The organism is Kitasatospora sp. NPDC003701 (assembly GCF_053587085.1).
In genome coordinates, this window is sequence record NZ_JBSFNM010000036.1 from 1 (window position 1) to 54,272 (window position 54,272).

General features: G+C 74.6%; 56 protein-coding genes and 2 pseudogenes (1 of these 58 running past the window's edge). 34 read left to right on the plus strand and 24 right to left on the minus strand.

Translation table 11 applies throughout. The features are described 5' to 3' along the window. A pseudogene (locus ACWDRR_RS28145) lies at positions 1–293 on the plus strand (acetyl-CoA C-acyltransferase); the annotation flags it as partial. A 79-nt stretch (positions 294–372) separates the two neighbouring features. Further along, complete coding sequence (locus ACWDRR_RS28150) at positions 373–1,404, plus strand: LacI family DNA-binding transcriptional regulator (RefSeq protein ID WP_449775044.1); 1,032 nt, start codon at positions 373–375, stop codon at positions 1,402–1,404. 35 nt (positions 1,405–1,439) lie between these two features. Here ACWDRR_RS28150 and ACWDRR_RS28155 read toward each other — a convergent pair whose 3' ends face one another. After that, positions 1,440–2,207: an alpha/beta fold hydrolase gene (locus tag ACWDRR_RS28155; RefSeq protein ID WP_449775045.1), complete on the minus strand. Its 768-nt coding sequence runs from the start codon at positions 2,205–2,207 to the stop codon at positions 1,440–1,442. Positions 2,208–2,476: 269 nt separating this feature from the next. On the opposite strand from ACWDRR_RS28155, the gene ACWDRR_RS28160 reads away from it, so the two are divergent. The 3 genes from ACWDRR_RS28160 (at position 2,477) to ACWDRR_RS28170 (ending at position 3,934) form a co-directional block, all read left to right on the plus strand. Then, complete coding sequence (locus ACWDRR_RS28160; protein ID WP_449775046.1) at positions 2,477–2,923, plus strand: SRPBCC domain-containing protein; 447 nt, start codon at positions 2,477–2,479, stop codon at positions 2,921–2,923. After that, entirely contained in the window at positions 2,920–3,273 is a 354-nt protein-coding gene (locus tag ACWDRR_RS28165) for an ArsR/SmtB family transcription factor (RefSeq protein WP_449775047.1), read from the plus strand. Before ACWDRR_RS28160 ends, ACWDRR_RS28165 begins: the two co-directional genes overlap by 4 nt. An 88-nt stretch (positions 3,274–3,361) precedes the next feature. Then, the gene (locus ACWDRR_RS28170; protein ID WP_449775048.1) at positions 3,362–3,934 is read left to right on the plus strand and encodes a hypothetical protein; all 573 of its coding nucleotides are present in this window, start codon (positions 3,362–3,364) and stop codon (positions 3,932–3,934) included. 39 nt (positions 3,935–3,973) lie between these two features. Here ACWDRR_RS28170 and ACWDRR_RS28175 read toward each other — a convergent pair whose 3' ends face one another. Continuing rightward, positions 3,974–5,293, minus strand: coding sequence for a CynX/NimT family MFS transporter (locus ACWDRR_RS28175; RefSeq protein WP_449775049.1), 1,320 nt, complete (start codon positions 5,291–5,293; stop codon positions 3,974–3,976). A 55-nt stretch (positions 5,294–5,348) separates the two neighbouring features. Here ACWDRR_RS28175 and ACWDRR_RS28180 point away from each other — a divergent pair, with 55 nt between their 5' ends. Further along, positions 5,349–6,125 carry an AraC family transcriptional regulator gene (locus ACWDRR_RS28180; RefSeq protein ID WP_449775050.1) on the plus strand — a complete coding sequence of 259 codons (777 nt, stop codon included), beginning with the start codon at positions 5,349–5,351 and terminating at the stop codon, positions 6,123–6,125. Positions 6,126–6,182: 57 nt separating this feature from the next. On the opposite strand, the gene ACWDRR_RS28185 is transcribed toward ACWDRR_RS28180, so the two are convergent. Beyond that, positions 6,183–6,695, minus strand: coding sequence for a GNAT family N-acetyltransferase (locus ACWDRR_RS28185; RefSeq protein ID WP_449775051.1), 513 nt, complete (start codon positions 6,693–6,695; stop codon positions 6,183–6,185). A gap of 87 nt (positions 6,696–6,782) precedes the next feature. Between ACWDRR_RS28185 and ACWDRR_RS28190 the strand changes: the two genes are divergently transcribed. Next, the gene (locus tag ACWDRR_RS28190) at positions 6,783–7,910 is read left to right on the plus strand and encodes a hypothetical protein (protein ID WP_449775052.1); all 1,128 of its coding nucleotides are present in this window, start codon (positions 6,783–6,785) and stop codon (positions 7,908–7,910) included. A gap of 151 nt (positions 7,911–8,061) precedes the next feature. Then, positions 8,062–9,030 (plus strand): hypothetical protein, encoded by a 969-nt coding sequence (locus ACWDRR_RS28195; RefSeq protein ID WP_449775053.1) that lies wholly within the window; start codon positions 8,062–8,064, stop codon positions 9,028–9,030. 26 nt (positions 9,031–9,056) lie between these two features. Here ACWDRR_RS28195 and ACWDRR_RS28200 read toward each other — a convergent pair whose 3' ends face one another. The 3 genes from ACWDRR_RS28200 to ACWDRR_RS28210 form a co-directional block, all read right to left on the minus strand. Beyond that, entirely contained in the window at positions 9,057–10,277 is a 1,221-nt protein-coding gene (locus ACWDRR_RS28200; protein ID WP_449775054.1) for a glycosyltransferase, read from the minus strand. A 292-nt stretch (positions 10,278–10,569) separates the two neighbouring features. Next, entirely contained in the window at positions 10,570–11,493 is a 924-nt protein-coding gene (locus ACWDRR_RS28205) for a cation diffusion facilitator family transporter (RefSeq protein WP_449775055.1), read from the minus strand. Between the two features lies 1 nt (position 11,494). Continuing rightward, complete coding sequence (locus ACWDRR_RS28210) at positions 11,495–11,776, minus strand: ArsR/SmtB family transcription factor (RefSeq protein WP_449775129.1); 282 nt, start codon at positions 11,774–11,776, stop codon at positions 11,495–11,497. 264 nt (positions 11,777–12,040) lie between these two features. On the opposite strand from ACWDRR_RS28210, the gene ACWDRR_RS28215 reads away from it, so the two are divergent. Further along, positions 12,041–12,460, plus strand: a complete 420-nt coding sequence (locus ACWDRR_RS28215; RefSeq protein WP_449775056.1) for a TOBE domain-containing protein — start codon at positions 12,041–12,043, stop codon at positions 12,458–12,460. 72 nt (positions 12,461–12,532) lie between these two features. Here the strand turns inward: ACWDRR_RS28215 and ACWDRR_RS28220 are convergent, their stop codons facing one another. Next, on the minus strand, positions 12,533–12,982 hold the full coding sequence (locus tag ACWDRR_RS28220) for a molybdopterin-dependent oxidoreductase (protein WP_449775057.1): 450 nt from the start codon (positions 12,980–12,982) through the stop codon (positions 12,533–12,535). A gap of 499 nt (positions 12,983–13,481) precedes the next feature. Between ACWDRR_RS28220 and ACWDRR_RS28225 the strand changes: the two genes are divergently transcribed. The 3 genes from ACWDRR_RS28225 to ACWDRR_RS28235 all read left to right on the plus strand — a co-directional run bounded on the left by ACWDRR_RS28225 (position 13,482) and on the right by ACWDRR_RS28235 (position 17,082). After that, positions 13,482–15,125: a PucR family transcriptional regulator gene (locus tag ACWDRR_RS28225; protein WP_449775058.1), complete on the plus strand. Its 1,644-nt coding sequence runs from the start codon at positions 13,482–13,484 to the stop codon at positions 15,123–15,125. A 165-nt stretch (positions 15,126–15,290) separates the two neighbouring features. Further along, positions 15,291–15,668, plus strand: coding sequence for a YciI family protein (locus tag ACWDRR_RS28230; RefSeq protein ID WP_449775059.1), 378 nt, complete (start codon positions 15,291–15,293; stop codon positions 15,666–15,668). 139 nt (positions 15,669–15,807) lie between these two features. Then, a complete protein-coding gene (locus tag ACWDRR_RS28235) occupies positions 15,808–17,082 on the plus strand; it encodes an RNA polymerase sigma factor (protein WP_449775060.1) in 1,275 nt (424 codons plus the stop codon). Here ACWDRR_RS28235 and ACWDRR_RS28240 read toward each other — a convergent pair. After that, complete coding sequence (locus ACWDRR_RS28240) at positions 17,048–17,515, minus strand: MarR family winged helix-turn-helix transcriptional regulator (protein WP_449775130.1); 468 nt, start codon at positions 17,513–17,515, stop codon at positions 17,048–17,050. The genes ACWDRR_RS28235 and ACWDRR_RS28240 overlap by 35 nt on opposite strands. A gap of 145 nt (positions 17,516–17,660) precedes the next feature. Between ACWDRR_RS28240 and ACWDRR_RS28245 the strand changes: the two genes are divergently transcribed. From ACWDRR_RS28245 to ACWDRR_RS28255, 3 genes and pseudogenes are all read left to right on the plus strand, one after another. Continuing rightward, positions 17,661–18,443, plus strand: a complete 783-nt coding sequence (locus ACWDRR_RS28245) for a dioxygenase family protein (protein WP_449775061.1) — start codon at positions 17,661–17,663, stop codon at positions 18,441–18,443. Between the two features lie 231 nt (positions 18,444–18,674). Beyond that, positions 18,675–18,902: pseudogene (locus ACWDRR_RS28250) on the plus strand (response regulator transcription factor); the annotation flags it as partial. Between the two features lie 12 nt (positions 18,903–18,914). Beyond that, the gene (locus ACWDRR_RS28255) at positions 18,915–19,493 is read left to right on the plus strand and encodes a maleylpyruvate isomerase N-terminal domain-containing protein (protein ID WP_449775062.1); all 579 of its coding nucleotides are present in this window, start codon (positions 18,915–18,917) and stop codon (positions 19,491–19,493) included. 123 nt (positions 19,494–19,616) lie between these two features. Here ACWDRR_RS28255 and ACWDRR_RS28260 read toward each other — a convergent pair whose 3' ends face one another. From ACWDRR_RS28260 to ACWDRR_RS28270, 3 genes are read right to left on the minus strand one after another with little or no spacing between them, the layout of a single operon-like run. Next, entirely contained in the window at positions 19,617–19,997 is a 381-nt protein-coding gene (locus ACWDRR_RS28260) for a VOC family protein (RefSeq protein WP_449775063.1), read from the minus strand. 58 nt (positions 19,998–20,055) lie between these two features. Further along, positions 20,056–20,673: a GNAT family N-acetyltransferase gene (locus ACWDRR_RS28265; RefSeq protein WP_449775064.1), complete on the minus strand. Its 618-nt coding sequence runs from the start codon at positions 20,671–20,673 to the stop codon at positions 20,056–20,058. Beyond that, a complete protein-coding gene (locus tag ACWDRR_RS28270; protein ID WP_449775065.1) occupies positions 20,670–21,128 on the minus strand; it encodes a group II truncated hemoglobin in 459 nt (152 codons plus the stop codon). The genes ACWDRR_RS28265 and ACWDRR_RS28270 overlap by 4 nt, the downstream gene beginning before the upstream one ends. Before the next feature lie 174 nt (positions 21,129–21,302). Between ACWDRR_RS28270 and ACWDRR_RS28275 the strand changes: the two genes are divergently transcribed. From ACWDRR_RS28275 to ACWDRR_RS28285, 3 genes are all read left to right on the plus strand, one after another. Continuing rightward, complete coding sequence (locus ACWDRR_RS28275; RefSeq protein WP_449775066.1) at positions 21,303–22,076, plus strand: SDR family NAD(P)-dependent oxidoreductase; 774 nt, start codon at positions 21,303–21,305, stop codon at positions 22,074–22,076. Positions 22,077–22,132: 56 nt separating this feature from the next. After that, complete coding sequence (locus ACWDRR_RS28280) at positions 22,133–22,486, plus strand: MerR family transcriptional regulator (protein ID WP_449775067.1); 354 nt, start codon at positions 22,133–22,135, stop codon at positions 22,484–22,486. 140 nt (positions 22,487–22,626) lie between these two features. After that, positions 22,627–24,159, plus strand: coding sequence for an AMP-binding protein (locus tag ACWDRR_RS28285; RefSeq protein WP_449775068.1), 1,533 nt, complete (start codon positions 22,627–22,629; stop codon positions 24,157–24,159). On the opposite strand, the gene ACWDRR_RS28290 is transcribed toward ACWDRR_RS28285, so the two are convergent. Next, positions 24,152–24,943, minus strand: coding sequence for a LuxR C-terminal-related transcriptional regulator (locus ACWDRR_RS28290; protein ID WP_449775069.1), 792 nt, complete (start codon positions 24,941–24,943; stop codon positions 24,152–24,154). The genes ACWDRR_RS28285 and ACWDRR_RS28290 overlap by 8 nt on opposite strands. 144 nt (positions 24,944–25,087) lie before the next feature. On the opposite strand from ACWDRR_RS28290, the gene ACWDRR_RS28295 reads away from it, so the two are divergent. After that, positions 25,088–25,921, plus strand: coding sequence for a TIGR03084 family metal-binding protein (locus ACWDRR_RS28295; protein WP_449775070.1), 834 nt, complete (start codon positions 25,088–25,090; stop codon positions 25,919–25,921). Positions 25,922–26,010: 89 nt separating this feature from the next. Further along, on the plus strand, positions 26,011–26,499 hold the full coding sequence (locus tag ACWDRR_RS28300; RefSeq protein WP_449775071.1) for a hypothetical protein: 489 nt from the start codon (positions 26,011–26,013) through the stop codon (positions 26,497–26,499). A gap of 255 nt (positions 26,500–26,754) precedes the next feature. On the opposite strand, the gene ACWDRR_RS28305 is transcribed toward ACWDRR_RS28300, so the two are convergent. The 4 genes from ACWDRR_RS28305 to ACWDRR_RS28320 form a co-directional block, all read right to left on the minus strand. Further along, positions 26,755–27,180 carry an NUDIX domain-containing protein gene (locus ACWDRR_RS28305; RefSeq protein WP_449775072.1) on the minus strand — a complete coding sequence of 142 codons (426 nt, stop codon included), beginning with the start codon at positions 27,178–27,180 and terminating at the stop codon, positions 26,755–26,757. A gap of 97 nt (positions 27,181–27,277) precedes the next feature. Further along, on the minus strand, positions 27,278–30,613 hold the full coding sequence (locus ACWDRR_RS28310; RefSeq protein WP_449775073.1) for an error-prone DNA polymerase: 3,336 nt from the start codon (positions 30,611–30,613) through the stop codon (positions 27,278–27,280). 124 nt (positions 30,614–30,737) lie between these two features. Then, entirely contained in the window at positions 30,738–32,744 is a 2,007-nt protein-coding gene (locus ACWDRR_RS28315) for a DNA polymerase Y family protein (RefSeq protein ID WP_449775074.1), read from the minus strand. A gap of 70 nt (positions 32,745–32,814) precedes the next feature. Beyond that, positions 32,815–33,570: a hypothetical protein gene (locus tag ACWDRR_RS28320; protein WP_449775075.1), complete on the minus strand. Its 756-nt coding sequence runs from the start codon at positions 33,568–33,570 to the stop codon at positions 32,815–32,817. A gap of 129 nt (positions 33,571–33,699) precedes the next feature. Here ACWDRR_RS28320 and ACWDRR_RS28325 point away from each other — a divergent pair, with 129 nt between their 5' ends. The 5 genes from ACWDRR_RS28325 (at position 33,700) to ACWDRR_RS28345 (ending at position 36,631) form a co-directional block, all read left to right on the plus strand. Further along, a complete protein-coding gene (locus ACWDRR_RS28325; protein ID WP_449775076.1) occupies positions 33,700–34,119 on the plus strand; it encodes a hypothetical protein in 420 nt (139 codons plus the stop codon). Between the two features lie 138 nt (positions 34,120–34,257). Then, a complete protein-coding gene (locus tag ACWDRR_RS28330) occupies positions 34,258–34,731 on the plus strand; it encodes a carboxymuconolactone decarboxylase family protein (RefSeq protein ID WP_449775077.1) in 474 nt (157 codons plus the stop codon). Between the two features lie 174 nt (positions 34,732–34,905). Beyond that, positions 34,906–35,367 carry a DUF2199 domain-containing protein gene (locus ACWDRR_RS28335; protein ID WP_449775131.1) on the plus strand — a complete coding sequence of 154 codons (462 nt, stop codon included), beginning with the start codon at positions 34,906–34,908 and terminating at the stop codon, positions 35,365–35,367. A 122-nt stretch (positions 35,368–35,489) separates the two neighbouring features. Beyond that, the gene (locus ACWDRR_RS28340) at positions 35,490–35,960 is read left to right on the plus strand and encodes an SRPBCC family protein (protein ID WP_449775132.1); all 471 of its coding nucleotides are present in this window, start codon (positions 35,490–35,492) and stop codon (positions 35,958–35,960) included. Between the two features lie 83 nt (positions 35,961–36,043). Next, positions 36,044–36,631 (plus strand): DinB family protein, encoded by a 588-nt coding sequence (locus ACWDRR_RS28345; RefSeq protein ID WP_449775078.1) that lies wholly within the window; start codon positions 36,044–36,046, stop codon positions 36,629–36,631. Positions 36,632–36,710: 79 nt separating this feature from the next. Here the strand turns inward: ACWDRR_RS28345 and ACWDRR_RS28350 are convergent, their stop codons facing one another. Further along, positions 36,711–36,866 carry a hypothetical protein gene (locus tag ACWDRR_RS28350; protein ID WP_449775079.1) on the minus strand — a complete coding sequence of 52 codons (156 nt, stop codon included), beginning with the start codon at positions 36,864–36,866 and terminating at the stop codon, positions 36,711–36,713. 131 nt (positions 36,867–36,997) lie between these two features. Here ACWDRR_RS28350 and ACWDRR_RS28355 point away from each other — a divergent pair, with 131 nt between their 5' ends. After that, positions 36,998–37,915 carry an oxygenase MpaB family protein gene (locus tag ACWDRR_RS28355; RefSeq protein ID WP_449775080.1) on the plus strand — a complete coding sequence of 306 codons (918 nt, stop codon included), beginning with the start codon at positions 36,998–37,000 and terminating at the stop codon, positions 37,913–37,915. A 76-nt stretch (positions 37,916–37,991) separates the two neighbouring features. Here the strand turns inward: ACWDRR_RS28355 and ACWDRR_RS28360 are convergent, their stop codons facing one another. Genes ACWDRR_RS28360 through ACWDRR_RS28370 form a run of 3 tightly spaced genes read right to left on the minus strand, consistent with a single transcriptional unit; the run spans position 37,992 to position 39,713 of the window. Then, a complete protein-coding gene (locus ACWDRR_RS28360) occupies positions 37,992–38,417 on the minus strand; it encodes an SgcJ/EcaC family oxidoreductase (protein WP_449775081.1) in 426 nt (141 codons plus the stop codon). A 25-nt stretch (positions 38,418–38,442) separates the two neighbouring features. Continuing rightward, positions 38,443–38,769 carry a hypothetical protein gene (locus ACWDRR_RS28365; protein ID WP_449775082.1) on the minus strand — a complete coding sequence of 109 codons (327 nt, stop codon included), beginning with the start codon at positions 38,767–38,769 and terminating at the stop codon, positions 38,443–38,445. Then, the gene (locus ACWDRR_RS28370) at positions 38,766–39,713 is read right to left on the minus strand and encodes a DMT family transporter (protein WP_449775083.1); all 948 of its coding nucleotides are present in this window, start codon (positions 39,711–39,713) and stop codon (positions 38,766–38,768) included. The genes ACWDRR_RS28365 and ACWDRR_RS28370 overlap by 4 nt, the downstream gene beginning before the upstream one ends. Positions 39,714–39,856: 143 nt before the next feature. Between ACWDRR_RS28370 and ACWDRR_RS28375 the strand changes: the two genes are divergently transcribed. The 4 genes from ACWDRR_RS28375 to ACWDRR_RS28390 all read left to right on the plus strand — a co-directional run bounded on the left by ACWDRR_RS28375 (position 39,857) and on the right by ACWDRR_RS28390 (position 44,078). Next, complete coding sequence (locus ACWDRR_RS28375; RefSeq protein ID WP_449775084.1) at positions 39,857–40,777, plus strand: LysR family transcriptional regulator; 921 nt, start codon at positions 39,857–39,859, stop codon at positions 40,775–40,777. A 150-nt stretch (positions 40,778–40,927) separates the two neighbouring features. Beyond that, positions 40,928–41,689, plus strand: coding sequence for a MerR family transcriptional regulator (locus ACWDRR_RS28380; protein ID WP_449775085.1), 762 nt, complete (start codon positions 40,928–40,930; stop codon positions 41,687–41,689). Positions 41,690–42,095: 406 nt separating this feature from the next. After that, the gene (locus ACWDRR_RS28385; RefSeq protein WP_449775086.1) at positions 42,096–43,154 is read left to right on the plus strand and encodes an isopenicillin N synthase family dioxygenase; all 1,059 of its coding nucleotides are present in this window, start codon (positions 42,096–42,098) and stop codon (positions 43,152–43,154) included. A gap of 171 nt (positions 43,155–43,325) precedes the next feature. Beyond that, positions 43,326–44,078, plus strand: a complete 753-nt coding sequence (locus ACWDRR_RS28390; RefSeq protein WP_449775087.1) for a MerR family transcriptional regulator — start codon at positions 43,326–43,328, stop codon at positions 44,076–44,078. A 7-nt stretch (positions 44,079–44,085) separates the two neighbouring features. On the opposite strand, the gene ACWDRR_RS28395 is transcribed toward ACWDRR_RS28390, so the two are convergent. From ACWDRR_RS28395 to ACWDRR_RS28410, 4 genes are all read right to left on the minus strand, one after another. Next, positions 44,086–46,257: a 3-hydroxyacyl-CoA dehydrogenase NAD-binding domain-containing protein gene (locus ACWDRR_RS28395; protein ID WP_449775088.1), complete on the minus strand. Its 2,172-nt coding sequence runs from the start codon at positions 46,255–46,257 to the stop codon at positions 44,086–44,088. Positions 46,258–46,346: 89 nt separating this feature from the next. Continuing rightward, positions 46,347–47,561 (minus strand): acetyl-CoA C-acetyltransferase, encoded by a 1,215-nt coding sequence (locus ACWDRR_RS28400; protein WP_449775089.1) that lies wholly within the window; start codon positions 47,559–47,561, stop codon positions 46,347–46,349. Positions 47,562–47,659: 98 nt separating this feature from the next. Further along, positions 47,660–48,802 carry an acyl-CoA dehydrogenase family protein gene (locus ACWDRR_RS28405; RefSeq protein ID WP_449775090.1) on the minus strand — a complete coding sequence of 381 codons (1,143 nt, stop codon included), beginning with the start codon at positions 48,800–48,802 and terminating at the stop codon, positions 47,660–47,662. A 10-nt stretch (positions 48,803–48,812) separates the two neighbouring features. Further along, entirely contained in the window at positions 48,813–50,054 is a 1,242-nt protein-coding gene (locus tag ACWDRR_RS28410) for a CoA transferase (protein WP_449775091.1), read from the minus strand. Between the two features lie 236 nt (positions 50,055–50,290). Between ACWDRR_RS28410 and ACWDRR_RS28415 the strand changes: the two genes are divergently transcribed. The 4 genes from ACWDRR_RS28415 to ACWDRR_RS28430 form a co-directional block, all read left to right on the plus strand. Then, complete coding sequence (locus ACWDRR_RS28415; RefSeq protein WP_449775092.1) at positions 50,291–50,761, plus strand: WXG100 family type VII secretion target; 471 nt, start codon at positions 50,291–50,293, stop codon at positions 50,759–50,761. A gap of 45 nt (positions 50,762–50,806) precedes the next feature. Further along, a complete protein-coding gene (locus ACWDRR_RS28420; RefSeq protein WP_449775093.1) occupies positions 50,807–52,945 on the plus strand; it encodes a hypothetical protein in 2,139 nt (712 codons plus the stop codon). Positions 52,946–52,952: 7 nt separating this feature from the next. After that, positions 52,953–54,074 (plus strand): hypothetical protein, encoded by a 1,122-nt coding sequence (locus tag ACWDRR_RS28425; protein WP_449775094.1) that lies wholly within the window; start codon positions 52,953–52,955, stop codon positions 54,072–54,074. Positions 54,075–54,250: 176 nt separating this feature from the next. Further along, positions 54,251–54,272: the 5' end (the start) of a hypothetical protein gene (locus ACWDRR_RS28430; RefSeq protein ID WP_449775095.1), read on the plus strand. The gene runs 983 nt beyond the window's last position; only the first 22 of its 1,005 coding nucleotides appear in the window; the start codon lies at positions 54,251–54,253; its stop codon lies off the right edge, out of view.

Sequence of the window (54,272 nt, forward strand, 5' to 3'; positions counted from 1 at the left end):
AGCAGGCGCTGCGCCGCGCCGGCCTCACCATCGACGACATCGACCTCGTCGAGATCAACGAAGCCTTCGCCGCCCAGGTCATCCCCTCCTACCGCGACCTGGGCATCGACCTCGACCGCCTCAACGTCAACGGCGGCGCCATCGCCGTCGGCCACCCCTTCGGCATGACCGGCGCCCGCATCACCACCACCCTGATCAACTCCCTCCAGTGGCACGACAAGCAGTTCGCCCTGGAGACCATGTGCACCGCGGGGGGCCAGGGCATGGCGATGATCCTCGAACGGCTCGGCTGACGTCGCCCGCAGCCGGTCCGCGCCGCTTCGCGACCGACTTCTCCGGGCCTGGTCAGAGGTGGTGTGTAGGCTCGCGGACATGGTGAGGGTGACGCGGGACGACGTGGCGCGCGCGGCGGGAACGTCGACGGCGGTGGTCAGCTATGTGATCAACGACGGGCCGCGGCCGGTGGCGGCGGCCACCCGGGCCCGCGTGCTGGCGGTGGTCGAGGAGCTGGGGTACCGGCCGAACCGGGTCGCCCAGGCCATGGCCCGGCGGCGGACCAACCTGATCGGCATGGTCGTGCCGGACGCCCGGCAGCCGTTCTTCGCCGGGCTCGCGCACATGGTGGAGCAGGCGGCCGCCGAGCGCGGCCGGCTGCTGCTGATCGGCAACTCCGACTACGCCGACGAGCGCGAGGCGCACTACATCCGGGCCTTCCTCGGCATGCAGGTGGACGGGCTGATCCTGGTCACCCAGGACCCGTCGGTGCCCGGGGTGGCCGGCTTCGAGGCCACCGACGGCACTCCCGTCGTGCTGCTGCACCACCGGGCGGAGACCGAGCGCGGGGCCGCCGTCGTCGCCGACGACGACGGCGGGGCGCGCGAGGTGGTGCGGCACCTGCTGGGCCACGGCCACGCCGAAGTCCACTGCTTCGGAGGGACGTTCGCGCTCAGCCCGAACGACCCGGTGACCTCCCGCACCGCCGGCTGGGCGGCCGCCCTGGCCGGGGCCGGCCTGCCCACCGAGGGCCGGCTGACGCCCGCGCCGTTCGACCGGGTCCGCGCGCACGCCGAGGCACTGGCGCTGCTGGCCCGGCCCGACCGGCCGTCCGCGGTGTTCTGCGCGACCGACGACCAGGCGATCGGCCTGCTGCGCGCCGCCGACGACCTCGGCATCCGGGTGCCGGAGGACCTCGCGGTGGCCGGCTTCGACGACATCGCGGAGGCCGTCATCGCCGGCCCGCCGCTCACCACCGTCGCCACCGCCCAGGACGCGATGGCCCGGGCCGCCGTCGACCTCGTCCTGACCGCCAAGGCGAACGAGGAGCCCGTCCCCGCGGGCGCGCACACCTTCCCCGCCCGCATGGTGCTCCGCCGCTCCTGCGGCTGCCCGGGGTCCGCCGACTAGCGGGCGCCGGGGCTGTCCGCCGGAGCCCGGAGGGGTCAGGCGCCGGCAGGGAGTTCGGTGCCCAGGAAGTCGAGCAGCAGGGCGTTGAGCTCCTCCGGGCGCTCCAGGGCGGGCAGGTGGCCCGCCCAGGGGAGGTCGAGGCGGCGGGCGCCGGCGATGCGGTCGGCGAGGTGGTCGGCGATCCGCTGGAAGTCCGGGAAGTCGTGCGCGCCGGTGACGAGCAGGGTGGGCGCCGTGACGGCGGACAGGTCGGTGTCGACCTTGATCTGTCCGAACTCCTCGGTGGCGGCCAGCTGGACCTCGAAGGCGTGCTGCTGCATCTCCCGCACCAGCGCGTGGGCCGCCTCGTCCGCGTCGGGGCCCAGCCAGGTCTCCACGTTGAGCGCGGTCGCCCCGGCGACGTCCCCGGCCTCGATCAGCGCGTCCTCGCGCTCGCCGAACGCCCGGAGCGCGGCGCTGGGCTCCTGCCCGGCCAGCGCCGTGCAGAGCAGCGCGAGCGCCGTCACCCGCTGCGGCCACCGGGCCGCCACCGCCAGCGCGACCCGGCCGCCGCCGGAGGCCCCGACCAGTGCGGCACGCTCGACCCCGAGCCGGTCCAGGAGGTCCACGACGTCCTGGGCGTTGTCGTACGGCCGGTCCGGAACCGGCGTCCCGCCGAAGCCCCGCAGGTCGCAGCGGATGACCCGCAGACCGGCTCCGACCAGGGCGGACACCTGCCGGTCCCACATCCGCCGGTCGCAGACCGTGGAGTGCACCAGGACCACCGCCGGGCCGCTTCCGGCCACATCATGAGAAATGATCATCGCGCCACCTTAGGGGTCGCCCGCGCAGCGCGCCTCCGATTTCCCTCCTGGCGCAATGCCCCTCCGCGACTCCCCGTCCGCACGCCCCGCCCGTCCGTCCCGGCCCTCGGAGGCCCCCGTGGCCCGGCTCCACATCCGTACCGGCGTCGCTCGCGCCGTCACCCGGGGCGTCGGGCCGCACCCCGATACGCGCAACTCTGGAGTTGCACCTCGCGGACCGACGTGCAACTCTGGAGTTGCACGCATTGGCAGCGACGAAGGAGTCCCTCATGAGTGACGACCGGATCGAGCGCGAGACCCTGATCGAGGCGTCCCCGGAGCGGGTCTGGGAGCTGGTGGCCCAGCCCGGGTGGTGGGTGGCCGAGGAGGCGAGCCTGCCCGGCACCGTGGCGCGGGAAGGCGAGTCGATGGTGGCGAAGAACCCCGAGTACGGCGACTTCCCGGTGCGGGTCGAGAAGGTCGAGCCGCCGACCTACCTCGCCTACCGCTGGGCCAGCGCCTTCCCCGGCGAGGAACTGCGCGCGGACAACAGCACCCTCGTGGAGTTCACGCTGATCCCGGAGGGCGACCGGACGCGACTGCGCGTCGTCGAGAGCGGATTCGCGGCCCTGGCCGGATCCGAGGAACTGCGCGACAAGGCGGTCGAGGACAACACCGGCGGATGGCCGCAGGTGCTCGACGCGTTCCGCAAGCGCGCCGAACAGCCGTCCGCATGACCGACGAGGGCCGCGGCGGCGCCGAGCCGGTCGACGACGTCCTCGCCGCCCTCGCCGACCCGACGCGGCGTCAGCTGCTCGACCTGCTGGCCGAGCAGGGCCGGGCCACCGCGACCACGCTCGCGGAACGCCTGCCCGTCTCCCGGCAGGCGGTGGTCAAGCACCTCGCCGTCCTGGACGGCGCCGGGCTGGTCACCGCCGCCCGGGTCGGCCGCGAGGTGAGGTACGCGGTGCGGCCGGCGGCGCTCGACGCCACCGCCCGGTGGATGGCCTCCCTCGCTGCCGACTGGGACCGACGCCTGGCGACCGTCAAGCGCCTCGCCGAGGCCGCCGAGCGGGACGCACGGTAGGCGGCGGAGCCGGGTCCGCCGCCGGATCCAGGGCGACCACCCGCCCCCCGCGCCCGCGCCCGCGGACCCTGGGCGTAGTGTGCGTGCGGTGAACGAACTGATCTTCCGGGGGAAAGACCGGTACCGTCCGTCCTGGCCGCAACTCGGCTTCCTGGGCGTCTTGTTGGTTGCCCAGGGGGCGCTGGCCGTCTTCCGGCTCGGCGCGGTGGGCTTCTTCTGGATGGTCGGCGGGACGGCCGCGATCGTCGGCCCCGCCCTGCTCATCTCGCGCCGGTGCTGGAGTTCGGTCGGCGCCGCCGGGATCACCATCTGCTGGGGCATCGGACGGCGCGGCCGCACCTACCCCTGGCAGGAGATCCGCTGGATCGACGTGCGCGAGACCAAGAGCCAGTACGGGTCGTCGTTCGCGGTCCGGATGACCATGGTCGGCGGGAAGCGGCGCACACTGCCCGGCCTCCAGCACAGCGACACCTACCCCGCTCCCGACTTCGACGAGCAGTTCCACCGGGTCGTCAACTGGTGGGAGCTGAGCACGGACCAGGCCGCCCGGGTCCGGCCGCCGAAGCAGCTCCGGGACCGGCTGACGCCCACGGTGGCCGGCGTCGTCGCCGGGATCCTCATCGCCGTCGTCACCGGGCTCGTCTTCGCCGCACGGGGCTAGGGTCGTGCGGATCCTGCCGGGCTCGCGGGCTCCGGCCGTTCAGGAGGACGCCAGCACGTGGCGGTCGCGGCTCGCGCCGAAGGCCGCGACGGTCTGCGCGACGAGCACGGCGAGCAGCACGGCGACCGGCAGCGACCACCCCCCGCTCGCGGAGTGCAGCAGGCCGAGACCGAGCGGGCCCAGGCAGGCGATGAGGTAGCCGGTCCCCTGGGCCATCGTCGAGAGCCGGCCGGTGTGGTGCGCGTCGGGCGAGCGGGCGACGATGTAGCCGAGGGCGAGACCGATGGCGACGCCCTGGCCCAGTCCGAGGACGGTCATCCAGAGGTAGGCGCCCGACACGGGGGACGTGAGCAGGCCGACGAAGCCGGTGGCGCACAGCAGGGCGGCCGCCAGGGGCGCGACGAAGGCCGGGCGCAGACGCTGCTGCAGCCAGGGGGCCGCGAAGGACGCGGCCATGCCGGGGAAGCTGGAGAAGGAGAGCATCCATCCGGCCTGACCGCCGCTCATGCCGTGGTCCTGCAGCAGCGTCGGCAGCCAGGCGAGGATCGCGTAGTAGCCGAGGGACTGCAGCCCCATGTACAGGGTCACCGCCCAGGCGGTTCGGTCGCGCCACAGCGCCCTGCGGGCGGGTGCGGCGGTGTCGGTTCCTCCTCGCTCCACCGGCTCCCGTCGCCGGCGGTCCGGGGAACGCCGGTCGTGGGAACGCCGGTCGTGGGAACGCCGGTCCGGCACGAGCAGTTCGGGAAGCCAGGCGAGAGCGGCGACGAGGGACGGGATCGCCCACAGCGCGAGCACCTGCCGCCAGCCCCAGCCGGTGGCCGACTCCAGCGGGACGACGACGCCCGCGGCGAGCGCGGCTCCGCCGGACAGGGCCAGCGAGTAGCAGCCGAGCATCAGCCCGGCGCGGCCGGCGAAGTCGTGCTTGATGAGCTGCGGCATGAGGACGTTGCCGACCGCGATCGCCGCGCCGGCGACCAGGGTGCCGCCGAACAGGGCGAGCACCCCCGGGGCCGAGCGCAGCACGATGCCGCCGGTCAGCGCGAGCAGCGCGTACCACAGCAGGTGGTGGGGTCCGAAGCGGCGGGTCAGCCGGGGCGCGAGGAACGCGAACGCACCGAAGCAGACGACCGGCACCGTCGAGAGGGCTCCGCCGCCGAACGATGAGAGGTGTTCGTCGTGCTCGACCTCCGTGAGGACGGGGGACAGGGACGCGACGGCGATGCGCAGGTTCAGCGCGGCCAGGCTGAACGCGACGGCGGCTCGTACGGTGCGCGCCCCGGCCGGTCCGGGAAGGGACGGCCGCCGGGACGACGCCGACGGGCGGGCCGCTGGGGCCTGATGGGTCACTGGGCTGTTCATGCCGTCCACTCTCGGGCGGAGCCGGGGCGGCGGGCCACCGATAGGATGCCAATCCATGAGGGAAACCCGCCACCTTGATCCCGCGGAACGCGGCCGCATCGTCCTGGCGCACGGGCAACGGCTGCCCACTCATGCCCACGACCGCGGTCACCTGGTCTATCCGGCCACCGGCGTGCTGTCCGTGACCACCGCCGGGGGTACCTGGATCGCTCCGCCGACCCGGGTGGCGTGGACTCCCGCGGCCTTCGAGCACCACCACACCGCGCACGGCAACGCGGACATGCGGATCCTGTTCCTGTTCGACGCACTCGCCGCCCGGCTGCCCGCGCACCCGGCCGTGCTCACCGTCTCCGGGCTGGCCCGCGAAGCCCTGCTCGCCCTCACGGCCGGGGAGGCGGACACCGGCGGGCGGGCGCCGGAGGCGGTCGACCGGCTGCACGCGGTCGTCGTCGACGAGCTCACCGCGGCGCCCGAGCAACCGCTGCACCTGCCCGAGCCGGCCGACGACCGGCTCCGGGCGCTGACCGGCATCCTCTACGCCGACCCCGCCAATCAGCAGACGCTCGCCGAGCTCGGCGCGCGCGTCGGGGCGAGCGAGCGTACGCTCAGCCGGCTCTTCGGGCAGGAACTCCGGATGAGTTTTCATCAGTGGCGCACTCAGCTCCGCGTCCACCACGCGCTCACCCGGCTCGCCGCGGGGAAGTCCGTCACCGACACCGCCCTCGCCTGCGGCTGGGCCAATCCGACGACCTTCATCGAGGCTTTCGCCGCTCTCGTCGGCGAGACCCCCGGCCGCTACCGCAAGCGCCAACTCCCCGCCAACGGCGGCTAGTTCCCCAGCCGGCCGGCTCTTCCGGGTCGGCCGGTTCTTCCGGGTCGGCCGGCCCCGCTACCCGAGCTCGTCCGCCAGCAGGTCCATCAGCAGGTTGTCGTGCCAGGTGCCGTCGGTGCCGCGCTCGTACTGGCGCATGGTGCCCACGGGACGGAAGCCGACCTTGGTGTAGCAGCGGATCGCCGCCGCGTTGTCCGCCGCCGGGTCGATGATCAGGCGGTGGTAGTGGTGGTCGGTGATCAGGTGGCGGGCCAGGGTGCGGACGGCGTCGGTACCGAGGCCGCGGCCGTGGTGGGCGGGGTCGAGGTAGATGTCCATGCCCGCGTGGCGGTACTCGTCGTCGTTGTTGGCGTACCACTGGATGGCGCCCGCCACCTGCCCGCCAGCCAGGATCACCAGGGTCTCGGTGTCCGGCTCCTTGAGGTCGTCGGCGACGGCGACGGCGAGGTCGTCGCCACCGCGCCAGCGGGCGTAGACCTCGGGCGTGGCGCGGATGGCCACGAGCGCCGGGACGTCGTCCGCCGTCGCGGGGCGGAGGGTGACGTGACTGCCGTGCAGAATCGTGCCCATATAAGGCATGTTTGCACGGAAAAGGGTATTCGGCGAGCCTTTTTCGGCGTTGCATTCACCCCCTCCCACCAGGGATGATTCGCCGCCGTGACACATTTCCTGATCTTTCTCGTGGCCGTCCTCGTCTACTTCGCGGTGAAGAAGTCCCGTGCCTCCAAGGCGGCGGAGTGGGCCGCGGGCCAATTCGACGCGGCCGCGTTCGGCCTGGTCCCCCGCGAGCGGCTCGACCCGCGCCGTTCCGGGCCGCCGATCTCCGACGAGCGGCGTCAGCGCTCCCAGTCGATAGCCGACGCCGCCTGGGGCGGGGACTGGCGGCCGGCCGCCGCCCACGTGGAGGCGGCGGGCCAGGACTGGGAGGAGCGCTGGTCGCGGCTGGAGCTGCTGGCGAGCATCGCCAACGAGGACGACGCGTGGCTGACGGCCTGGCGCACCGCGGACCCGAACAGCTGCGACGCGGCCACCCTGGAGGCCAAGCAGATGGTGCACCGCGCCTGGGCGATCCGGGGGTCCAAGTACGCGCACGAGGTGCCGGCCGAGGACATGGCGACGTTCCGCCAACTGCTGCCCGCCGCGGTCGAGGCGGCCCGCCGGGCCGCCCTGCTGGCACCGGCCGACCCGGCCCCGTGGGTGGTGATGGTGACGACGGCGCGCGGCGCGCAGTACCCGCCGGAGCAGTTCGAGCCGCTCTGGGCCGGGCTGGTCGAGCGCGCGCCGCACCACTACGAGGCGCACTGGCAGGGCATGCAGTACTGGTGCGCCAAGTGGTTCGGCTCGGACAAGCAGATGCTGGCGTTCGCCGAGCGGGCGATGGACGAGGCACCGGCCGGGAGCCCGCTGCCGGGCGTCTACCTGCACGCGCTGTCCGAGCTGGAGAAGCGCAAGACGCTCGGGTCCACGCTGCCCGGCGGGAAGGCCGAGGAGCGGCTGAAGAGGGTGGCGGCGGCCCTGGCCTCCGTCCCGGCGGACGACGAGCGGCTGCCGATGCTGCGGCACCTGCTCGCGTACTACTGCGGCAAGGCCGGGCTGCACGCGGAGGCGCTGGAGCAGTTCCGGCTGATCGGCCGCTGGTGCGGGGCTTCGGTCTGGGCGGACCAGGGCGATCCGGCGGCGGTCTTCGACCTCGCGCGCGGTACGGCGGTGAAGCTCTCGGGGGCGCAGCCGCTGTCGCCCGAGCTGCGGCCCACCAAGGACGCGGATCATCACTACAGCGGGTAATCATTTCATTTCGGAGCGTGCTGACGGGCCGTCATTTGGGTGTACCGTGACCGCCAGAAGCGGATCGCCCCCGAAGAATGGGGCGAGCCCGGCAACGTGTTGACGCACGCGGCCGGGCTCTTCATCCGCCTAGTGGAAGACGCCACTGACGATGCTCCTGCATGCTATCGCGCCCTCGCGCGACTTCACCCAGATTGCCAACTCCCTGGTGTGGGACGACGAGTTGTCGGACTCCGCCTTTCGACTGCTTGTACGAGCCCTGGCCCTGGGCCCCGCGAAGGCCCGCGCCACCACGGTGACCGCACTGGCCGCCGGACTCGCCGGCGGCCGCATCACCACCGACCGCGCCCGCCACCAACTCGCCGACGCCGGGCTGCTGCACACCACGCGGCGGCGCGGGGCGGCCGGGCAGGTGCGGACCGAATCCCTGCTCTCCAACGTACCGTTGGGCGCGGCGGAGGCGGAGCGGCTGTTCGACGAGCATTTCGAGCACGCCCGGCGGGACGGGAACGACAACCCGCCGGGTGCCGGGAAACGCACCCGCGGGACGTCGTCCGCCCGGGCGTCCGGCACCGCCCTCCCGGGGGTGAAGACCAGGGTGAACACCTCCCCCCTCCCTCCCCCACCGGCACCCGAACCCGCCTCGGACGGACCCGGGTTCGCCTCGGACGGACCCGGGTTCGCCTCGGACAAAGCCGGATTCGCCGAGGCCGAGCGCGCGCTGCTGGAGCTGCGCCGGATCGACCCCCGGCTGACCCTCGGGGCCCGCGAGGTACGGCGGTTGGCACCGCTGGCCGCCGAGTGGCTGGCCAGGGGCGTGAGTTCGGCCGCCCTGCGCGCCGCACTGACCAGCGGCCTGCCCGATCAGGTCAAGTCCCCTGCCGCACTGCTGCGTTGGCGCCTGGAGGGCAAGCTGCCCGCCCGGGCGGAACCGGGCACGGTGGCGGCGCCCGCCTCCTGCGACGGCTGCGACCGGGCCTTCCGCCCGGTGGACGGCGAGCAGCGGTGCGGGAGTTGCCGCACCGAGGCCGCCGCACGCCCCACCGCCGGCACACCGGCCGACCCGAGGCGGGTGGACTGGCGCGCCCTGGTGGCCCGGGTCACCGCGACGGCGGGGTAGCGAGGCGGCGGGGACGCCGGCGGTCCCTACCGCCCGACGCCGTCGAGCAGCAGCTTCGCGGCCGCCGTCGCTCCGTCGGCACGGAACGCGCCGGCCACGGCGGCGGCCCGCTCGCGGGTCTCGGGCAGCAGCGCCACCTTGAGGGCGGCCGACAGGGACTCGGCGGTCGGCGTCGGACCCTCGTGCGCCGCGCCGATGCCCAGGGCCGCCACCCGGCTCGCGAAGTACGGCTGGTCCGCCCCCTGCGGCACCACCACCTGGGGCGCGCCCGCCCAGGTGGCCGTCGTCGTGGTACCGGCGCCGCCGTGGTGCACGACGGCGGCCGATCGGCGGAACAGCGCCTGGTGGTTGACCTCGCCGACGACGAAGCAGTCGTCCCGGTCGTCGACCCGCGCCAGCTCGGCCCAGCCCCGGGAGAGCACCGCGCGACGGCCCTGGCCGCGGATCGCCTCGACGACCACCGCGGCGACGTTCTCCGGGTCGCGCATCGGGATGCTGCCGAAGCCCACGTAGACCGGCGGCGTGCCGGCGTCCAGGAACTCCACCAGGTCGGCGGGGAGCGGGCGTTCGTCGGGCAGGACCCACGCGCCGGTCTGCACCACGTCCAGGCCCGCCGGCCGCTCCCACGGCGCCAGGGTCGGGTCCGCGGCCAGCCACGGCCGGTCGGTGAAGACGTGGTCGCGGATGTTGTCCACCGGCGGCAGGCCGACCGTCACCCGGTGGCCGTTGACCGCCTCGCCGAACACCTCCTGCGCGTCCACCGCGTCCTGGTCCCACAGCACCTGGTTGTCGGTCACGTCCTCGCGGAGCGGCCGGCCCGGCCGCGGGATCGGCGGGTGGTGCGGCGACGGCAGGCTGACCGGCTGGTAGCTCGCGTACACGTAGCGGATGCCCAGCTTCTCGGCCACCGCCTTCACCCCGGCCGCGGCCGGCACCAGGCCGGTCGCCACCAGGACGTCGCACCCCTCGGCCACGGCGCCGACGTTGTCGTAGAACGCGGCGACCATCTCGGCCGCCCGCCGGGGCAGGCCCCCCGGCGACGGCGGCGTCCTCCCGGTCACCAGGTCGCGCACCGACTGCCCGGTCGGCACCAGCTCCACGCCGACCGCGGCCAGCCGCTTCGCGAACTCCTCGTCCGGCGGCGCGCACACCAGTACGTCGGCGCCGAATTCCCGCAGCCGCACCGCGAGTCCGACCAGCGGCTCGACGCCACCGCGCGAATCGTACGCAGACAACACCACGCGCATTCGGTACTCCCCGTTTCCTGAAGATCCTGGCTTCGAGCGGAGATTCTGCGGCATGACCGGGGCCTTGCCGCAAGGGCCCCGGTGCGCTATAAGTTGAGAGTGGAAAGGAGTGGGTTCTCCTTCTTTCCTTCTGCCGTCCACAGTTGACGGTCCCTCTCCTCGCAGAGCCGTGCGGCGCTCGTCCGCCGCGCCACCGGCAACAGTGCCGCGCCGAAGCCGCTCGGGCGCCCCCACGCGGACCCGCCCGCCCCGGCGCGATCACGCCGGGGCGGGCGGCAACTCCCGTGCAACCTCAGGCGTGCGCCGCCTCCCCGCACAGCCGGCGGCCGGCGGGCTCCACCTGGAGCGTCGCGTGGGCGATGCCGAAGTGGTCGGCGACGCAGCGACGCAGGCGGGTGAGGAGGTCGGCGGCCGGGGTGCCGTCCGCGACCACGTGGGCGGTCAGGACGGGCATGCCCGAGGTGATCGTCCAGGCGTGCAGGTCGTGGACCTCGCGGACGCCGTCCTCGGCGAGGAGGTGGGTGCGGAGTTCGGCGAGGTCGACGTCCTTGGGGGTGGCCTCCAGCAGGACGCGCAGGGCGTCGCAGCCCAGCAGATAGGCGCGCGGCAGGATCATCACACCGATGAGCAGCGAGGCGATCGGGTCGGCGTACTGCCAGCCGGTGAGCTGGATGGCGACGGCGGCCGCGATGGCGGCGACCGAGCCGAGGGCGTCGCCGAGCACCTCCAGGTAGGCGCCGCGCAGGTTGAGGCTGTGGTCCTTGCCGCCGCGCAGCAGGACGACGCCGACCAGGTTGGCGGCGAGGCCGATCAGCGCGACGGTCAGCATCAGCCCGCCCCGGACCTCGACGGGCTCGCCGAACCGGCGGACGGCGCCGTAGGCGACCCAGGCGAAGACGCCGATCAGCAGGACGGCGTTGGCGAGGGCGGCCAGGATCTCCAGCCGGTAGTGGCCGAAGGTGCGGCGCAGGGTGGGCGAGCGCTGGGCGATCTGGACGGCGAGCAGCGCGAGCGTGACGCCGGAGAGGTCGGTGAGCATGTGCCCGGAGTCGGCGAGCAGGGCGAGGCTGCCGGAGAGCAGGCCGCCGATGACCTGGAGGACGAGCACGGCGGCGGTGACGGTGATGGTCAGCAGCATCCGGCGGCGGTAGGCGCCGCTGACGGTGGCCGGAGCGGTGGCCGGGTCGGCGGCGGCGGGACCGTGGTTCGCACCCATGTCAGTGCTCCTCTCGGGCGGGCTCGGCGGGCAGGACGGCGGCGAGCAGGTCCCGCAGGGCGTGGGCGAGGCGGTCGTCGGCCAGGTGGTAGCGGGTGCGGCGGCCCTCGGGGACGGTCCGCACCAGGCCGCAGTCGCGCAGACAGGCGAGGTGGTTGGAGACGTTGGCCCTGGTCAGGCCCAGTTCCTCGGCGAGGTCGGCCGGGTAGTGCGGGGCGGCGAGCAGGGCGAGCAGGATGCGGCGCCGGCTGGTGTCGGCGAGGGCCTTGCCGACCCGTTCCATGGCCGCTTCCTGCGCCTCGGCGGGCAGGTGCGGGTTGCGGGGGTTCGCGGCGGTCGGTTCCATGGCTCCAACAGTACAGTCATCGCTGAATTCAGCAAGTGCTGAACTGTCACGCGCGGCAGATGCGAGCCCGCCGGGCCTCTCGCCCTGGCAGCTGCGACGGGCCGTCAGACCATTCCTGACCTGCGGTTTTCCTGCCGCTAGGGTGGGTGGCGGCACGATCGGAAACCTTCATTTCCCTGATCGAAAGACGAGGCACCCCTCATGAGCCTGAGCATCCGCAACCAGCTGTCCGGCACCGTCACCGCCGTCACGACGGGCGAGGTCATGGCCACCGTGAAGGTCCGGCTCACCTCCGGCCAGGAACTCACCGCGGCGGTCACCGTCGACGCCGTCAAGGACCTCGGCCTCGGCACGGGCAGCGCGGTCCGGGCACTGGTGAAGTCGACCGAGGTGTCGCTGGCCACCGGCCCGGTCGCCGGACTGAGCATCCGCAACCAGATCCCGGGCACGGTGGCGGAGGTGGCGACCGGCGGCGCGATGGCCGGGGTGAAGGTCGAGGTCGCGGACGGCGAGCTGACCGCCGCGATCACCGCCGACGCGGCCGCGGACCTGGAGCTGGCCGCCGGCTCGACCGTCGTCGCACTGATCAAGTCGACCGAGGTCTCGCTCGCCACCGCCTGAGCGCGCACGCGGGCCGAGGACGCGGGCCGACGCGAGGGCCCGCGCATGGGCCCGCGCGCGGGCCCGACGGGCTCAGCCCGTCGGCTCGTCCAGCGGGCCGAGCCAGACGGCCGTGACGCCGCTGACGTAGCGGGCACCGCAGTGGTCGTCCGGGACGACCAGCTGCGGCCCCGCCTCGTCCAGCGGAGCGCCGTCCATGCTGGTGGCGAGCAGCATCCGCCGGCCGCCGAACTCGGGGTCGATCTCCGCCCAGGAGACGACGGCCCGGTGGCCGTCGGCGCCGCTGACCGAGAGCAGGAAGCGCAGCCGCTGCTTGCGGCCGGTGAAGTCGATCCGGGGGCCGGCGGCGCGCAGGACGTCCCAGAGGGCGGGGCCCTCGTAGCCGTGCCGCTGCTCGCCCTCGGAGAGGCAGTCGAAGCTGACCCGGACGCGGTGGGCGGGCAGGGCCCGCAGTTGCTCGACGGTCAGCTCGGCGGGCCGGTCGAGGTGGCCGTGCAGCCGGACTTTCGCGGACGCTCCCATGGCTCACGCTCCTCCCGGGCTGCGCCGGTGCACTCCGGTGCGCCCCGGGAGGAAACGTACCCGAGCGGGCATCACGGCACTCGCAGCTGCGGCCATGAAAGGAAGAATTCAGCCGCAGCTGCGAGGGAAGAACAGACTTTCAGCCAGTATCCGCCGCCTCCGTGACAACCCCGGAGGCGGGCCGGAACCACTCCCGACGCGCGGCGCCGAGGTCGACGGGGCCCGGGCCCGTCGCGGACGCGGTGGGGCCTTCGCGCCGTGTGGGGCGCGCCGGAGGAGACACTGCGGCGCGCCCCGCACCGATTGAAGCAGTGCGGCAATGGGGCGGACGACTGGATCCGAACACCATCCGCAGGGGTCCGCGCTGGAGGATCCACCAAGAGGGATTACCGGCCTCCAGGCTTGCATTTACGATGCCCATGCGCGGTCCAACCTGGCAGGTGCGAGCCGCCTCACGGGGTGCGGGCCACCGCCCCGCGCACTGCACAAGGAGCGAGAGATGATCGTCGGAGACCTGCTGGACCTGGACGACCTGGCCATCCGGTTGGCCTGGGGCACGCCCGAGCTGCTCGCCCGCCAGGTCGCCGGGATCAGCTCCACCGACCTCCAGGACCCGGCCCGCTACCTCCAGCCCGGCGAACTGGTCCTGACCGGTCTGGTCTGGTGGCAGCCCAGCGACGGTTCGGGTGCGCTGCGCTTCGCCACCGCGCTGCGCAGCGCGGGCGTCGCCGCGCTGCTGGCCGGCGAGGGCACCCACGGCAGCGTCCCGGAGAGCCTGGTGGACGCCTGCCGCACGCACGGCATCCCGCTGCTCGCCGTCCCCGCCGGGGTCAGCTTCCGCGCCGTCACCGACCGCGTCTACCTGCGGCTCTGGGGGGACCTCCGGGCCGGCGCGCAGGACGCGGCCGCGATACCCGACACCGTCCGTCGCGAACTCGCCGAGCTGATGCACGCGGGTACCGCGCCCGGGGAGGTGCTGGCGCACGCGGTGGGCCGGCTCGGTGTGCCGGACTGCTCCCTCGTCACGGCGGGCGGGCGGCAGGTCGCCGGCACCGCGCTGCCGATTCCGGCGGCCGTCGGGCGGGGCGACGGCGGGCTGCCGGTCGGCCCGCAGGACGCCTCGCCGTTCGACGGGTGGCGGCTGCGCCCGCACGTCCGCGAGGCGTGGGCGGAGCCGTTGCTCCAGGGGCTGGCCGAGCTGCTCGCCCCGCTCGCGGCCCGGGCGCACGCCGAGGCGGCCGCCCACCGGCGGGCGGCCGGGCAGTTGCTCGCCGCCCTGGCCGGGGACGGGCCCGCCGACCTCGCGGAACCGCTCGCCGCCTGCGGCCTGGCGGGCACCGGTACGCAACAGGGCGCCGGTGCGCAGCCGGGCACCGGTACGCAGCCGCACACCGGTACGCAGCCGCACGCCGGTGCTCAGCAGGGCGCCGGTGCTCAGCAGGGCACCGGCAGGCGGCCGGGTGCCGACCCGCAGCCGCTGGTCGCGGTGACCGCACGGATCGACCACGGCCCCGCGAACGGGACCCGGGCCGACGACACCCCGCCCGACTGGGCGGCGCACGCCCTCGCCGAGGCGCTGCACCCGCTGGCCGCCCCGTACGCCGCCGGAACGGACCAGGCCGGCCGGGCGGCCGCCCTGGTCGCCGCGCCCGCCGAGGCGGTGGCCGAACGGCTGCGGCGGGCCCGGCCCGCGCTCCAGGCCCGTCTCACCGGGCGACGGACGCTGCGGATCGGGATCGGCCCGGCCGCGCCGCCCACCCCCGACGCACTGCGGGCGGCGCTGGTCCAGGCCCGCTACCTGCTGGACGGCTCGGCCGGGCCGGTCGCCAGCACCGCGGAGCTGGACTCGCTGGCCGGCCTGCTGCGCGGCATCCCGCCGGAGGTCACCGCCGCCTTCCACGCCCGGCTGCTGGCGCCGCTCGCCGCCCACGACCGGGAGAACGGCGTCTCGCTGCTGGGCACCCTGGCGACCTTCCTGGACCACGACGGCTCCTGGGCCCGCACCGCCGAGACGCTCTGCATCCACGTCAACACCGTCCACTACCGCATCCGCCGCATCGAGGAGCTGACCGGCCGCAACCTCGCCCGCCTCCAGGACCGCCTCGACCTGCGCACCGCCCTCCTCTGCACCCCGGCCCGCTGAGCGGGGGTACTCCGAACGGACCCGGACCGGGGGCGGGGCCCCTGCGGTGGCCGCTCCCGGAATCTCTCGGAAGAATTTCGGGGCGGCTGTCGAAACGGCCGTTCCCCGTTCGACGCAGGGGTGAGAGGCGGGGAACGGCCCCGCCCTCCTGACCGAGGAGTCACCATGCCGCGCTTTATGTCGCTGATCCGTATCAACGAGCAGGACGCCCCGGACATGCAGTCGGCGGGCCCGGAGTTCGAGCAGCGGATGGGAGCGCTGTTCGAGGAGATCACCAAGGCCGGGGTGATGCTGGACACCGCCGGGCTGCTGCCGACCGCCGAGGGCACCCGGGTCACCTGGGAGGGCGGGAAGCTGAGCTTCACCGACGGGCCGTTCACCGAGACCAAGGAGGTCGTCGGCGGCTACGCCATCATGCAGTGCAAGGACAAGGCCGAGGCACTGGAGTGGACCAAGCGGTTCCTGGAGATCCACCCGGAGAGCTGGAAGGTCGGCGCGGAGCTGCGTCAGATCGACGGGAACACCACCCCGCCGGAGGCCTGATCCCGGGGCTCCGCCGCCCGGAGCCCCGGGCCCCGGAGCCTTGACCGCCGGTGCCCCGATCCCCCGGGGCTCCGACGCCCCGCGCCGGCCCGGCCGCCGTGGCCGCGTTTGCCCCGATCCGGTACGACTGCTCTGATGGGTGGCCGTGACGGAGAGCAGCGCGACCGCGGCGGTCGAGGCCGTGTTCAGGATCGAGTCCGCGCGGATCATCGCCGGTGTCACCCGCATCGTGCGGGACGTGGGCATCGCCGAGGAACTCGCGCAGGACGCGCTGGTCGCCGCGCTGGAGCAGTGGCCCGAGCAGGGCGTCCCGGACCGGCCGGGCGCCTGGTTGATGACGACCGCCAAGCACCGCGCGATCGACCTCGTCCGCCGCAAGGAGACGTACGCGCGCAAGCTCGCGGAGGTCGGGCGGACCCTGGAGGACGTGCCGCCGCCGGAGCCGGCCGGGCCGGACGACATCGACGACGACCTGCTGCGGCTGATCTTCACCGCCTGCCACCCCGTGCTGTCGGCGCAGGCCCGGATCGCGCTCACCCTGCGGCTGCTGGGCGGGCTCACCACCCAGGAGATCGCCCGGGCGTTCCTCACCACCGAGCCGGCCGTCGCCCAGCGGATCGTCCGGGCCAAGCGGACGCTCGCCACGGCGCGGGTGCCGTTCGAAGTCCCCTACGGCGAGGACCGGTCGGGCCGGCTCTCCTCCGTCCTGGAGGTCGTCTACCTGATCTTCAACGAGGGCTACGCCGCCACGGCCGGCGACGACCTGCTCCGGCCGGCGCTCTGCGAGGACGCGCTGCGACTGGCCCGGGTGCTCGCCGGGCTGGCCCCGCAGGAGCCCGAAGTCCACGGCCTGGCCTCCCTGTTGGAGTTCCAGGCGGCCCGGACGGCGGCCCGCACCGGGCCGGACGGGGAGCCGGTGCTGCTGGCCGACCAGAACCGCGCCCGCTGGGACCGGCTGCTGATCCGGCGCGGCTTCGCGGCGCTGCGGCGGGCCGGCACCGGTCCGTACTCGCTCCAGGCCGCGATCGCCGCCTGTCACGCGCAGGCGGCGCGCTACGAGGACACCGACTGGGCGATGATCGCCACGCTGTACGGGCGGCTGGCGGCGCTGGCGCCGTCCCCGGTGGTGGAGCTGAACCGGGCGGTGGCCGTCTCGATGGCCCAGGGACCGGCGGCCGCGCTGGAGCTGGTGGACGCACTGGCGGCGGAGCCGGCCCTGCGGGCGTACCACCTGCTGCCGAGCGTGCGCGGCGACCTGCTGGCGCGGCTCGGGCGGGCCGAGGAGGCCCGGGTGGAGTTCGAACGGGCGGCGGCGCTGGCCCGCAACGCACGGGAGCGCGAGCTGCTGCTGGAGCGGGCGGCGGCGGCCGGAGCCCCCGTTACGCCCGGTCGTCCAGGCGCAGCCGGGCGCTGACCTCGCCGAGGCCCTCGGCCAGCACGGCGAGCTGCTCGCGGCTGAGCACGTCGATCAGCAGCTCGCGGACCAGGGCGACATGGCCGGGCGCGGCCTGGCGCAGCATGTCGCGGCCCTGGTCGGTGAGTTCGGCGAAGACGCCGCGCACGTCGCTCGGACAGGAGCGGCGGCCGACCAGGCCCATCCGCTCCAGCTGGGTGACCTGGTAGGTCAGCCCGCTCTTGGAGGTGACCAGCTTCTCGGCCAGTTCGGTCATCCGCAGCGAGCCGGCCGGGGCGGCGGAGAGGTGCACCAGGATCTCGTACTGGGTGTGCGAGAGGCCCGAGTCCTCCTTGAGCTGGCGTTCCAGCCGGCGGTTCAGGAGATTGCTCGCGGTGACGAAACCCCGCCAGGCGGCCATCTCGTCGTGGTCCAGCCAGCGCGGTTCGTTCATGGAGGCCATGGAGGAAGCGTACTCCTGTTGTTCAAATTCGAACCAAGGTGTACGGTCGACGTGTCGAGGTTCAAAATTGAACTACTTTCCCCACGCGTCGGACCGACCGGACGCGTCGGACGAGCCGGAAGCGAGAGAAGCCGTCATGAGCACCGCCGCCCCCGGGCGCATGCCCGCCCTCTACCTCTCGCACGGCGCGCCGCCGCTCGCCGACGACGCGCTCTGGCCCGGCCAGCTGGCCGCCTGGTCCGCCGAGCTGCCCCGGCCCGAGGCGATCCTGATGGTCTCCGCCCACTGGGAGGAGGCTCCGCTGGCCCTCGGCGCCGTCACCACCGTGCCGCTGGTCTACGACTTCTGGGGCTTCCCCGAGCACTACTACCGGGTGCGGTACGCGGCCCCCGGCGCCCCCGCACTCGCCGAGCGCGTCCGCAAGCTGCTGCGCGCCCCCGGGACGCCCGTCCAGGACATCCCGGACCGCGGCCTGGACCACGGCGCCTACGTGCCGCTGGTGGAGATGTTCCCCGAGGCGGACATCCCCGTCCTCCAGGTCTCCCTGCCCACCCTGGACCCGCAGCGGCTGCTGGAGATCGGCCGCCGGCTCGCCCCGCTGCGCGACGAGGGCGTGCTGATCGTCGGCAGCGGCTTCTTCACCCACAACCTGCGGGCGCTCAGCTCCGACGGCCGGATCAGCTCGGTGATGGCCGAGTTCGACGACTGGGGCCGCCGCGCCCTGGAGGCCCGGGACGTGGACGCGCTGCTCGACTTCGAGCACAAGGCCCCGGCCGGGCGGCTCGCCCACCCGCGCACCGAGCACTTCGCCCCGCTGTTCGTCACCCTCGGCGCCGGCGAGGCCGACCTGGGCAGCCAGCGCAGCGTGATCGACGGGTTCTGGATGGGCCTGGCGAAGCGCTCGATCCAGCTCGGCTGACCGGCGCCGCCACCCCGGCCCGCCCGACCGGCCCACCTGCCTGCCTGCTCGGCCCGAGCTCCCGGGCCGGATCCGGAGGCCGGTACCGGGCCGCGGCCCACTCGGTGTGCGGCACCGAGGCGATGGTCGTCCGGGCCGCCGCTTCCGCCTGGTCCTGACCGCGCGCGGCGTCGACGTGGTCGGCGGGGCCGGTGACGGCGCCGAGGCCGTGGCCGCCGCGCGGAGGCTGCGGCCCCGGCCGTCCACCGGGGCCTCGCCGTCCTGACACCGCGCGAGCGCGAGGTGCTGACGCTCATGGGCCGGGGCCGCTCCAACGCCGAACCGGCCGCGGAACTCACGCTCAGCGAGGCGACCGTGAAGACCCCTGTGGCGCGGATCCTCGCCGAACCGACCCTGCGCGACCGGCCCCGGGCCGTCGTCCTCGCCCACGGGACGGGGCTCGTCGCGCCGGGCGGGTGAGAGGCTGCCCCCATGAACGGTGACGACGTCCGGGCCGCGCTCGGCGAACTGCAGCGCACGCTCGGCCCGCACACCGGCGACGGCCGGGCCTGGGCGGCGCCGGCCGGGCCCCTGGAGTGGAGCTGCCGGGAGACCGCCGTCCACCTCGCGCACGACCTGCTCGGCTACGCCGGCCAGCTCGCCGGCCGGCCCGCCGACGGGTACCTGCCGTTCGACCTCACCGTGCCGGCCGAGGCCGGGCCCGGCGAGGTGCTGGCGGTGGTGGCGGCCTGCGGCCGGCTGCTGGCCACCGCCCTGGACGCCGCGCCGCCCGACCTGCGGGCCTGGCACTACGGGCCCTGCGACCCGGCCGGGTTCGCCGCGATGGGGGTGGCCGAGCTGCTGCTGCACACCAACGACATCACCCTCGGCCTCGGCCTGGCCCGGCAGCCGCCCGCCGGGCTCTGCGCGGCGGTGCTGGAGCGGCTCTTCCCCGGGGCGCCGGCCGGCGAGCCGGCGGCCGTCCTGCTCTGGTGCACCGGGCGGGGCGAGCTGAACGGCCGCCCGCGCAGGGCCTCGTGGACCTGGCGGGCGGCCGTGGCCGAAGAGTGACCGGCGGCCAGGAGCCGGCCAGCGGGTGACCGGCGGCCAGGAGCCGGCCCGCGGGTGACCGGCGGCCAGGAGCCGGCCCGCGGGTGACCGGCGGCCAGGAGCCGGCCGAAGAGTGACCGGCGGTCAGGAGGTGGCGATCCGCTCGGCGGCGCTGCGCTCGACGCAGAACTCGTTGCCCTCGATGTCCGCCATGGTCACCCAGCCCTTGCCGTCCGAAGTCCGGTGATCGCCCAGGACGGTGGCACCCAGCGCCAGCAGGCGCTCCACCTCCTCGTCCCGGGTGCGGTCCTGCGGCTGGAGATCCAGGTGGACGCGGTTCTTCGCCACCTTGCCCTCGGGCACCTGGATGAACAGCAGTGCGGCGCCCGGCGTCTCCACCAGCGCCTCCGGGTCCCCCGGGTTGTCGTCCTCGCTCACCGTGCTGTCCAGCACCTTCGCCCAGAACTCGGCGAGCTCGAAGGGGTCGGCGCAGTCGATCGTCACATGTCGTACAAGAGAAGCCATGCGGGCCACTCTGGCCGCCCCTCCGGCCGCCGTCCAATCCTTTCCGCCGGGGCGGGGCCTACGCGGCCGGCGGGGCCGGGCGGCTGTGCAGGTGGCCGTCCAGGGGGTACTCCGGCGGCCTGGCCCGGAGGACGCCGGCGAGGTGGTAGCCGGTCTTCCCGGCCACCCGGCAGGAGGCCGCGTTGTCCACCTGGTGGAGCAGGTCGAGCCGGACCAGTCCGTCCGCCGCGAAGGCCGCGAACGCCCAGCGGGTGAGCGCCTCCAGCGCGCGCGGGGCCACGCCCCGGCCGCGGGCGGCGGCCGCCGTCCAGTAGCCCACCTCGGCCGTCGCCGCGCCGGGCGTGCCGCGCTTGAGCACCACGTTGGCGACCAGCGTGGCGGGGCCGTCCTCGACGGCGGACCCGACGGCAGGCCCGGCGGCGGCCCCGGCGGCGGCCCCGGCGGCCGACCCGCCGAACGGCTCCAGGACGGCGAAGCTGTACCGCTCGCCGTCCGCCCGGCCGCGGTGCTGCAGGTCCAGCCACCGGGCCGCCTCGTCCAGGTCCGTCAGCGGGATCCGGGTGAAGCGGCGCAGCGTCTCGTCCCGGTAGATCTCGACCAGGGCGGCCGCGTCCTCGTCCCGGAACGGGCGCAGCACCAGGCCTTCGGCGGCGGGGAGTTCGGTGGCGACCGTCACCGCAGGCCCTCCCAGCCCCAGCGCGGCGTCGGGCCCGGGTCCCCGAGGTCCTCGCCGACGGGTGCCGCCGACACGTCCTTGGCGATCTTCGTGCCCCAGTCGAAGTACTCCAGCACCCGGCGGCGCAGCAGTTCGTCGTCGGGCAGCTCCTGCCGCACGGCGGCGCCCATCAGCTCCATCCAACGCCCGCGCTGCTCCTCGGTGATGGCGAGGCCGAGGTGCGAGCGGAGCAGCGACTGGTGCCCGCCGAGCTCGGCGGTGAAGCGGGCCGGGCCGCCGAAGATCTCGGCCAGCCAGACGGCGACGTGTTCGATGTGGGTGGTGGTGAAGTTCGCGAAGACGGGCTTCAGCACCGGGTCGGCCAGGACACCCTCGTAGAAGGTGTTGCTGAGGCGGCGGAGCGCCTCCATGCCCCCCAGGGCGTCGTACAGGCTCTCGGGTCGTTCGTCGCTCATGCGTGTTTCTCCCCGTTCGAGTGCGTGGCACCTTCCTAGCAGCCCGCCCGCCCGCGGCCGCCCGCGACCGGCCCCTGTTCGCGCCCGGCACAGCAAGCGGAGGCGGGCGTTCCCCGCCCCGTCCCGGCGGCGGCTTGACCTTGCCACTGGCGGCAGGGTCGGAGGCTGGGCGGCATGAACGCACACACGCAGCAGCAGACGGCCCCCCGCATCGTGCTGGTCACCGGCGCCGGGACGGGGATCGGCCGGGCCACCGCGCAGGCCTTCGCGGCGCAGGGGCCGGAGGTCGGGGTGGTGGCGGTCGGACGGCGGCCCGAGCCGCTGGCCCGGACCGCGGACGGTGCCCCCGGGCGGATCCACCCGCTGGTCGCGGACATCACCGGCGCCGACGCCCCCGAGGCGGTCGTGCGGGAGGTGCTGGACCGGTACGGGCGGCTGGACGTCCTGGTGAACAACGCCGGGATCGTCCGCGCCGGCGCCCTCGGCGGGCTCACCCGGGAGGCGGTCGCGACGCAGCTCGCGACCAATCTGACCGCCGCCGTCCTGCTCGGCCAGGCGGCCCTGGCGCCGCTGGAGGCGAGCCGGGGCGTGATCGTCAACGTCACGACGTCGGTCGGCCAGCGGGGCTGGCCGGGCAACGCGGTGTACGCGGCGAGCAAGGCCGCGCTGGAGTCGGTCACCCGCAGCTGGGCGGTCGAGCTGGCGCCGCGCGGCGTGCGGGTGGTGGCGGTGGCGCCCGGGGCGATCGAGACCCCGATCGGCGAGCACTCCGGGCTCGACGCCGGACAGCGGGAGGCCGTCCGGCGGTGGCAGATCGCCCGCACCCCGCTCGGGCGGATCGGCCGGCCCGCCGAGGTGGCCTGGGCGATCACGCAACTCGCCTCGCCGCAGGCCTCGTTCGTCACCGGAGTAGTGTTGCCCGTGGACGGCGGCGCCGTCGTGGGGTGAGCCGGGCGGCTCGCCCCGGGTGAGCCGGGCGGTGGCCCGGGAAAGGGTGGGCAGCGGTGCGGATCGGGGAGCTCGCCCGGGTGACCGGCAGCACGGCCAGGGCGCTGCGCCACTACGAGCAGGCCGGGCTGATCGGCTCCTCGCGCGCGGCCAACGGCTACCGGGTGTACGACGGATCGGCGGCCGTGCGGGTCCGCAACATCCGCTCCCTGCTGGCCGCCGGGTTCACCCTGGAGGACGTCCGGCCCTTCCTGTGCTGCCTGGACGGCGACGTGCTGGCCAACCCGCCGTCGGCCACGGCGCTGCGGATCGCCCGGAAGCGGCTGGCCGTCCTGGAACGCCGGATCGCCGTCCAGACCGAGGCCCGGAACCGGCTGGTCGCCGCGCTGGCGGCGGCCGGCGGGGGCTGACACCGGCCGGTCGCCGCGCTGGCGGCGGCGAGCGGGGCCGGCGGCGAGCGGGGCCGGCGGGGACCGGCGCCGGCGGCCCGTCCGGGTGACACCCCCGATCGGGGGTGTGCAGGGGCCACCGGGCGGAGGACAGTGGGCGCATGCAGATTCCACTCTCCGTGATGGACTTCCTCGACCGGGCCGAGCTGGTCTACGGCGACCGGGTCGGCATCGTCGACGAGCCGGTGCAACCCGCCGAATCCTGGGGCGAGCTGAGCTACCGCCGGGTCGCCGAGCTGGCCCGGGCGCAGGCCGCCGGGCTGGACCGGCTGGGCGTGGGGCCGGGCGAACGGGTCGCGATCGTCTCGCACAACTCGGCCCGGCTGATGACCTCGCTCTACGGCGTCAGCGGGCACGGCCGGGTCCTGGTGCCGGTGAACTTCCGGCTGCGGGCGGAGGAGGTCTCCTACATCGTCGAGCAGAGCGGCGCCTCCGTGCTGCTGGTCGACCCCGAGCTCGCCGAGCCGCTGGCCGGCGTCCGCGCCCGGCACACCTTCGTGCTCGGCGCGGACAGCGACGCGCGGCTGTACGACTTCGACCGCGCGCCGCGCCGCTACGACATCGGCGAGAACGACACCGCGACGATCAACTACACCAGCGGAACCACCGCCCGTCCCAAGGGCGTTCGGCTCACCCACCGCAACATCTGGCTGAACTCGGTCCTGATGGGCCTGCACTTCGGCGCGGGTGACCGCGACGTCTACCTGCACACCCTGCCGATGTTCCACGCCAACGGCTGGGGCCTGCCGTTCGCCCTCACCGGGCTGGGCGCGCGGCACATCGTGCTGCGCAAGGTGGACGGCGCCGAGATCCTGCGCCGGGTCGAGCGGCACGGGGTGACCTTCCTGAGCGGCGCGCCCGCGGTGATCCAGATGGTGCTGGACGCGGCGGCCGACTGGGACGGGCCGGTCCCCGGCCGGGACAGGGTGCGGATGATCGTGGCCGGCGCCCCGCCGCCGACCTCGGTGGTGCAGCGGGTCGAGGCCGAACTCGGCTGGGAGTTCATGCAGATCTACGGCCTGACCGAGACCTCGCCGGTGGTCACGGTCAACCGCACGCGCGCCGAGTGGGACGAACTGCCCGCCGGGGAGCGGGCGGAGAAGCTGGTGCAGGCGGGTGCGCCGGCCCTCGGCAACCAGGTGCGGGTGGACGAGGAGGGCGAGGTGCTCGTCCGCGCCAACGTCGTGATGGAAGGCTACTGGCAGCAGCCGAAGGAGACGGCGGAGGCGATCCGGGACGACTGGTTCCACACCGGGGACGGCGGCACCCTCACCGACGGCTACCTGACCATCTCGGACCGGAAGAAGGACGTCATCATCAGCGGCGGGGAGAACGTCTCCTCGATCGAGGTGGAGGACTGCCTGTACGACCACCCGTCGGTGGGCGAGGTCGCGGTGATCGGCGTGCCGGACGAGAAGTGGGGCGAGACGGTCAAGGCGCTGGTCGTGCTCAAGCCCGGGTACGACGTCCTGGAGGCGGACCTCATCGCGCACTGCAAGCAGCGGCTGGCCGGCTACAAGTCCCCCACCTCGGTGGAGTTCCGGGACACCCTGCCGCGGACCACCACCGGGAAGCTGCAGAAGTTCCGGCTCCGCGAGCCCTACTGGGCCGAGCGGGACCGGCAGGTCAACTGACCAGCCCCGACTCCCGGGCCGCCAGGGCGAGTTCGGTGCGGTTGCGGACGCCGAGCTTGTGCATGGCGCTCTTCAGGTAGCCGGTCACGGTGTTGCGGGTGAGGCCCAGCTGGGCGGCGATCTCCGGGTTGGTCCGGCCGGTCGCCGCCCAGCGCAGCACCTCGTGCTCGCGCCGGGTGAGCGGCGCCGACGGCGTCAACGGCCCTGCCGTGCCCGACGGGTGCGGCTTCCGGGCGGCCGGACCGCTCCAGGCGGCGGCGCCGGCCAGCGCCCGGGTCGCGGCCGCGGCGAGCCCGGTGACGGCGCCGATCCGGACGTCCCCGAACGGGACGACCGCGCGCATCGACGCGTACACCACGCCGTGCACGGTACCGCCGTGCAGCAGCGGGACGGTGAGCATCGCGTAGAGGTCCTCGGCGGTGACGGCGGCGTCGTAGTGGTGCGAAATGGTGGTGGCGGCCCGGTAGTCGGGCACCCAGCTGGGGGTGCGCTCGGCCAGCGCGCGGCCGCCCAGGCCGGTCCCGGTGGGGACGGCGAGATCGTGCAGCAGCTCGGCCCGGGTGCCGGCCCAGTGGCGCAGCACCATGCCCTCGGGCCCCCGGCTCCGCCGGTCCGGGCCGGGAACGCCGACCAGGCCGACGTCGGCACCGCAGTCGGCCACCACGCGGCGGGCGAGATCGCCGAGCACGGCGTCCCGGACCAGCTCGGCGGCGCGCACGGCGAGGGCGTCGGCCTCGCGGGGGAGGTCGGCCGCCCGGGCGGGGGTGTCCACGGCCCTTGTCACCGCGCGATTCTCACACGCGGCGCGGCCGGTGGCGAGAGTCGTGACGTGCGTGTTCCGTGGAGTCCCGGGTGGTCGCGGCGGGCGCGGCGTAGGGTGCGGGCGCGGGTTACCGACGAGTCACTACCGAGGGGAACGAGGACGCCCATGACGATGGACGGTGCGGCACCGGAGGGCGCAGCTGTGCTGACCGGCCTGCTCGACGACCTGCGGGTCGAGAGCGAGGCCCTGGACGGCCTGGTGGCCACCCTGGCGCCCGGGGAGTGGGCGGCGCAGACCCCCGCCCAGGGGTGGACGATCGCGCACCAGATCGCCCACCTGGCCTGGACGGACGACTGGACCGCGCTCTCCGCGCGCGACCCGGAGGCCTTCGTCACCGAGTCCGGCCGGGTCTTCGGGGAGCTGCTGGCCGCCGGCGCGGACCCGGTGGACGAGGGCGCGGCGCGCGGCGCCGCGGAGGAGCCCGCGGCACTGCTGGCACGCTGGCGGGCCGGACGGGAACGGCTGTGGACGGCGCTGGCCGCGACACCGGCCGGCCTCAGGCTGCCGTGGTTCGGGCCGCCGATGAAGGCGCCCTCGATGGCGACCGCCCGGCTGATGGAGACCTGGGCGCACGGGCAGGACGTCGCGGACACCCTGGGCGCGGTGCGCGAGCCGACCCCGCGGCTGCGGCACATCGCCCACCTGGGGGTGCGGACCATGGGGTTCGCCTTCACGCTGCACGGGCAGCCGGCGCCGCAGGTACCGGTCCGGGTGGAACTGACCGCGCCGGGCGGCGGGTTGTGGACCTGGGGCCCGGAGGACGCGGCGGACCGGGTGAGCGGACCGGCGCTGGACTTCTGCCTGCTGGTGACCCAGCGCCGCCACCGGGACGACCTGGCCCTGACCGCCACCGGCGCGACGGCGACGGCCTGGCTGCCGATCGCCCAGGTCTTCGCGGGCGCGCCGGGCAAGGGGCGCGCGGCGGGGTCCGACCTCTAGGTGATCAATCGTCAAATAACAGTGCCGATGGACTAAACCACTCCTTTCGGCGATATGCGGAGTTCGTCGACGAATGATGGAATTCCCCCATGATTCGTACTGACGCCTTGCGTACCGTCCTGGCCGGCGCCGCCTTCGCCGCCCTGCTGGCGATCGGCGGCCCGGCCGCCCCCGCCCAGGCCGCCCCCGCCCTGCCCACCGACACACCCGGCTCGTCCCGGGCGGCGGTCCGGGCCGGGACGCCCGCCGCCCATCGGGTGGTCACCTTCGTCCAGGAGTACGGCAAGGCGGTGCTCCACCAGAGCGGCGAGGCCCCGCGCGCCGTGCGCGAGCGCTTCCTCACCCCGCACCTGAACTTCCGGTTGGACGCCTGGGCCGCCGAGCACGGCGCCGACCCGGTGTTCCGCGCCCAGAACGTGCCGACGGAGTGGTCCGTGCAGCAGATCAAGGAGGAGCACGGCTTCGCCTCGATCCGCTTCGTCGAGTACTGGGGAGGCGGCAGCAGCCAGGAGGTCTGGTACACCGTGCGCCTGGGCGATCTGCGGATCGTCGAGCTGAACGACACCCCCGCCTTCTGAGCCCGCGTGCCACTCTCCCCCCAGCCCCGGCGCGGCGCAGGCGCCCCCACGACTGCGCCGCGCCGGCACACCTCGGCGCCCGCACCTCCACGCCCGCGCTGTCACGCCCGCGCCTCCACGCCCGCACCTCCACGCCCGCGCTGTCACCGGCGTCGACCGAGGACATCGCCGAGATCGGCTACCCGGCCTGCAGGGCCCCTGGGCCGGGTGCTGCCACTGGCGCCGGCGCCGGCGCGATCGAACCAGCCGGGTCGCTCACGCGCCGAGCAGGCCGAGGCCGTCGACCGCCGCCGGGGACAGCATCGACCCGGTGAGGCCGGCCAGCGGCATCCACCGGACGCCGTCGGTGGACCCGTCGACCTCGGTGACGGCCAGTGCACCGGGCTTGAGCTCCACGCGGTAGAACAGCCCCACCAGGTGCCAGTGCACCCCGAGCCGGTGGGCCGAGTAACTCCGCGCGTCCACCAGGCGGGCGCTGCGCAGTTCGAGCCCCGTCTCCTCGTGCAGCTCGCGCGCCAGCGTCTCCTGCGGCTGCTCGCCCGGGTCGATCCCGCCACCGGGAAGGTGCCAGAGGCCAGGCAGGAAGACCGGCGAGGCGTCGGAGAGCCGCGTCAGCAGCAACCGCTCCTCCACGGTGGCGATCGCGTACGCCGAAACACGTGAACGTATCTGCTCGGTCACTGCTGCCTGCCTCCGGGTATGACGTGCGACGAGAGTGAACTTCCGTGTGCGAAAGCTCTCTTGATCATGAGCCTAGCCCCTCGCCCGAGGCTCCGGGTCAGACCCCCAGGCGCAGCGGGGTGAGCCGGGTGGCGACCAGGTTGGTGGCGCCGCGGTCCCGTTCGACGTGGCCGTGCACCAGCAGGCCGGCCCGGTCGAGGGCGGTGCGCCGCTGGGACTCCCAGACCGGGCGGCTGCAGATCACGTTGATCAGGCCGGTCTCGTCCTCCAGGCTGAGGAACAGCACCCCGCCCGCCGTCGGGGGGCGCTGGCGGTGCGTCACCAGGCCGCCGACCACCACCGCCGCGCCGGGTTCCACGCCCGGCAGCTCGGCGGCGGTCAGCGCGCCGCCGCGCTCCAGATGCGCGCGCAGGTGCTGGACGGGGTGGCTGGTCGCGGAGGCGCCGGTGGCCCAGAGGTCGGCGATGGTCTCCTCGACCGGGGTCATCTCGGGCAGCGGCGGAGCCTCGGTCCCGGGCGTGGTGCCGGGGATCAGCGCCGCCGAGACCCCGGCGAACGCCCCGGCCGCCCACAGTGCCTGGCGCCTGCTCAGCTCGAAGCAGCCGAACGCGCCCGCCGCGGCGAGGGCCTCCAGCACCGGCGCGGCCAGACCCGTCCGGCGCGCGAAGTCCTCCAGGTCCGCGTACGGCTGCCCGGCCGCGATCGCCTCGGCCTGCGGGGTGCCGACACCGCGGACGGTGTCCAGCCCGAGCCGGATGGCCGGCTGCGGTTTGCCCGCGGTGAGCGGCGGGACCGGGGTCGGCCCCCGGTACGGCTCCAGGGTCGGCCGGGGCCCGCTGGCGTTGACGTCCACCCCGCGCACCCGCACCCCGTGCCGCCGGGCGTCCGAGATCAGGCTGAGCGGTGCGTAGAAGCCCATCGGCTGGTTGGCCAGCAGCGCGCAGGTGAAGGCCGCCGGGTAGTGGTGCTTGAGCCAGGCGCTCGCGTACACCAGGTAGGCGAAGCTGATCGCGTGGCTCTCCGGGAAGCCGTAGCTGGAGAAGGCCTCGATCTTGACGTAGACGTCCTCGGCGGTCTCCGGCGGGATGCCGCGCTCGGCCATGCCGTTCAACAGCCGCTCGCGCAGCCGGGCGACCCGCTCGTGCGAGCGTTTGGAGCCCATCGCCTGGCGCAGCAGGTCCGCCTCGGCGGGGGTGAACCCGGCGCAGTCGATGGCCAGTTGCATCATCTGCTCCTGGAACAGCGGCACCCCGAGGGTCTTGCCGAGCGCGTTCTCCATCAACGGGTGCGGACAGCCCGCCGGTTCGACCCCGGCCCGGCGCCGCAGGTACGGGTGGACCGATCCGCCCTGGATCGGGCCCGGGCGGATCAGCGCCACCTCGACCACCAGGTCGTAGAAGTGGTCCGGCTTGAGGCGCGGCAGGGTCGCCATCTGGGCGCGCGACTCGACCTGGAAGACCCCGACCGTGTCGGCCCGGCGCAGCATCGCGTACACGCCCGCGTCGTCGTCCGGGATGGTCGCCAGGTCGTAGCGCACACCGTGGTGCTCGGCGATCAGGTCGCAGGTGTCGTGCAGGGCGGAGAGCATGCCGAGCCCGAGCAGGTCGATCTTGACCAGCCCGGCACCGGCGGTGGAGTCCTTGTCCCACTGCAGCACCGACCGCCCCGGCATCCGGGCCCACTCGGTCGGGCAGAGCTCGGCGATCGGCTCCCGGGTGAGCACCATGCCGCCCGAGTGGATGCCCAGGTGGCGCGGCAGGCCGTGCAGCTGCCCGGCCAGGGCGAGCACGTCGGCCGGGATGACGGCGTCCACGCCGGGCGGGGAGCGGAAGTCGCTCTGCCGGCTGAACGCGTCCACCTGCCCCTGCGGGTAGCCGAGCACCCGGGCGGCGTCGCGCAGCGCCAGCCGGGGCCGGTAGGTGATCACATTGGCGACCTGGGCGGCGTGCTCGCGCCCGTAGCGGCGGTAGACGTACTGGATGACCTCCTCGCGGCGGCGGTTCTCGATGTCCAGGTCGATGTCGGGCGGCCCGTCCCGGGCGGTGGAGAGAAAGCGTTCGAACAGCAGCCGGTAGTGGATCGGGTCGACGGCGGTGATGCCGAGCGCGTAGCAGACCGCCGAGTTGGCCGCCGAGCCCCGACCCTGGCACCAGATGGACTCGCGGCGGCAGAACTCGACGATGTCGTGGACGATCAGGAAGTACCCGGCCAGGTCCAGGTCCTCGATGACGTCCAGCTCCTTGGCGAGCTGCCGGCGGGCGGGCCCGTTCCCGGGCCCGAAGCGGGCCGGGCCGCCGTCGGCGACCAGCGCGCGCAGATGGCTGATCTCGGTGTGCCCCGGCGGGACGGGGAAGCCGGGCAGCTCCGGGTCGAGCCGGGTGAAGTCGAACGCGCAGGCCCGGGCCAGGTCGACGGTGGCCTGCCGCACCCCCGGGAAGCGGGCCAGCCGGGCCGCCATCTCGCGGCCCGAGCGCAGGTACGCGGTGCCGGACGCCTGGGTCCAGCCCGCCGCGTCCTGGAGCGTCCGGCGTTCGTGCAGGGCGGCCAGGCTCTGCGCCAGCCGGCCCTGGGCCGGGCCCGCGTGGTGGGCGTTGGTGGAGGCGACGACGGGGAGGCCGAGCCGGGCCGCCAGGGCGGCGAGGGCGTCGTTGCGCAGGTCGTCGCCGGGCAGCCACTGGTCGATCAGCTCGACGTGGACGTTCTCGCGGCCGAACGCCTCGGTGAGGGTGCGCAGCCGGCGCTCGGCCTCGCGGGTGCCTTCGCCGGTTCCGGCGTGGGCGCCGGCGGCCGTTGCGGCCGTTGCGGCGGCTCCGGCTGTTCCGGCGGCTGAGGCGGTTCCGGCTGCTGAGGCGGCTCCGGCGGCTCCGGCGGCGAGTGCGGCCGGTACCCGGCCGAGGCGGCAGCCGGTGAGCACCGCCCAGTGGCCGTCGTGCGCGTCGGCGAGCGCGGCGAAGTCGTACGCCGGCCGGCCCTTGGCCCCGCCCGCCAGCTGGGCGGCCCCGATCGCCGCGGAGAGACGGCGGTAGCCGGCCGGATCCCGGGCCAGCACCAGCAGGTGCTCCACCTCCTGGTCGCGGCGCAGCGTCAACTCGGCGCCGAACACCGTGCCGATGCCCGCCTCGCGGGCCGCCTCGGCGAAGCGGACGGCGCCGTAGAGGCCGTCGTGATCGGTGAGCGCGAGCGCCTCGATGCCCAGCCGGGCGGCCTCCGCGACCAGCTCCTCGGGATCGCTGGCACCGTCGAGGAAGCTGAAGGCCGAGTGGACGTGCAGCTCCGCCCAGGCCGGGTCGCCGGTCGGCTCGGCCGGCCCGGGGCCCCGGCCCTCGGCGCGGCGCAACGGCACCACCTCGCCGACGGCCGGGCCCGGCCGGCCGCCGGTCAGGCGCCGGTGCAGTTCGCTCCAGGGGAGCGTGGGGTGGCTGGTGAATCCCATCGGGGGTTGTCGCCTTCGGTCTCGCTCGTGTGCTGCCTCCCCCGCCCTGGTCCTGCTGTGCTCGGCCCCGCGTCCTCCGTCCTACGCCGCTGCGCCCCCTGCCTGCCTGCCTGCCTGCCTGCCGTCAGTCGTAACCCGCCTCCACGAACCACTCGCCGTTCTCCACCGTGAGCAGCAGCGCGCGACCGTCCGTCACCGTGACCTGGAAGCGCGCCCGGCGGCGGGCCCGCGACTGGTCCCACCAGTACTCGACCGCCGGCCAAGGCCCGGTCCAGCCGGCCACCCCCAAGTCCCGCCCGCGCACCGCGATCCGGACCGGGCGGGCCGACACCCCCGCCCGGCCGTCCACCACCACCGGCAGTCCGTCCGCGTCCAGCACCTCCACCGGCACCGGGGCGCGGTGCACCACGGCCGGCCAGACGTCCCGCAGCCGCCCCGGCCAGGGCGCGTCGGCCGGCGCCGCCGGGTCGTACGGCTCGCCCCACGGCACCCGGACCACCTGCTCGCCCGGCCCCCGCCCGCCGGCCGGCTCGATCCGGCGCAGCCCGGCGTGCCCGAGCACCGCCTGGACCCGGGCCACCGCACGCTCCACCCGGTCGTCCGCGACCGCCTGCCCCCAGAGCGCCAACTGCCGCCCCTGGTCGGGCGAGAGGTCGTCGGGCACGAGCCGCAGGGCGGTGAAGCCCGCGTCGTGCGACCGCCCGTCGTCCGACACGGCGAACGTACCCGCGCCCTGCCAGGCCTGGAGCTGCCAGCGGACGCGTTCGGCGAGCGCCGTCGCCGACAGCCGGCCCTCGTGCCGCCAGAGCCGCGAGACGGTCCGCCCGTCCGCGCAGACCACCTCGACGGCGACCCGCTGGCAGGTCAGGCCCGCCCCGGCGAGCTGCCGGTGCAGCTGCTCGGCCAGGGTGCGGGCGACGAACACCAACGGTTCGGCGAGCGGCTCCGGCGGGTCGAAGCACTGCTCGACGGAGAGGTCCGGGCCCTCCGTACGCGGTACCAGCGGGCGCGGCTGCAGTCCCCGGGCCAGCCGGTGGGCGGTCGTGCCCGTCGGACCGAAGCGGTCCGCGACCGCCTCGGCGGGCAGCGCGGCGAACGCCCCGACGGTGGGCAGGCCGAGCCGGTCCAGCAACTCCGCCAGCCCCTCGTCACCGAGCGCGGCCACCGGGTAGGGCGCCAGGAACTCCGCCGTCCGGCCGGCCGGCACCAGCACCCCCGCCCGGGCCGCCAGCACGGCGGCGAACAGGCCGTCGGCGACTCCGACGTGGGCCCGGGGAGCCGCATCCGCCCCCGCGGGCCGCCCGGGCCCGGCCGACGCCTGGGCGGCGTGCGGCTCGGACGGGTGCGGCTCGGGCGGGTGCGGCTCGGGCGGGTGCGGCTCGGGCGCGTGCGGCTCCACCGCGTACGGCTCGGGCGGGCGGGCGAACCCGCCCGGGGCGCCGTCCCGTGCCGCGGGCGCGGCGGCGAACAGCCCGTCCACCGCACCGGCCCGCCGCCGCGCCGCCGCACGGTCGGCCTCCGCCGGGTGCGTCCACGCGGCGCGGACGGGGGTGTCGGTGTCGGTGTCGGTGTCGGCGTCGGCGTCGGCGTCGGCGTCGGCGTCGGCGTCGGCGTCGGTCGGAGTCTCGGCGTCGGCGTGGGGCCCCGGCGGGTGCGGGCGCCCGGTGGGCTCGGGGTCGGCGGGATGGGTCTGCCCACCCGGGCCCTCCCCGCCCGGCGCCTCCTCCCCGTCCCGGTCCGCCGTGCCGGCCAGTGCGGCCGACACCGCCCGCTGCACCTTCGCCGTCAACGCCTCCTCACCACCGAAGTACCGGCTCGGCCCCTTCATCGGGATCGCGCAGAGACCCGGGCGCAGCACCTCCACCCGGGGCGTGAACGCCTCGACCGCCGCAACCACCGGTTCGAACCGCCGGGTCTCCGCCTCCGGGTCGCGCTCGCGCAGCTCCAGCGCGGGGCAGAGCCGCTGGGCCAGCTTGAGCCGCTGCCCCTGCCGCACCCCGGCCGCCCGAGCCGCGTCCGAACAGGCCAGGATCCGCCCACCGGCGACCACCGCGACCGGGGCGTCGCTCCCGCCGTCCGCACGTCCTTCGACCGCCACGACCGGCCAGTCCGGGCACCAGACCACCAGCACCCGCGGCGTCCCGGGCGTCCCGGTCGCTCCGGTTGCCTCAGGTGTTCCGGGCACTCCGCCGCCGGCCATCTCACACCACCGCCATACGGTCGAGGCCCGCCCCGGCCCCCGACGGCACGTCCTCCCCCACCCCGGCCGGCTCGGCCACCGCCCGCACCTCGCCGTGCGCGTCCGGCAACCAGAGCCGGGCGGTGCGCCCGCGCACCGCCGAGCCGCGTCCCTCGGCCACCACCTCCACCTGCCGCCCGGTGAGCTGACCGTGGCCGTCCCCCAGCCCGAACCACCGGCCGGAGCGCACCTCCAGCCGCAGCCCCGCCCCCGGCCACGGGCCGGCCACCAGCAGCACGCACCCGCTGCGCCGCAGCACGGCCGCCAGCCGGGCGGCCGGCTTGGGCGCCACCGGTCCGTCCGGGCGCAGCATGATCAGCTCGACCGCCCCGGCCAGCACCGACACCACCTCGGCCCAGTGCGGCCCGGGGTCGTCCGCCACCAGCAGCCGCCGCAGGTCGAGCCCGTACCCGGCGGCCGCGGCCAGTCCGAGATCCGGCAGCCCGACCGCCGCCGCCCAGCCACCGTCCGACTCCCGCGCCCCGGCCGCCAGCGCGAGCAGCAGCCCGGTGTCCTCGGCCCCGACCGACACCGTCGTCCCCCGCCGCAGCCCGCCCTCCGGCAGCACCGCCCCCAGCGCGGGCAGCACCGGCAGCAGCCCACGCCGACCGGCGGCCGCAGCCGTACCGGTACCGGCCCCGAGCGCAGCCGCCGACACCACCGGCCGGAGCGGCTGCCGCTCGGCGGTGGATTCGAAAACAGATTCGAAAACGGGCACGCCCCCAGGATCGAACATTCGTTCGCAAAGATTCAAGTCTGCTTAACCCACCCCACCGGTCACTCTCCGTTGCCCCGGACCCGTCGACCCCGGGATTCCCCGCCGATCGGGCCGCGTACGCTCGGCTCCGTGCCACGCCACCCGAAGAAGCCCCGCCTACTGGTCGCCGACGGGCGCGCGTACCTGTGGACGCTCCGCCACCGCCACCGTGTGCGGGACGACGGCCGGTCCCCGGAGTGCCGCGAGACCCTCACGCTGTACCCGCAGCCCGCCGGCACCGGCGGCCCGCTGCGCATCGTGTTCACCGAGGGCCCGGACCGGTACGTCCCGGGCGGGTTCCCCCTGGGCTCCGGGGACGTCGGGTACGTCCGGGGCGGCTCCCTGAACCTGCACGAACCGGGCGCCGTCCGAGCCCTGCTCGACGCGGCATCGGCCCACGGGTGGCAGCCGGGGGAACCGCGGGCGGTGGAGATCGACGGCTGGTCCCTGCTGGAGGAGGCGGCCGCCGCCCGACCCGGGGACGCCGGCCCGGCCGACCCACCGGCGTGAGCCCCGGGCCGGCACGGGGACCACGCGCGGCACGGAACATCCGCGTCACAGCGTCCGCGTCACAACATCCCTGTCACAACTCGCCGGGCTGTCTCGTCCAAGATGTGCAACTGCCAGACACCGGCCATGGAGCGCATCATGGAAGCACGCCTGAACCCCTTCACCAACCCCGTACTCGGCAAGGTCTACAAGCACATCATCGCCGCGAACAAGGTCCTTGAGGGCTCGACCCTGCCGGCCTCGACGCAGGAGCTGGTGAAGCTCCGAGCCAGCCAGATCAACGGGTGCGGCTTCTGCACCGACATGCACTTCAAGGACGCCGTGCACGCCGGAGAGTCCGCCGAGCGCCTCAACCTGGTCGCAGCCTGGCGGGAGGCCACGGTGTTCACCGAGGCCGAGCGCGCGGCGCTGGAACTCGCGGAGGAGGCCACCCGCATCGCCGACGCGGCCGGCGGCGTCCCCGACAGGGTCTGGGCGAACGCCGCCCAGCACTACGACGAGGACCAGCTCGGCGCCCTGGTGGGGGTCATCACCGTCATCAACGCCTTCAACCGCGGGAACGTCATGCTCCAGATGCCCGCCGGCGACTACCGCCCCGGCCAGTTCGCCTAGCCGGGAGCACCGCCCGGGACGGCCGGATCCGGTTCCGGCCCTCCCGGGCGGTGGCGTGCGCCCCGCCACCCGCGGATCGCTGCCGCATCGGATCCGATCACTAGGCTTCAGCCCATGACCAGTGACCTCGGATTCACCTGCTCGTGCTGCGGCGAGCACCACACGCAGCTGCCGATGAACTACTCGCCGACGGCCCCCTACGTGTGGGATCCGAGCTTCGCCGAGGAGCCCGACTGTCTGCTCTCATCGGATCAGTGCGTCATCAGAGCCCAGCACTACTTCGTCAAGGGTCTGATCGAGATACCGGTCGTCGACAGCGATGACGTCTTCTCCTGGGGCGTCTGGGTCTCCCTGAGCCGGGAGAACTTCGCCCGCGCCGCAGACCTGTGGGACACACCCGGGCGCGAATCCGAGAAGCCGTACTTCGGGTGGCTGACCACCGAGCTTCCCGTCTACTCGCCCAGCACCCTGAACCTGAAGACCAACGTCTGCACCAGGCCCGTCGGCCGGCGTCCCCTCGTCGAGCTCGAACCCACCGACCACCCTCTCGCCGTCGAGCAGCGGACCGGCATCACCCTGGCCCGCGTGCGCGAAATCGCCGAGGCCGTTCTGCATTCGGCCGACGACCACGCCTGACCCGGCCGGACACCCGCACCGTGGCCCGCATCACACTGACGAGCCGTCACATTCCGGCGGGGCAGGGCGTCTTCCTGGCGCACGAGGAGGACGAACCGCTCGACCGAGGAGGACGGCCCGCCATGGAGACCATGACCGTCGAACGCGTCATCGACGCCCCCATCGACGACGTGTTCAGCTGGCTCACCACGACCACCAACTACACGGCGTCGCCACTGGTGCTGCGCTGCCGCCTCGCGCGGCGCGGCGCCGAGGCGCCCTACGGCGTCGGCGCCGTTCGCCACCACCTGTGGCTGATCGGCTGGTTCAGCGAGCGCATCACCCACTACGACCCCCCGTACGCCACCGAGTACGTCGTCGACCGGAGCCTGCCGCCGTCCCGTCACGAGCTCGGCCGCATGACGTTCACGGAGGTCGACGGCGGCACCCGGGTCCGGTGGACCACCCGCGCCGAGGTCGGGATCCCGCTGCTCGGCGGCCTGCTCACCCGCCGGCTCGCCCGGCCGGTCATCACCCGTACGTTCCGGAACATCCTCGACGCCGCCGCCACCGCACTGTCCGCGCCTCCCGGCCGGACCGCTCCGAACCGCTGAGCGCCCTTCACCGGACCGCCGGTGGTGCGGGGGTTGCGCCAATGTCGGTGGACAGGGATCGCCCGGGCGACAGACTGATCCGCATGATCGGATCAGATTCCAAGGCGGACCTTCGGATGTACCTGCAGGACGCGCGCGACGCCCTGCTCTGGAAGCTCGACGGGCTGCAGGAGTACGACCTGCGCCGCCCCATGACGCCGACCGGCACCAATCTGCTGGGGCTGGTCAAGCACGCGACCGGCGCCGAGGCGGTCTACTTCGGCGACACCTTCGGGCGGCCGTTCGCCGGAACGCCGCTCTGGATCACCGGCGACGCCGAGCCGAACGCGGACCTGTGGGCGACCCCCGACGAGACGCGGGAGCAGATCGTCGGGCGGTACCGCGAGGCCTGGGCCCACGCGGACGCGACGATCGAGTCGCTGCCGCTCGACGCGGTCGGCCGGGTGCCGTGGGGGAACCGGAGCGAACTGACGCTCCACCGGGTCCTCGTCCACATGGTCGCGGAGACCCAGCGGCACGCCGGGCACGCCGACGTCGTCCGGGAACTCATCGACGGGACCACGGGGTTGCGGCCCGGGGACGACAACATGGCGCCCGGCGACCGCACGTGGTGGGAGCAACACCGGAACCGCGTGGAGCGCGCGGCCCGGGAGGCCGAGCGGCGCGCCTGATGATCCGCGCCCCCTGATCACCGGGGGGCGCGGGGCGAAGGGGAGCTGACCCGGCATGCCGTGGGAGCCCCGCCCGCCGTCAGCCGGCGCCTTCGGGACCGCGGTGCTCGGCCGGCATGGAACCGTGGTGCTCCACCGGCCGTTCGGTGCCGAGTTTCGCCCAGCACCAGTACGCGAAGCCGGCGACGGCGACCAGCCCGACCGGGATCAGACCCACGAGAAGCCGTTCGAGCACGCCCGTCCCTCCCCCCGGCGGCCGACCCGACGTTGCCGTCTCCCGGAAGAGCCTGGGCCCACGACGGCGGCACGGCGGTCCGCCGCTGTGGCCTCGTTGACCCGTCCCTGACCGGCCCCTAGGGTCGGCCTGTGCAGCGATACGACTGGCTGAAGAAGATTCAGCGGATGGACCCGGAGACCGAGTTCACCGAGATCTACCGGATCAGCAGCTGGTACGAGTTCCCGTGGGACACCACCCAGTCGCTCGGCTTCGCGCTCTACCGCACCTACGCGGTGCCGAGCATCGGCCGGCTGCTCGCGCGGACCGGGGAGTTCACCCGCCGCACCCAGAAGCGCTACGACGACACCCTGCTGATCCTGGAGGCCGTGGTCGAGCACGGTTTCGCCTCGGAGCAGGGCCGGGAGGCGATCCGGCGGATGAACCGGATGCACGGCCGGTACGACATCTCCGACGACGACTTCCGGTACGTGCTCGCCACCTTCGTCGTGGTGCCCAAGCGCTGGCTGGACGACTACGGCTGGCGCCCGTACTCGGCGCACGAGGTGCGGGCCGCCACCAACTACTACCGCGAACTGGGCCGCCACATGGGCCTGCGCGACATCCCCGAGACGTACGACGCCTTCGAGCGGCTGCTGGACGACTACGAGCGCGCCCACTTCGGCCACGACCGGGGCGGCCGGGACGTCTCGGACGCCACCCTCGGCCTGATGGCCTCCTGGTACCCGGCGCCGCTGCGGCCCTCGATGCGGATGTCCTCGATCTGCCTGCTCGACGACCCACTGCGCGAGGCCTTCGGTTACCCCAGGCCCCCGGCCGCACTCCGGTACGCCGTCCGCGCCGGCATGCGGCTGCGCGGCCGGCTGGTCCGCCTGCTGCCGCCGCGCCGCACCCCGTTCCTGGCCCGTGACGGCCGGCAGGTCCGCAGTTACCCGGGCGGCTACCGGATCGGCGAGCTCGGCACCTTCGAGGAGGGCGCCGCACCCCGGGGCGGCTGCCCCTTCCCGCACGCCGCGCCCCAGGAGCCCGCGCCCAGCCCGGAGGGCTGACCTCGGCACCTCCGCGCCGGCCTCCCCGCCGGCCTCCCCGCCGGCCTCCGCGCCGGCCTGCGCGCCGGGCGGGCCCTCACGCGGGCAGGACGAGGGTGTTCTGGCAGGCGGTCAGGAGCCAGCGGCCGTCCTCCTTGGCCATCACGTAGAGCGGGCTGCCCTCCTCGCCGATCTGTTCGCCGGCCAGGGTGAGGTAGCGCTGGCGGACCTTGACCGCGGCGACGTCGGGGCGGACGAAGAGGATGTGCACCACCTCGTAGTCGGCGGTGGTGCCGGAGTCCCGGAAGGCTCCCGGGAGCACCTTGCGGGTGAACTCGGCGATCTCGTCGCGGCCGGTGAACCGCCTGCCGTGGGCGGTGGTCCAGATCGCGTCCGCACGGAAGAGGTCGATGAACTCCTCGGGGAGCTCGTTCAGTTGGGCGTGCTGGACGGTGGCGACGACCTGCCTGACGGCTTCGGTGTCGGCAGCGGCGTCCGTGGTGTGCGCGGTCATGGTCACCATGATGGAAGTTCAAGCCGACTTGAGGTCAAGTGCCGTGGGCGGCCCGGTGACGGGATCGACGGCCGGCGGGCCGGGGAGGCGGCGGGTCGGGGAGGCGACAGGTGGACCGGGAGGAAGGCCGTCGCGAGGAGCGCATCCGGTCCACCCAGGCACCGGCGGGCAGGCCGACGACCAGGAACGCGAGGGTGCCGAGGGTGGCCAGGGCCCCGACCTGCCCGGCGCTCGCGTCAAGGGCGGTGACGGCGATCAGGGGCAGCCCGACGTAGCCGATGTCGGTACCGGGCCGGGTGAGCGCGGTGGCGGTGAACAGGGTGCGGAAGTCGCCTATCCGCCAGGGTGATCCGGAGCTCATGGTCGGTTCGTTCGATCGGTGCGGGCGAAGGGGACGGGGGTCGCCGGCGCGGCCGGGCGGGCCGTGACCGGCCGTTCCCGGGGGCGGTGCGGGCGGGTCAGGAAGACCCCGGCCAGCACCACGATCATTCCCGTGACGGTCCGGGCGCTCAATGGCTCGTCGAGGACGAGCGCGCCGAGCCCGGTGGAGACGACCGGCAGCAGATAGCCGACGGTGGCGGCGGCGGTGGCGCCCTCGGTGGCGATGAGCCGGTAGTTGAGGTGGAAGGTGAGCCCGGTGGAGAGCACCCCGAGGACGGCGACCGCCGCCAGCGCCCGGAGGTTGAACCCGTCCGTGGTGCCGGCGGCGGCCGGCAGTGCGAGCGTGCCCAGACCGGCCGCGACGGTGAGCTGGGCGGCGGAGAGGGCGAGCGGGGCGGTGCCGGTGCCGGTGAGCACGCGGCCCATGTAGGTGAAGGCCACCGCGTAGCTGGCGGCCGCGCCCAGCAGGGCGAGCACGCCCCAGCCGGAGGCGCCGCCCTGCTGCGCCGACCCTGCGCCCTGCCACGGCGAGAAGATCAGCAGCACCCCCGCGAAGCCGAGCAGCAGCCCGCCGAGGCGCCGCGGGTGCCACCCGCGCTCCGTCCCGAGCGCCAGGCCGATCAGCAGCGACCAGAGCGGAGTGGTCGCGTTGAGCACTCCGGCCGGCCCGGAGCCGACGGTCCGCACGCCCAGGGCGGCCAGGAAGAAGGGCAGCGCGTTGCAGAAGAAGGCCGCCACGGCGAGCCGGAGCCAGACCGCGGCGCCGCGCGGCAGCCGCTGCCGGGCGGCGCGGGCGAGCAGGAGCAGCACGGCGGCCCCGAGCGCGGAGCGCGCCACGGTGATCTGCAGCGGGGTCAGCCCGTTCTGCAGCGCGAGTTTGGTCCACAGGAAGCCCGAGCCCCAGAGCAGGGCGAGAACGGCCATCCGCACCACGGGACACCTGCCTTTCGTCGGTCGGCCTCCCGCCCGGGAGTGCCGAGTACGAACGCTGCCCCCCGGGACACGACAGGACAAGTGAAATGTTCTGCAGCATGTTTAAGCCCGTCTACACCTTTATGCTGGGCCGCATGCTCGATGTGCGACGTCTGCAGGTGCTCCGCGCGGTGGTCACCGGCGGCTCGGTGAGCGCGGCCGCCACCGCGCTCGGCTACACCCCGTCCGCCGTCAGCCAGCAGGTGGCGGCCCTGGAGAAGCAGACCGGGACGGCGCTGCTGGAACGCGCCGGGCGCGGGGTGCGGCCGACCGCCGCCGGGCTGCTGCTCGCCGAGCACGCCGCCGTCGTCGAGCGGCAGCTGGCCGAGGCCGGGACGGCGCTCGCCGATCTGCTGGCCGGGCGCAGCGGCTCCCTGGCGGTCCGCTACTTCGCCACGGCGGGCGCCGCCCTGGTGGCGCCCGCGGTCGCGGCCTTCCGCGCCGGGCACCCGGGGGTGCGGCTCGGCCTCGCGATGACCGACCCCGAGGACCCGCTGCAGGACGTGCTCCGGGGCCGGGCCGACCTGGCGGTGGTGGTCCGGCCCGGCGGGCGCGAGCACCCCGGGCTGCGCCTCGTCCACCTGCTCGACGACCCGTACCGCGCCGTCCTGCCGAAGGGCCACCGGCTCGGCGCGAAACGCGTCCTCGACCTCGCGGACCTGGCCGACGAACCGTGGGTCGGCAGCGAGCGGGCCGGCCCCTGCCTCGACATCGTCCTGGACGCCTGCGCCGGGGCCGGCTTCCGCCCCGGCTTCGCGGTGGACAGCGAGGACTACCCGACCGCGCAGGGCTTCGTGGCGGCCGGGCTCGGGGTGGCGCTGGTCCCCCTGCTGGGCCTGGCCCAGCGCCACCCCGGGGTGACCGTGCGGAAGGTCCGCGCGCCGGAGCCGGTCCGCGCGATCCACGCCGCCGTCCGGGAGACCGCCTGGGGCCGGCCCGCCCTCGCGCACCTGGTCGCCGCCCTGCGGGAGACGGCGCGCGCGGCGCGGCCGACCGCCCCGGCGGCACGGGCCTGACCGCGCGGCGCCGGCCCGGGCGGTGGACGCGTCCGGTGCGTCGGCGCGGCCCGGACCGCCGGACTTGAAGCTGCCGCAGCGGCAGCTTCTACCGTCCTGTTCAGGGCCGGAGCGACCGGCCCGGTGAGGCGAAGAGGTGAGGAGACGGCGATGGCCTGGCCGATCGCGGAGGTCGCACGGATGTCGGGTGTCACGGCCCGCACGCTCCGGCACTACGACGAGATCGATCTGCTGCCGCCCGCCCGGATCGGCTCCAACGGCCACCGCTACTACGAGGAGGCGCAGTTGCTGCGACTGCAGCAGATCCTGGTCCTGCGGGCGCTCGGGGTGGGCCTGTCCGAGATCGGGCTGATCGTGGCCTCGCAGGTGGACGAGCTGGAGGCCCTGCGCGGTCACCGGCGCCGGCTGCTCGCCGAGCGCGACCGGCTGGACACCCTGGCCGCCACCGTCTCCCGCACGATCGCCGAACTGGAGCAGTCCAGGAAGGACGGCACACCCATGACCGGCATCAACCGACCGGAGAACCTGTTCGAGGGCGTCCGGCCCGCCGACTACGAGGAGACCCTGCGCGACTGGCCGGAGCTGGCCGAGCAGGCCCGCCGGGCCACGGCCGCGATGAGCGGGGCCGAGATCGAGGCCGGGCAGCGCGAGCGCACCGCGCTGATGATCCGGCTGGCCGAGCTGATGACCGCCGGCACCCGCGCCGACGCCGACGCGGTGCAGGCGGAGGTCGACGGGCAGTACCGCTCGCTGACCGCGCTCCGGCCGGTCACGGCCGAGGAGTACCGCGCGATCGGGCGCTCCTGCGTGGAGAACGAGCCGTGGCGCGCCGCGTACGAGGCGATCGCACCGGGTCTCGCGGCGTACCAGCGCGACGCCATCGAGGCGTACGCCGCGGCCCGCCTCGCCTGAACCGCCGGCCGTGCCGCCGCCCCGGAGGGACGGGTTCCGGGCGGCGGCACGGCCCCGGGGGCCGTCTCCGGGGCGCGGGCGGGAGCGCCGCGCCCGGGCGGATCCCGGGGCGGCCGGAGGGTGATTGTCAGGGCCACGACACGAACTCGACGCACGGGTCTCCCCGCCGGTACGACCGTCATCTAGGCTGGTGACGTGCTCATACTTGTTCGCCGTCTTCACGTGGACCTGCTCCGCGTGACGAGCATGTCCTGTCGACGCTCCAGCTGAACCTCGCGCCTCCCACCCTCATGCGCGGTCCCCGGCGACCGCGTCCCCCCTCCTGGCCCCGAGGCTCCCGCCGCACCAGGCGTGGCCCCGGCGCCCCCGGTCGATCACCGGGAACGGCCAGGACGAGACCCAGCGGATGTCACCCATGACGCAGCAGCACCCCTCCACCTCCCCCTCGGCCACCCCCGCGGACGCCCTCCCCGTGATCGACCTGTCGCTCGCCGACGGCACCCCCGAGGACCGGCTCCGTCTGCACGACGAGCTGCGGGCCGCGGCCACCGGCGTCGGCTTCTTCCAGCTCGTCGGCCACGGCGTCACCCCGGCCGAGACGGCCGCCCTGATCGACGCGATGCGGGCGTTCTTCGCCCTGCCGCAGGCCGACCGGCTCGCCGTGAGCAACCTCAACTCCCCGCACTTCCGCGGCTACACCCGCACCGGCGACGAGCTCACCGGCGGCAGCCAGGACTGGCGGGACCAGCTGGACATCGGCGCCGAGCTGCCCCCGCACGTCCCGGGGCAGGGCGAGCCGCCGTACTGGTGGCTGGAGGGCCCGAACCAGTGGCCCGGGGCGCTCCCGGAGCTGCGGACCGCCGCGCTCGGCTGGATCGACCGCCTCGGCGCGGTCGCCCAGCGGCTGCTGCACGAACTCCTCGCCGCGATCGGCGCCCGCCCCGACTTCTACGACTACGCCTTCGCGGGCCACCCCCACCTGCGGCTGAAGCTGGTCCGCTACCCCGGCACCGCGCCCGACGGCGCCGGCCAGGGCGTCGGCGCGCACAAGGACTACGGCTTCATCACCCTGCTGCTCCAGGACACCGTCGGCGGCCTCCAGGTCGAGCGCGCGGACGGCAGCTTCCTGGAGGTCCCGCCCCTGGACGGCGCCTTCGTGGTCAACCTGGGCGAGCTGCTGGAGGTCGCCACCGACGGCTACCTGAAGGCCACCAACCACCGCGTGGTCAGCCCGGCCGGCGCCCGCGAGCGGTTCTCCGTCCCGTTCTTCTACAACCCCCGCCTCGACGCCCACATCGAGCCGCTGGACTTCCCCCTCGCGCACCACGCGCCCGGCGCCACCCAGGACCCGGGCAACCCGCTCTTCGCCGAGTTCGGCCTCAACGAGTGGAAGGGCTACACCCGGGCCCACCCCGAGGTCACCCGCCGCCACCACCCCGACCTCGCCGACGCCGGCTCCCGCTGACCCGCCACGGCCCCCGGAGCGGCCCCGCACCTGCGCCTCGACGCGGGCGCGGGGCCGCTCCGCACCGCCGGCCCCCACCGTGACCTCGGTGGACCGGGTGGCCCGGGTGGCCGCGCACTGTCACACTGCTGCTGTTACAGCAGCGGTGCGACAGAGGCGGAGGAGTGGCGGATGGGGGCGCGGGAGGGTGTCGAGGTCCGGCTGACGGTGGACGAGCTGGCGGCGCGGGCCGGCGTGACGGTGCGGACCGTCCGCTTCTACGGGACGAAGGGGCTGCTGCCGCCGCCGGAACTGGGGCCGCGCCGGGTCGGGCTGTACGGCGCCGACCACCTGGACCGCCTCGGACTGATCGAGGAGCTCCAGCGGCAGGGGCTCACACTGGCCGCGATCGAGCGCTACCTGGCCTGGCTGCCGCAGGACAGCACCCCGCTGGACCTGGCGATCCACCGGGCCCTGGTGGCCTCGTGGACGCCGGAGACGGCGGAGGAGCTCAGCCGCGGGCAGCTGGAGCGGCGGGCCGGGCGGGAGTTGTCGCCGGAGCAGCTGGACCGCCTGGCGGCGATGGGGGCGCTGGAGCGGACGGCGGACCCGGAGGTGTTCCGGGTGGACCCGGGGCTGCTGCCGCTCGGGGTGCGGATCCTGGACGTGCCCATCCCGCTGGAGACCCTGCTGGCGGCGCGCGCGGTGGTGCTGGAGCACAGCCGGGCGACGGCCCACGAGTTGCAGCGGCTGTTCCGCGAGACGGTCTGGAAGCCCTACCGGGAGAGCGAGCCGGCGCCGGCGGAGCTGGAGCGGATGAAGGAACTGACCGACCACATCCAGCCGATGGTGGCGCAGGCGCTGGTGACGGCGTACCAGCGCTCGCTGCGGGAGGAGCTGGGCGAGGCGGCGCGCTCGGCGGAGGACGCCGACCCGCCCAGCTGACCGGCCGTCAGTCGGTGAAGGTCCGGCCCTCGGCGGCGACCCGCTCCAGCAGGGCCGGCGGCGCGAACCGCTCCCCGTAGGCGGCGGCGAGTTCGCGGGCGCGGGCCGCGAAGCCGGCCGGGCCGCCCTCGTACCCGTTGATGTACTGGAAGACCCCGCCCGTCCAGGCCGGGAAGCCGATGCCGAGGATCGAGCCCACGTTGGCGTCGGCGACCGAGGTCAGCACGCCCTCCTCCAGGCAGCGGACCGAGTCCAGCGCCTCGCTGAAGAGCATCCGCTCCTGGAGGTCCTCGAAGGGGACGGCGGTCCCGGCCGAGGTGAAGTGCTCGCGCAGGCCCGGCCAGAGCCGGCCGCGCCGGCCGTCCTCGCCGTACTCGTAGAAGCCGGCGCCGCCGCTGCGGCCGGGGCGGCCGAACTCGTCGACCATCCGGTCCACCACCGCGTCCGCCGGGTGGGCGGTCCAGGTGCCGCCGGCCTCCTCGACCGCGCGCCGGTACTCGTCGCGGATCTTGCGCGGCAGGGTGAGGGTCAGCTCGTCCAGCAGCGAGAGCACCTTGGCGGGGTAGCCGGCCTGCGCGGCGGCCTGCTCGACGGAGGACGGGTCGACGCCCTCGCCGACCATCGCCACGCCCTCGTTGATGAACTGGCCGATCACCCGGGAGGTGAAGAAGCCGCGCGAGTCGTTGACCACGATCGGCGTCCGGTCGATCTGCCGGACCAGGTCGAAGGCGCGGGCGAGCGCCTCGTCGCCGGTCTGCGGGCCGCGGATGATCTCCACCAGCCGCATCTTGTCGACCGGCGAGAAGAAGTGCAGGCCGATGAAGTCGGCGGTGCGCCCGACGCCCTCGGCGAGCAGGCCGATCGGCAGGGTGGAGGTGTTGGAGCAGAGCAGCGCGTCCGGCGCCACCACGCCCTCGACCTCCTGGAACACCTTCCGCTTGAGCTCGGGGTTCTCGAAGACCGCCTCGATCACCGCGTCGCAGCCGGCCAGGTCGGCGGCCTCGGCGGTGGGGGTGATCCGGGCGAGCAGCTCCTCGCGCTGCGCCGCGGTGGCGCGGCCGCGCGCCACCGCCTTGTCCAGCAGGCCGGCGGAGTAGGCCTTCCCGCGCTCGGCCGCCTCGACGGTGACGTCCTTCAGCAGCACCTCGATCCCGGCCTTGGCACAGGTGTAGGCGATGCCCGCGCCCATCATGCCGGCGCCGAGCACCGCGACCCTGCGCACCGTCCGCTTCTCGACGCCCTGCGGCCGGCCGGCGCCGGAGTTGACCGCCTGCATGTCGAAGAAGAGCGCCTGGATCATGTTCTTGCTGGTCTGCCCGCAGGCCAGCTCGGTGAAGTAGCGGGCCTCGATCACCATCGCGGTGTCGACGTCCACCTGGGCGCCCTCGACCGCCGCCGCCAGCACGTTGCGCGGCGCCGGGTAGGGCGCGCCGGCCAGCTGCTTGCGCAGGTTGGACGGGAAGGCCGGCAGGTTGGCGGCGAGCGCCGGGGTGGCCGGGGTGCCGCCGGGGATCTTGTACCCCTTGACGTCCCAGGGCTGGACGGCGGTCGGGTTGGCCTCGATCCAGGCGCGCGCCCGGGCGGTCAACTCCTCCGGGGTGTCGACCAGTTCGTGGACCAGACCGTGCTGGAGCGCCTGCTCCGGGCGGTACTGGCGGCCCTGCAGCAGCACCTTCAGCAACGCGTCGGCGATGCCGAAGAGCCGCACCGTGCGGACGACTCCGCCGCCACCGGGCAGCAGGCCGAGGGTGACCTCGGGCAGGCCGATCCGGCTCGCCGGGGTGTTCAGCGCGATCCGGTGGTGGCAGGCGAGCGCGATCTCCAGCCCGCCGCCGAGCGCGCTGCCGTTGACGGCGGCGACCACCGGCTTGCCGAGCGTCTCCAGCCGGCGCAGCGCGCGCTTGATCCGCATCGACTTCTCGAAGACGGCGGCGGCGTCCTCGGGGCGGGCGGCGGAGAGCATCCTGAGGTCGCCACCGGCGAAGAAGGTCTTCTTCGCCGAGGTGACCACGACGCCGCGCAGGTCGTCGCCGAGGGCGGCGAGGCGCTCGACGGTGGCGTCGAAGTCGGCCGTGAAGGCCTCGTTCATGGTGTTCACGGACTGGGAGGGGTCGTCGAGGACGAGGGTGACCACGCCGTCCTGGTCCTGCTCCCAGCGGATGGTGGTGGTGTCGCTCATGGGGTTCGGGGTCTCCTGTGAGGGCCGGGACAAGGGAGGTGCCGCGCGCACCGCGCCGCCGGCGGGGGCGGCCGCGGGCGACCGGAGGCTCAGACGCGCTCGACGACGGTGGCGACGCCCATGCCGCCGCCGACGCAGAGGGTGACCAGGCCGAACTGCAGGTCGCGGCGCTCCAGCTCGTCGACCATGGTGCCGAGCAGCATCGCGCCGGTGGCGCCGAGCGGGTGCCCGAGGGCGATCGCGCCGCCGTTGACGTTCACCTGGTCCGGGCGGAAGCCGAGCTCGCGGACGAAGCGCAGGGCGACGGCGGCGAAGGCCTCGTTGATCTCGACCAGGTCGATGTCGGCGGCGGTCAGCCCGGCCTTGGCGAGCGCCTTGCGGGTGGCGGGGGCCGGTCCGGTGAGCATGATCGTGGGCTCGGAGCCGGAGACGGCGGCCGAGACGATCCGGGCGCGCGGGCGCAGGCCGTACCGCTCGCCGATGGCGCGGTTGCCGATGGCCACCAGGGCGGCGCCGTCCACGATGCCGGAGGAGTTGCCGGCGTGGTGGACGTGGTCGATGGCCTCCACCCAGTGGTACTTCTGCAGCGCGACGGCGTCGAAGCCGCCGGCCTCGCCGATGCCGGCGAAGGAGGGCTTGAGCCCGGCCAGGGTCTCCACGGTGGTGCCGGGGCGGATGAACTCGTCGCGCTCCAGCACGACCAGGCCGTTGCGGTCGCGGACCGGCACGATCGAGCGGTCGAAGAGGCCGTCGGCCTGGGCCTTGGCGGCGCGGGCCTGCGACTCGGCGGCGAAGGCGTCCACGTCGCCGCGGGAGAAGCCCTCGATGGTGGCGATCAGGTCGGCGCCGATGCCCTGCGGGACGAAGCGGTTCTCGTAGTTGGTCATCGGGTCCATCGCCCAGGCGCCGCCGTCGGAGCCCATCTTCACCCGGGACATCGACTCGACGCCGCCGGCCAGGATGAGGTCCTCCCAGCCCGAACGGACCTTGGCGGCGGCCAGGTTGACCGCCTCCAGGCCGGAGGCGCAGAAGCGGTTCTCCTGGACGCCGGCCACCGAGTCGGGCAGGCCGGCCGTGATGGCGGCGATCCGGGCGATGTCGGAGCCCTGGTCGCCGATCGGGCTGACCACGCCGAGCACGATGTCGTCGACCGCCGCCGGGTCCAGCCCGGGGAAGCGGCGGAGCAGTTCGTGGATCAGGCCGACGACCAGGTCGATCGGCTTGGTGCCGTACAGCGAGCCGTTGGCCTTGCCCCGGCCGCGCGGGGTGCGGATCGCGTCGTAGACGTACGCTTCGGTGGTCACGGTGGAGAGCCTTTCGGGGGTCTGACCGGGCGAGGGGGTTGGTGTTCGAGGAGGAGGCCGGACGGCGCGGGGAGGCCGGGCGGCCGGCGGGTGCGGCGTCAGCCCAGCAGGGAGCGCCCGACGATCTCCTTCATGATCTCGGTGGTCCCGCCGTAGATGGTCTGGATGCGGCCGTCGGTGAACGCACGGGCGACCGGGTACTCGGTCATGTACCCGTACCCGCCGTGGAGTTGGAGGCAGCGGTCGGCGGTGCGCTTCTGCAGTTCAGTGGCCCACCACTTGGCCATCGAGGCGTCGGCCGGGGTGAGTGCGTAACGGTTGTGCTCGGTGATGCAGCGGTCCACGAAGGCCCTGGTCACCGCGGACTCGGTGGCCATCTCGGCGATCTCGAAGCGGATGTGCTGGAGCTTGGCGAGCGGCCGGCCGAAGGCCTCGCGCTGCTTGACGTACTCGGTGGTGATCTCGACCAGGTACTCGGCGCCGGCGATCGCGGCGGCCGCGATGGTGAGCCGCTCCTGCGCGAGGTTCTGCATCAGGTAGAGGAAGCCCTGGTGCTCCTCGCCGAGCAGGTTGGCCTTCGGGACGCGGACGTCCTCGAAGAACAACTCGGCGGTGTCCTGGGCCTTCTGGCCGATCTTGTCGAGGTTGCGGCCGCGCTCGAAGCCGGGCATGCCGCGCTCGACCACCAGCAGGCTCAGGCCGCGCGAGCCGCCCTCGGGGGTGGTGCGGGCGACCACGACCACCAGGTCGGCCAGGATGCCGTTGGAGATGAAGGTCTTGGCGCCGTTGAGCAGGTAGTGGTCACCCTGGTCGACGGCGTGGGTGCGGATGCCCTGGAGGTCGGAGCCGGTGCCGGGCTCGGTCATCGCGATGGCGGTGATCAGCTCGCCGCTGCAGAAGCCGGGCAGCCAGCGGCGCTTCTGCTCGTCGGTGGCGAGGGAGGTGAGGTACGGGCCGATGATGTCGTTGTGCAGGCCGAGCGCCAGGCCGGAGGCGCCCGCCCGGGCGAACTCCTCGGCCAGCACGGCGGCGTAGCGGAAGTCGCCGGTGCCCCCGCCGCCGTACTCCTCGGGGACGGCGAGCCCGAGCAGGCCCTGCCGGCCGGCGGCGAGCCAGGCGGACCGGTCCACGATGCCGGCCCGCTCCCAGCGGTCGTAGTGCGGCAGCACCTCCTTGGCGAGGAAGGACCGGACGGTCGCCCGGAAGTCCTCGTGCTCCTCGGTGTAGATGTCGCGTTCCACGGCAAGCTCCTTATCGGGCCTCGGAGTCCAGGGCGTTCGGGGCGTCCGGGCCGCTCGGGCCGGCCGGGGCGTTCGGGGCGTCCGGGCCGCTCGGGCCGGCCGGGGCGTCCGGCGCGTCCTCGCGGTCGGGCGGCGGCAGCAGGGCGGGCACGCCCCAGTCACGGGCCACCTCGGCGGTGTCGGCGCCCGGCCGGGCCGGCGGCCGGCGCAGCGTGCCGGGGGTTGCGGAGAACCGGGGCGCGGGGGCCGGCTGGGTGAACCCGTCCGCCTCGACGTACGTCCCCCGGGCCACCAGGTGCCCGTGGGCGGCGGCCTGACGCAGCGTCAGCACCGGTTCCACGCAGGCGTCGGAGCCCGCGAAGACGGCCTCCCACTCGGCCCGGGTGCGGGTGGCGAAGCGGGCGGCGATCCGCGCGCGCAGTTCGGGCCAGCGGGCCACGTCGTACTGGCCGGGCGCGTCCGGGCCGAGCTCCAGCAGCCGGGCGAACTCGGCGTAGAACTGCGGCTCCAGCGCGCCGACGGCGAGGTCGCCGCCGTCCTTGGCCCGGTACACGGCGTAGCAGGGCGCGCCGCCGTCGAGCAGGTTGACGCCCCGGCGGTCCTGCCAGTGGCCGGCGGCGAGCAGGCCCCAGAGCACGGTGGTGAGGTGGGCGGCGCCGTCCACGATGGCGGCGTCGACGACCTGGCCGGCACCGGTCGCCCCGGCGTGGTGGAGGGCGGCGAGCAGGCCGACGACCAGGTAGAGCGAGCCGCCGGCGTAGTCGCCGAGCAGGTTGGCGGGCACGGCGGGCGGCTGCTCGGGGTCCCCGATCAGGCCGAGCACCCCGGCCACGGCCGCGTACCCGATGTCGTGGCCGGCCCGGGCGGCCAGCGGACCGTCCTGGCCCCAGCCGGTCATCCGGCCGTAGACCAGGGCGGGGTTGCGGGCGAGGCAGGCCTCCGGGCCGACGCCGAGGCGTTCGGCGACGCCGGGCCGGTAGCCCTCGATCAGCAGCTGGGCGCGCTCGACGAGGGCGAGCACCCGGTCGGTCCCCCCGGGGGCCTTGAGGTCGACCAGCACCGAGCGCTTGTTGCGGTTGGTGACGTCGTGGGCCGGGTCCTGGGCGAGCGGCGAGGGGTCGGGCCGGTCCACCCGGACCACGTCGGCCCCGAGGTCGGCCAGCAGCATGCCGGCGAAGGGGCCGGGGCCGATGCCCGCGAGCTCGACCACCCGGACTCCGGCCAGCGGGCCGGGGCTGCTCGGATCACGCACCGGCCACCGCCTTCTCGGGGTTTGACAGTAAAGCTGTAACACTCGCGATGATAGGGAAGCGACCCGCCGGTAACAAGACCCTCCGCCGCCCGGCGGCGCCCTGTCGAATCCTTGACGCGGACCGTGCAACCGGCGTTGCGGAGGGTGCGTCGGTATACCGACGGGGCGGGCCGATACGGTCGTCCCGCTGTCGGAGGGGTTCTGACCTCTCGTCGGAGGAAAGGAAGCAGACGCTCATGGTTTCCCCAGGTTTCACCACCGGGCCGGTCAAGCCGGCCTCCCCGCCGGGCGCACCCGCCAACCCGTCGCCGGACACCGTCATCCCGATCTCGGCACCGGGCACGTCCCCGTTCGCCGCCGGTCCCACCCCGAACCCCTCCCCCGGCCCGGCCCCGTCCGCGCCCACCACCCGGCTGGACCGGCCGCACGAGCTCAACGCCTCGGCCGGCATCGCCCGGCAGATCGCCACCGACCTCGACAGCGCCAACGGCAAGGGCGGCAACAACCTCGCCGAGCACGCGAGCACCGCCGCCACCCGGATCCGCGGCTTCTCCTTCGGCGGCGCCCTCACCGAGTCCACCGAGCGCTGGCTGCAGCAGTGCAAGAGCCTGCACGACAAGCTGACCGCCGCCGCCGACAACCTCGACACCACCCAGCGCACCTACCAGGCCCACGAGCAGGCCACCGCCGGCCAGTTCGGCCACTGAGACCCGGCCCCGAGAACCGAGAACTGACAGAGGAGCCCCAGAGGCATGGTGTCCTTCAAGGAACTGCACGAGGCCGACTTCGCCGGCGTCACCGAGACGGCCGACGCCTGGACCAACATGGCCAGGGCGCTCGACTCGCTCGACACCCGGGTCGGCACGGACCTCACCAACACCCCGCAGCGGGCCGGCTGGCAGGGCGCCGCCGCCGACGACGCGGGCCGCACGCTCAAGGCCATCGACACCGACTTCACCCAGGCCGCCGGCGTCGCCAAGGCCCTCGCGGCGATCATCCGCGACGCGGCCTCGGACTTCACGGCGGCCCGCAAGGACCTGGACGCCGCGCTCCACGACGCGGAGGGGCAGAAGCTCACCGTGGCCGCCGACGGCACGGTCAGCTGGCCACCGATGCCGACCGACTCCACCTCGCACAACGATCCCGACTTCCCCGAGGCCCAGCGCCAGTACCAGGGGGCCATGCAGGGCAAGGCCCAGGCGATATCCGACCGGCTGACCAAGGCCGTCGAGCAGGCCACCGCGGCCGACCAGCGCGCCTCCTCCGCGCTCCGGACCGACGTCGGCACCAGCACCACGGCCTTCAACGCCAGCCCGTACGGCGGCGGCGACGTGGCCGACGCCAAGCGCGCCAACGACCTGCTGGCCAAGGGCGGGAGCCTCTCCGACGAGGAGCGGCAGCGGCTGCAGAACCTGATGGCCGCCAACTCCGGCTCCAAGGACTTCTCCACCACGCTGCTGAACAGCCTCAGGGCGGGCGACAAGACCGGCCCGGACGCCCTGCTGGTGTACGCCAAGAACTACAACGACTTCGCCCACGGGGACCGCAACGCCAAGGACTACCAGGACATCTACGGCAACCTCTCCCAGGTGCTCGCCACCGCCACCAAGGACGGCGGGATGGGCAAGGAGTGGCAGGACAACCTGCTCAAGGCCGCCCGCAAGCCCGGTGGTTCGGCCGCCGGGTTCAACGACGGCTACCCGGTCCTCACCCAGCTGATGGGCGCGAAGGGCGACTACGACAAGGCGTTCCTGGAGAAGGTCGGCAACGACCTGGTCGACTACGAGCGCAGGAGCAAGACCAAGGGCGAGCAGCTGTGGGGCCCGCTCTACGACCGGGACGACCCGATGGGCGGCCTGATGCGGGCGATGAGCCGCAACCCGGAGGCGTCCAAGGAGTTCCTCGACCCGGGCGCCAACAAGAACCTCGACTACCTGCTCAAGGACCGCAAGTGGCCGTTCCAGGGCCACGAGGACAAGCTGCTCGACAGCGTCGCGCGCGAATCCTCCCGCGGGGCCTTCGGCGACGCCCTGGAGGCCGCCGCCACCGGCCGCGACCCGCACGGCAACCAGCCGCCGCGCCCGCACGACGCCGCGATGTCGCGGATCATGAACGAGACCGTCGCGACCCTCGGCGGCGACAAGGCCGGCTCCGAGAACAGCCTGCCCGCCGGCCTGCGCCGCCCGCTCGGCAACATGATCGCGGACTACGCGCCGGACGTGCACGAGATCCTCGGCAAGGAGGTCCGCGGCGGCACCGAGCCCAGCGGCCTCACCGTCAGCCGCGAGCAGTTGCTGCGCACCATCCGCGGCTCCGCCGAGGACCCGGAGGCCTTCCGGGTGATCCACACGGCGGAGACCCAGGAGATCGCCCGCCGGATGGACACCTACGGCCCGAACGACTTCCAGCCCGACGCGACCGGCCGGGTGAACCCGAAGTTCGCCGGCTTCACCCAGGAGGCCGGCCAGGCCCTCGGCGCCCTCGACGGCGTGCGCGGCGACGTGCTGATCGACCACCGCGAGGACCAGAAGTTCAAGAACAACTGGCAGTCCAAGATCGATTACCACATCTACGGCACCCCGGTGAACTACTTCCTCCCCGCCCCCTTCGGCGACATCGCCCAGCGCCTGGTGGACGTCGGCACCGCCGACTACGCCAACAAGGCCAACGCCGAGCTCGACACCAAGGCCCAGGGCGACCTCAGCGACAACTACTCCGCGGGGGAGGAGCAGCTCAAGTCCATGATCCACTACAAGGCCGTGCTGTCCGGCGTCCCGCAGAAGGACGTCGACGCCACCGGCGGCGTGACGCAGCAGCTCATGGAGGGCGTCACGCAGAACTACTCGACGGCCATCGACCGCACCTACAACGGTGCACTCGGCAGGGGCTGATGACGGCATGACGGCAGAACAGGACCGCGCGGACACCGGCACGGGCACCGACGCGGACGCCGGCACGGGCACGGGCACGGACGCCGGCCCGCTGCGCCGGGCCGACGAGGCCCTCGGCCGGCGCGGCTTCACCACCCGGCGGCTGCGCCTGCGGGCGGCGGCCGTGCTCGTGGCGATCGCGGCCGGGGTCTCGGGCGTGCTGCTGTACAACCTGACGAACGCGCTGGGGCCGGACACCGTCTGCGGAGGCGCCGCGACGGCGGACCAGGTGCACGCGGCCCTGGGGTCGGGGCGGATCAGCGAGGAGAAGAGCGCCGGCTGGTCCCCCGGCGCCTACGACGGGACCGGGGGAACCTGCACCGCGAAGGTCTCGTCCGGGCTGTTCGGCGGGCCGGGGCGGTCCGTCTCGTTCGCCCTCGCGCTCACCCAGGACGACATCGCCCCGCCGACGGCGCCGGACGCCCGGCTGTTCGCCGGCGGTTCGACGGGCGCCGTACTGGCCTCCCGCGCCTGGGCGCTGCTCCCGGACGGCTGCCCGAAGGCCATGCGGGCCGAGGTCCGGCTCCTCGGGTCGGACGACACGACCGGCGACCACCCCGCGGGGATGGCCGCGCTGGCCGTGGCGTTCGCCAACGCGGCCGCCGGGGGCAAGGGCTGCGGCGGCACGCTGCCCGCCCCGTCCGGTCTGTCCGCCGCCGTGGCCCCGCAACCGGTCGACTTCGGCAACGTCTGCGGCCTGCCCGGGATGGCGCCGGCCCGGGACGAGCAGGCCGGGGACGGGTACCGGCAGACGGTGACCGCCGGGTACGCCCCGGTCTGGTCCTGCGAACTCGCCCGCCCGACCGGCGGAAGCCCGCTCGCCGCCTTCACGATCACCACCGACCCGCGGATCACCGGCCTGGACCCGCAGGACGCCCGCACGGAGGCCTACGGGCGCGCCCGGTGGATCGGGTCCTCGGGCGAGAACGCCGTCGCCACCTGCCAGGGGAAGGCCACCTACTTCCACCTCGACCGGAAGTACACCACCGGGGTGAGCGGCAGCGGGCTCTTCCCGGACGGCCAGGACCTCTGGCGCCGGTTCCTCACCGCCGGCGGCAAGGCGGTCGGCTGCGAGCCGATCCTCCCCTAGCCGCCGCACCCGTGGGCCCGCTCCGGTGGGCCCACGGGCAGGCGGGCCCACGGGCACGGCCCCCGGTGGGCGGGCCCGCGGGGAGGAGGCCCGCGCCGGCGGGTCCCCCTGGCGGGGGAGGCGGATCGTGTGACGGGGGGACGTACCGGCGGCCCCGCCCGCGGGAGCGTGGGGGCATGACCACAACGACCTCCGTCG

Excerpts from the sequence above, each read along its gene's own strand:
- ACWDRR_RS28150 (WP_449775044.1), top strand. The coding sequence starts at position 373 with ATGGTGAGGGTGACGCGGGACGACGTGGCGCGCGCGGCGGGAACGTCG.
- ACWDRR_RS28155 (WP_449775045.1), bottom strand. The coding sequence starts at position 2,207 with ATGATCATTTCTCATGATGTGGCCGGAAGCGGCCCGGCGGTGGTCCTG.
- ACWDRR_RS28160 (WP_449775046.1), top strand. The coding sequence starts at position 2,477 with ATGAGTGACGACCGGATCGAGCGCGAGACCCTGATCGAGGCGTCCCCG.
- ACWDRR_RS28165 (WP_449775047.1), top strand. The coding sequence starts at position 2,920 with ATGACCGACGAGGGCCGCGGCGGCGCCGAGCCGGTCGACGACGTCCTC.
- ACWDRR_RS28175 (WP_449775049.1), bottom strand. The coding sequence starts at position 5,293 with ATGAACAGCCCAGTGACCCATCAGGCCCCAGCGGCCCGCCCGTCGGCG.
- ACWDRR_RS28180 (WP_449775050.1), top strand. The coding sequence starts at position 5,349 with ATGAGGGAAACCCGCCACCTTGATCCCGCGGAACGCGGCCGCATCGTC.
- ACWDRR_RS28185 (WP_449775051.1), bottom strand. The coding sequence starts at position 6,695 with ATGGGCACGATTCTGCACGGCAGTCACGTCACCCTCCGCCCCGCGACG.
- ACWDRR_RS28195 (WP_449775053.1), top strand. The coding sequence starts at position 8,062 with ATGCTCCTGCATGCTATCGCGCCCTCGCGCGACTTCACCCAGATTGCC.
- ACWDRR_RS28200 (WP_449775054.1), bottom strand. The coding sequence starts at position 10,277 with ATGCGCGTGGTGTTGTCTGCGTACGATTCGCGCGGTGGCGTCGAGCCG.
- ACWDRR_RS28205 (WP_449775055.1), bottom strand. The coding sequence starts at position 11,493 with ATGGGTGCGAACCACGGTCCCGCCGCCGCCGACCCGGCCACCGCTCCG.
- ACWDRR_RS28210 (WP_449775129.1), bottom strand. The coding sequence starts at position 11,776 with ATGGAACGGGTCGGCAAGGCCCTCGCCGACACCAGCCGGCGCCGCATC.
- ACWDRR_RS28215 (WP_449775056.1), top strand. The coding sequence starts at position 12,041 with ATGAGCCTGAGCATCCGCAACCAGCTGTCCGGCACCGTCACCGCCGTC.
- ACWDRR_RS28220 (WP_449775057.1), bottom strand. The coding sequence starts at position 12,982 with ATGGGAGCGTCCGCGAAAGTCCGGCTGCACGGCCACCTCGACCGGCCC.
- ACWDRR_RS28225 (WP_449775058.1), top strand. The coding sequence starts at position 13,482 with ATGATCGTCGGAGACCTGCTGGACCTGGACGACCTGGCCATCCGGTTG.
- ACWDRR_RS28230 (WP_449775059.1), top strand. The coding sequence starts at position 15,291 with ATGCCGCGCTTTATGTCGCTGATCCGTATCAACGAGCAGGACGCCCCG.
- ACWDRR_RS28240 (WP_449775130.1), bottom strand. The coding sequence starts at position 17,515 with ATGAACGAACCGCGCTGGCTGGACCACGACGAGATGGCCGCCTGGCGG.
- ACWDRR_RS28245 (WP_449775061.1), top strand. The coding sequence starts at position 17,661 with ATGAGCACCGCCGCCCCCGGGCGCATGCCCGCCCTCTACCTCTCGCAC.
- ACWDRR_RS28255 (WP_449775062.1), top strand. The coding sequence starts at position 18,915 with ATGAACGGTGACGACGTCCGGGCCGCGCTCGGCGAACTGCAGCGCACG.
- ACWDRR_RS28260 (WP_449775063.1), bottom strand. The coding sequence starts at position 19,997 with ATGGCTTCTCTTGTACGACATGTGACGATCGACTGCGCCGACCCCTTC.
- ACWDRR_RS28270 (WP_449775065.1), bottom strand. The coding sequence starts at position 21,128 with ATGAGCGACGAACGACCCGAGAGCCTGTACGACGCCCTGGGGGGCATG.
- ACWDRR_RS28275 (WP_449775066.1), top strand. The coding sequence starts at position 21,303 with ATGAACGCACACACGCAGCAGCAGACGGCCCCCCGCATCGTGCTGGTC.
- ACWDRR_RS28285 (WP_449775068.1), top strand. The coding sequence starts at position 22,627 with ATGCAGATTCCACTCTCCGTGATGGACTTCCTCGACCGGGCCGAGCTG.
- ACWDRR_RS28295 (WP_449775070.1), top strand. The coding sequence starts at position 25,088 with ATGACGATGGACGGTGCGGCACCGGAGGGCGCAGCTGTGCTGACCGGC.
- ACWDRR_RS28300 (WP_449775071.1), top strand. The coding sequence starts at position 26,011 with ATGATTCGTACTGACGCCTTGCGTACCGTCCTGGCCGGCGCCGCCTTC.
- ACWDRR_RS28310 (WP_449775073.1), bottom strand. The coding sequence starts at position 30,613 with ATGGGATTCACCAGCCACCCCACGCTCCCCTGGAGCGAACTGCACCGG.
- ACWDRR_RS28330 (WP_449775077.1), top strand. The coding sequence starts at position 34,258 with ATGGAAGCACGCCTGAACCCCTTCACCAACCCCGTACTCGGCAAGGTC.
- ACWDRR_RS28335 (WP_449775131.1), top strand. The coding sequence starts at position 34,906 with ATGAACTACTCGCCGACGGCCCCCTACGTGTGGGATCCGAGCTTCGCC.
- ACWDRR_RS28340 (WP_449775132.1), top strand. The coding sequence starts at position 35,490 with ATGGAGACCATGACCGTCGAACGCGTCATCGACGCCCCCATCGACGAC.
- ACWDRR_RS28345 (WP_449775078.1), top strand. The coding sequence starts at position 36,044 with ATGATCGGATCAGATTCCAAGGCGGACCTTCGGATGTACCTGCAGGAC.
- ACWDRR_RS28360 (WP_449775081.1), bottom strand. The coding sequence starts at position 38,417 with ATGGTGACCATGACCGCGCACACCACGGACGCCGCTGCCGACACCGAA.
- ACWDRR_RS28365 (WP_449775082.1), bottom strand. The coding sequence starts at position 38,769 with ATGAGCTCCGGATCACCCTGGCGGATAGGCGACTTCCGCACCCTGTTC.
- ACWDRR_RS28370 (WP_449775083.1), bottom strand. The coding sequence starts at position 39,713 with ATGGCCGTTCTCGCCCTGCTCTGGGGCTCGGGCTTCCTGTGGACCAAA.
- ACWDRR_RS28375 (WP_449775084.1), top strand. The coding sequence starts at position 39,857 with ATGCTCGATGTGCGACGTCTGCAGGTGCTCCGCGCGGTGGTCACCGGC.
- ACWDRR_RS28380 (WP_449775085.1), top strand. The coding sequence starts at position 40,928 with ATGGCCTGGCCGATCGCGGAGGTCGCACGGATGTCGGGTGTCACGGCC.
- ACWDRR_RS28385 (WP_449775086.1), top strand. The coding sequence starts at position 42,096 with ATGTCACCCATGACGCAGCAGCACCCCTCCACCTCCCCCTCGGCCACC.
- ACWDRR_RS28390 (WP_449775087.1), top strand. The coding sequence starts at position 43,326 with ATGGGGGCGCGGGAGGGTGTCGAGGTCCGGCTGACGGTGGACGAGCTG.
- ACWDRR_RS28395 (WP_449775088.1), bottom strand. The coding sequence starts at position 46,257 with ATGAGCGACACCACCACCATCCGCTGGGAGCAGGACCAGGACGGCGTG.
- ACWDRR_RS28415 (WP_449775092.1), top strand. The coding sequence starts at position 50,291 with ATGGTTTCCCCAGGTTTCACCACCGGGCCGGTCAAGCCGGCCTCCCCG.
- ACWDRR_RS28420 (WP_449775093.1), top strand. The coding sequence starts at position 50,807 with ATGGTGTCCTTCAAGGAACTGCACGAGGCCGACTTCGCCGGCGTCACC.
- ACWDRR_RS28425 (WP_449775094.1), top strand. The coding sequence starts at position 52,953 with ATGACGGCAGAACAGGACCGCGCGGACACCGGCACGGGCACCGACGCG.